The sequence below is a fragment of the Citrobacter enshiensis genome, assembly GCF_029338175.1.
GTDB lineage: Bacteria > Pseudomonadota > Gammaproteobacteria > Enterobacterales > Enterobacteriaceae > Citrobacter_D > Citrobacter_D enshiensis.
In genome coordinates, this window is record NZ_CP119862.1 from 2,014,265 (window position 1) to 2,071,935 (window position 57,671).

The following is a 57,671-nucleotide window of genomic DNA, read 5'->3' on the forward strand; positions in this document are numbered from 1 at the left end:
AAAATCTCCTATGTGGTGGCCGGGGTGTTGATTCTGGGGACAGTGGAAAACGCCATGAACCTGCTGAATATTTCTCCTTCGCGCAGTACGTAGTTCGTGGTTTGATCCTGCTGGCCGCGGTGATCTTCGACCGTTACAAACAAAAAGCGAAACGTACCGTGTAACGTTTTTATCAGCCAACCTTTTAGTATAGTTCCTCCTGATCGCCAGCCCCTGGTACGGCTGGCGATTGTCTTTCAAAATGGCGAGCATTGTCACACTGTCTATACTTACATGCTAATGAGGGCGCTTTTCGCCCCCCAAAAACCATGATAAGGAGGAGAGCAGGGTGACAGACTTGTTAACCGTATCCCCTGAATTATCTGCAAACCATGCCTGGTTTTTTGACCTTGATGGAACCCTGGCTGAGATAAAGCCGCATCCCGATCAGGTGGAGATCCCGGACGCCGTTCTCCAGTTGCTGCACCGCCTTGCAATGCAGAATGGAGGGGCACTGGCATTGATTTCAGGGCGCTCAATGGTCGAACTTGACGCGCTGACAACCCCTTTTCGTTTTCCGCTTGCCGGAGTACACGGGGCCGAGCGCCGTGATATCAATGGTCAAACCCATATAGTGACGCTTCCGCAGACGTTAAAACGTGACGTCTACAGCCAGTTATCGGCAGCGCTGGAAAACCTGCCAGGCGCTGAACTGGAAAGCAAAAACATGGCTTTCGCTCTGCATTACCGGCAGGCGCCGCAGCATGAAGCGACGTTACTGATGCTGGCGAAACGCATTACCGCCCGCTGGCCGCAGTTAGCGTTGCAACCGGGTAAATGTGTGCTGGAGATTAAACCCCGGGGGACTGACAAAGGTGAAGCTATTGCCGCATTTATGCAGGAAGCACCCTTTGCAGGCCGTATTCCCCTGTTTGTCGGTGACGATCTTACCGATGAAGCGGGTTTTGCGGCGGTGAATCGGGCGGGCGGCATGTCGATAAAAGTAGGCTGCGGGGAGACGCTGGCCACCTGGCGTTTAGCCAACGTGCCTGACGTCTGGCGTTGGCTAAAACAGATCCATTATCCACAACAAAAACAAAAATCAGCGAGTGACAGGAGAGATGGCTATGAGTCGTTTAGTCGTAGTATCTAATCGAATTGCTCCCCCCGATAATAAAGGTAGCGCTGGTGGGTTGGCAGTTGGTGTACTGGGTGCTCTGAAAGCCACGGGAGGGCTGTGGTTCGGCTGGAGTGGAGAAACGGGGGACGAAGATAAGCCGTTAAAAAAAGTGACGCGCGGGAATATAACCTGGGCGTCTTTTAATCTGAGCGAGCAGGATTACGAAGAGTATTACTGTCAGTTTTCTAACGCTGTATTGTGGCCAGCATTTCATTACCGGCTGGATTTAGTGCAGTTTCAGCGCAATGCCTGGGAGGGATATCTGCGGGTCCAATGCGTTGCTGGCGGACAAACTGCTGCCTCTGTTGCACGAAGACGACATGATCTGGGTCCACGACTATCACTTGTTGCCGTTTGCCAGCGAATTGCGCCAGCGCGGCGTGAATAACCGTATTGGCTTTTTTCTGCATATTCCGTTCCCGACGCCTGAAATTTTTAACGCCTTGCCGCCCCACGATTCGCTGCTGGAGCAGATGTGTGATTTCGATTTACTCGGATTCCAGACTGAAAACGACCGGCTGGCTTTCCTGGACTGTCTGGCGAGTCAGACCAGAGTCACCACACGCAGTCGGCGTCATACGGCGTGGGGAAAAGCATTTTGTACTGAAGTGTATCCGATTGGCATTGCGCCGGAGGAGATCGCTCAGCAGGCGAAAGGCGCGCTGCCGCCAAAACTGGCGCAGTTAAAGGCGGAATTGAAGAGTGTGCAGAACATTTTTTCTGTCGAGCGACTGGACTATTCCAAAGGGTTGCCCGAGCGTTTTCAGGCTTATGAGGCGCTGCTGGAGCATTACCCCCAGCATCACGGCAACATTCGCTATACGCAAATTGCGCCGACTTCACGCGGGGATGTACAGGCATATCAGGATATTCGCCACCAGCTGGAGACGGAAGCAGGGCGGATCAACAGCAAATACGGTCAACTGGGCTGGACGCCGCTCTACTATCTGAATCAGCATTTTGATCGCAAGCTGCTGATGAAAGTATTTCGTTACTCTGATGTGGGGCTGGTGACGCCACTACGGGATGGCATGAATCTGGTGGCGAAGGAATATGTCGCCGCACAGGACCCCGCCAACCCCGGCGTACTGGTGCTTTCACAGTTTGCCGGAGCCGCAAACGAATTGACATCGGCATTAATCGTTAATCCGTATGATCGGGACGAGGTCGCCGCCGCGCTGGATCGGGCATTAACCATGCCGCTTGCCGAACGTATTTCGCGCCATGCGGAAATGCTGGCAGTGATAATCAAAAATGATATCCATAACTGGCAGGAACGCTTTATTCACGACCTGAAGGAAGTTGCGCCGCGTAGCGCCGAAAGCCAGCAGAGGAACAACGTCGCGACCTTTCCCAAACTGGCCTGACATTCGCTCAGCGGCGCTTATTCTTTCGCCAGCGGAACCAACAAAACATCTACCTGGCTGGCGCTGACCACACTTTTCGCAGAGCAGGAGCTCGCGAAAAGAGAACTGTGGTTATGATTCCCGTAAAATGACCAAATCCACCGCATGTTTTCGGCACACATCCAGAATATGTTCGTTGAGCTCCCCATAAGTAATAAAGGTTTGCTCAATGGGATAACCCGCGTCACGACTGAGTGTATTAAGAAAGTCCTGTGTCTCCTCACGCATCACCTCGCGTAAATCCTCCAGCATCGGCGCAGCGAACTGGTTATAGATCTCAGGGTCGGAGGCGAGAGTAATCAGACTAATGCGGGCATTGACAGGGCGCGCAATGGAAACGGCTTTGGCTAAAAGTTGGCGGCTTTCTGGCGTAACGGCAACGGCGACAAGAATATGGGTGTAGCTCATAACTCGCTCCTTAATTGCAAGAATATGAGGTGGTAGTTCAGCTTTACTCTGTTTAAACCAATACTGCAACGCTTAGATAGGGCAATTGTGTGAGGGTTATCATAATTATTCATTAGATATTCTTATGGTTGAAATCGTGACAAAAATCACCAGGAAGACATTATTGTACGATTTAAATTAAATTTTGTGGGTATGAAAATGAAATGTTAATTGCAATGTAACAAAAATTAACATATAACCTATGGTAACTATGGGGTATTAATTAACGCGTCTTAATTTTTAAGTTATTGTTTTAGTGGAATTAAGTGTTTTTTCCCAAAAAGCACTATACCCAATAATTTTATATTTTCATAAAGTGATATTCACTTATTGAAACAAATGGCTTGTGTCTATTTCTTGAGCGCCTGGTCGGATCTCTGGAATACAAAGAATGCTCAATTGGCTATTAAACACACAAAATAAAAGCTTAACTGATGGGTTTATGTTAAGTATTTGAGCAATATTGTGACGTAGATCACATATTTTTCAAATTCGCAGCCCCGCTCCGTTGTATGTGTCGGTGGTGGCGAGTAGAGTTGCGTCGAATTAGGAAAAATCTTAGGTATTTGTAAGAATTGATTAAAACGTGTAAATGGCGAGTGTTCCCTGGAGGGAGTGCTTTCCAGTGCGCGTTTGTACCTGAACACTGCTATGTATTTGACCTTTTTGATTTTTTTACCGGGGATTCCCGGCAACATCACGGGGTGCGGTTTTACCGCATAAAAATAAAATGGGTTATTCTGGATGGGAACAATGCACACATCCGAGTTGCTGAAACATATCTATGACATCAATTTGTCATATTTACTTCTTGCACAGCGTCTGATCGTACAGGACAAAGCATCCGCGATGTTCCGCCTGGGCATCAGTGAAGAGATGGCGAACACGCTGGGGGACTTTTAACGCTTCCGCAAATGGTCAAGTTGGCCGAAACAAATCAGTTAGTGTGTCATTTCCGCTTTGACAGCAGCCAGACGATCACGCGTCTGACGCAGGATTCGCGTGTCGACGATCTTCAGCAAATTCATACCGGCATCATGCTGTCAACGCGTCTGCTCAACGACGTGAATCTGGCTGACGATGCGGCGCGTAAGAAAAGGGCCTGATGATGAGCGAAAAAAGCATTGTTCAGGAAGCGCGCGATATCCAGTTGGCCATGGAATTGATCACCCTGGGCGCCCGTTTGCAAATGCTGGAAAGCGAAACGCAGTTAAGCCGTGGTCGTCTCATCAGGCTGTACAAAGAATTACGCGGTAGTCCTCCGCCAAAAGGGATGCTTCCGTTTTCCACCGACTGGTTTATGACATGGGAGCAGAACATTCATGCTTCCATGTTCTGTAACGCCTGGCAGTTCTTACTCAAAACAGGACTCTGCAGCGGCGTAGATGCGGTGATCAAAGCGTATCGACTTTACCTGGAACAGTGCCCGCAACCGGAAGAAGGGCCGCTGCTCGCGCTAACCCGTGCCTGGACACTCGTACGTTTTGTTGAAAGTGGTTTGCTCGAAATGTCGAGCTGTAACTGCTGTGGCGGCAATTTTATTACCCACGCACATCAGCCGCTGGGCAGCTTTGCCTGCAGTTTATGCCAGCCTCCTTCCCGCGCCGTAAAAAGACGTAAACTTTCCCGTGATGCTGCCGATATTATTCCACAACTGCTGGATGAACAGGTCGAACAGGCTGTTTAACCGATACGGTGTGGACAAACACTCCAGCAGCGGTAAGTGATTACCGCTGCTTTTTTTTGCCTCGCGTACGTGTTAACGCCCCGACTGCGCATCCTGCCATAGTCAACAGCGGAAGGATGATGTCGTGCTTATCTTATTAGGTTACCTGGTGGTTATCGGTACAGTTTTCGGCGGTTATGTGATGACCGGCGGACACCTTGGGGCACTCTATCAACCAGCTGAACTGGTCATCATCGGTGGCGCGGGTATAGGGGCGTTTATTGTCGGTAATAACGGCAAAGCCATCAAAGGGACGATGAAAGCGATCCCGTTACTGTTTCGTCGTTCCAAATACACGAAAGCAATGTATATGGATTTGCTGGCGCTGCTCTATCGCCTGATGGCCAAGTCGCGGCCAGCAGGGGATGTTCTCGCTGGAGCGGGACATTGAAAATCCAGGGGAAAGTGAAATTTTCGCCAGCTATCCGCGCATTCTTGCCGACGCGGTGATGCTTGATTTTATTGTCGATTATTTGCGTCTGATCATCAGCGGCAACATGAATACCTTCGAAATTGAAGCGTTGATGGATGAAGAAATTGAGACGCACGAAAGCGAATCAGAAGTCCCGGCCAACAGCCTGGCGTTGGTTGGCGACTCGTTACCGGCGTTTGGCATCGTGGCGGCGGTGATGGGGGTGGTGCATGCACTGGCCTCGGCTGACCGTCCGGCCGCCGAACTCGGCGCATTGATTGCGCACGCCATGGTGGGAACATTCCTCGGGATCTTACTGGCTTATGGTTTTATTTCACCGCTGGCCAGTGTCCTGCGCCAGAAAAGTGCGGAAACCAGCAAAATGATGCAGTGCGTGAAGGGTCACTCTGCTCTCGAACCTGAACGGTTATGCGCCGCCGATAGCCGTCGAATTTGGCCGCAAGACGCTCTATTCCAGCGAACGTCCTTCCTTTATTGAGCTGTGAAGAGCATGTGCGTGCGTGAGAAACCCGAAACCAGCAGCAGACGACGGACCCGAGGAAGCATGAAGGAATCAGGCCCATCCCATCATCGTCGTAAAACGACGAAAGCATAAAGGACACGGCGGTGGGGCGCATGGCTCATGGAAAATTGCCTATGCCGACTTTATGACCGCAATGATGGCGTTTTTTCTGGTCATGTGGCTGATTTCCATCTCCAGCCCGAAAGAGTTGATCCAGATTGCCGAATACTTTCGCACCCCGCTGGCAACGGCAGTGACGGGGGGCAACCGCATATCGAACAGTCAAAGCGCCATTCCTGGCGGCGGCGACGACTACACCCAGCATCAGGGGGAAGTCAACAAGCAGCCGAACATTGATGAGCTGAAAAAGCGCATGGAGCAAAGCCGTCTGAGCAAGCTGCGCGGCGATCTCGATCAGCTGATTGAATCTGACCCCAAACTGCGCGCGTTACGCCCGCATTTGAAGATTGATCTGGTTCAGGAAGGGCTGCGCATTCAGATTATCGACAGCCAGAATCGCCCGATGTTTAAAACCGGTAGTGCCGACGTTGAGCCGTATATGCGCGATATTCTGCGCGCCATCGCGCCCGTGCTTAACGGTATTCCGAATCGCGTCAGTCTTTCCGGGCATACCGATGACTTCCCTTATGCCAACGGTGAGAAAGGCTACAGCAACTGGGAATTGTCTGCTGATCGCGCCAATGCTTCGCGTCGGGAGTTGGTCAGCGGCGGTCTGGATGATGGAAAAGTGTTACGGGTGGTCGGCATGGCTGCCACGATGCGTCTGAGCGATCGCGGTCCCGATGACGCCATCAACCGCCGTATCAGCCTGTTAGTTCTCAATAAACAGGCAGAAGAGGCCATTTTGCATGAAAACGCTGAAAGCCAGAATGAGCCAGTAAGTGTCTTACGACAGCCAGCGGCAGTGCCGTCGGCAAGCGTTCCCACATCGCCACCAGCCAATCCGAGGTGATAGCGTGAGCATGGATATTAGCGATTTTTATCAGACATTTTTTGATGAAGCTGACGAATTGTTGGCTGACATGGAGCAGCACCTGCTTGATTTGGTGCCTGAGGCCCCGGATTCAGAGCAGCTGAATGCGATTTTTCGTGCGGCGCATTCGATAAAAGGTGGCGCAGGCACGTTTGGTTTTACCGTTTTGCAGGAAACCACCCACTTAATGGAAAACCTGCTGGATGAAGCCCGGCGCGGTGAGATGCAGCTCAATACCGACATTATCAACCTGTTTTTGGAAACGAAAGATATTATGCAGGAACAGCTCGACGCCTATAAAAGCTCTGAACAGCCGGATACCGCAAGCTTCGAATACATCTGCAATGCGTTACGTCAGTTAGCGCTGGAAGCCAAAGGCGAAACAGCGCCTGCCGTCGTGAGCGCCGCCAAACTGAGTGTTGTCGACAGTATGGCGATTCAGGAAGAGACCGCGACGCCGCAGAGTGGCGAAGAGACGCAATTGCGTATTGTGCTTTCTCGTCTGAAAGCCAATGAAGTCGATTTACTGGAAGAAGAACTGGGCAATCTGGCCACATTAACGGATGTCGTCAAAGGGGCCGATAGCCTTTCTGCGACGCTGGACGGCAGCATTGCGGAAGATGACATTGTCGCGGTGCTCTGCTTTGTGATTGAAGCAGACCAGATTGCGTTTGAGCAGGTGACTGTCGCGCACGAAGAGCCGCCTGTGGCCGTCGTGGCGTCGCCACAGACGCCAGCGGTCGTTTCTGCGGTGAAGAGTGCGGCCAGCGAACCGCAGCCCGCGCGCGCGGAACGTGAAAAACCGGCCCGTGCAAGCGAATCGACCAGCATTCGCGTGGCGGTTGAGAAGGTGGATCAACTGATCAACCTGGTGGGCGAACTGGTGATTACCCAGTCGATGCTGGCGCAACGATCCAACGAACTTGACCCGGTGAATCACGGCGATCTCATCACCAGCATGGGTCAGTTACAACGTAACGCCCGCGACCTGCAAGAGTCGGTCATGTCGATTCGTATGATGCCGATGGAGTATGTTTTCAGCCGTTTCCCGCGCCTGGTGTGCGCGATCTGGCAGGCAAACTGAACAAGCAGGTTGAGCTGACGCTGATCGGTAGCTCGACGGAACTGGACAAGAGCCTGATTGAACGCATTATCGATCCCCTGACGCACCTGGTGCGCAACAGTCTCGACCACGGTATTGAGTTACCGGAAAAACGCGCCGAATCTGGCAAAAGTGCGGTCGGGAATCTGATCCTTTCTGCGGAACATCAGGGCGGGAATATCTGCATTGAAGTGACCGACGATGGGGCGGGGCTTAACCGTGAACGCATCCTCGCAAAAGCGATGTCGCAAGGAATGGCGATCCACGAAAACATGACCGATGACGAAGTCGGCATGTTGATTTTTGCCCCAGGCTTCTCGACGGCGGAGCAGGTAACGGATGTGTCTGGCCGTGGCGTCGGCATGGACGTGGTGAAACGTAACATTCAGGAGATGGGCGGCCACGTTGAGATCCAGTCAAAACAGGGCTCCGGCACCACCATTCGCATTTTGTTGCCGCTAACGCTGGCCATCCTCGACGGGATGTCGGTTCGCGTGGCAAATGAAGTTTTCATTTTGCCACTGAATGCGGTGATGGAGTCGCTCCAGCCGCGCGAAGAAGATTTGCATCCGTTGGCGGGCGGCGAACGCGTACTGGAAGTGCGCGGGGAATATTTGCCGCTGGTGGAACTGTGGAAACTGTTCGATGTGGTCGGCGCGAAAACAGAAGCGACCCAGGGCATCGTCGTGATCCTGCAAAGCGCCGGACGACGTTATGCGCTGCTGGTCGACCAGCTTATTGGCCAGCACCAGGTGGTGGTTAAAAACCTGGAGAGCAACTATCGCAAAGTGCCGGGCATTTCGGCCGCAACCATTCTGGGTGACGGCAGCGTCGCGCTGATTGTGGATGTTTCTGCGCTGCAAGGTTTAAACCGCGAACAACGTATGGCGATCACCGCCGCCTGATTGAGTGAGGAAGGAAAGAAATATGACCGGTATGAGTAATGTAACCAAACTGGCCGGCGAGCCGTCAGGCCAGGAATTTCTGGTATTTACGCTGGGAGACGAAGAGTACGGCATCGACATTCTGAAAGTGCAGGAAATTCGCGGCTACGATCAGGTGACACGCATCGCGAACACGCCATCGTTCATCAAAGGGGTGACCAATCTGCGCGGCGTCATTGTGCCGATTGTTGATCTGCGTGTGAAATTTAGCCAGGGCGACGTCGATTATAACGACAATACGGTGGTGATTGTCCTGAATCTGGGGCAACGCGTTGTCGGTATCGTGGTCGATGGCGTGTCTGATGTATTGTCGTTGGCCGCGGATCAAATTCGCCCGGCCCCGGAGTTTGCCGTGACCTTATCGACGGAATACCTGACGGGCCTGGGGGCGCTGTGACGACCGTATGCTGATTTTGGTGAATATCGAGAAATTGCTGAATAGCGATGAGATGGCGTTGCTGGATATCGCGGCCTCTCACGTGGCGTAATGCTGCTCAGTTAAGGAATTATCGAGAACCTGTCACTCTGGTGAAGGGTGACGTTCACCTTATGTCCACTGCTTCTCTGCAATCACCCTACCTGTGAACGTGCAAGGGAGGCTCGCCGCCGCCTCCCTCGCAACCCTGGCTCCCGGCGGGAAAATCGTCGCTTCGCGATATATTCGCCTTATTCCGTCTGCCTGTCGGGTCGGGGTCGAGCCTGCATCCTTGCAGGCCGTCCCCTCCGCCCGCGTCCGTGCGGGCGGACCCGGTCAGCCGTCAACGTCTCATCGATTTTCAGCCGGACCGTGGTGTCGCTTCCGAATTCTGGCTTTCAGTGATTTCCGTTTGGCTGTTTAACCAAAAACTCAGATGGTCAGGTGGGGGAAGGGTCCGGGCCGAAAATTGCCGACGTGTTTCCGTAAGGTCGGGGGGAACCCGCAGGGATGCGGGGTTCAGGGCGCGTTTTACAGGGATGTTACCTCGCGCCCGACCCAGTAGCCTGGAGGAATAAACGGAGGGACAAAATTGCAGGGAGCAATTTTGAACAGTTCCTGAACTGGCCCCGAAGGGGTGAGCCCCAGGGATGGGGGCGAATATTCCGCGAAGCGGCAATTTTCCTGCCGGGAGCCGGGATTGTTAAGGGTGCGGCGATAGCACCCTTAACCCGTTCACGGGACATGAAATGCCAGAGAAGCGAGGAACATAAGGTGAACGGAACCTTGTTCCGGAGTCAAAAATTTCCCAAAAAAAAGCATGACTCCTCAGAGCGTATGACTATCAGGCCTCCACCTGCTCTGTCCCGCTTTCGCGGACATCATCTTCTTCTTCCAGTAACCCTTCGTCCTGCGCCAGCATGGCCGTGGCGATGCCGTTTCCTAACACGTTAATGGCGGAACGCCCCATATCGAGGAAGTGGTCGATACCCATCAGCAGCAGGATCCCGGCAACCGGAATATTAAAGCTCGGGATCGTGGCCGCCAGTACCACCAACGCGGAACGCGGTACGCCCGCGATCCCTTTCGATGCCAGCATCAGCGTCAGCATCAGCACGGTAATCTCGGCGAAAGAGAGATGAATATTGTAGGCTTGCGCGATAAACATCGAGGCAAACGAGCAGTACACCATCGAGCCGACCAGGTTGAAGGAGTAACCAATCGGCAGCACAAACGACACGATGTTGCGCGAACAGCCGAATTTGGTAAGTTGTTCGAGGGTCTTCGGGTAGGCCGCTTCCGAGCTACTGGTCGTGAACGCCACCAGCACAGGGTCCTTCAGCATGCTGAGCAGGCGAAACACCTCTTTTTTCAGCACCAGGTATCCCACCGCTAACAACACCAGGCAGGTCATCAGGATAGCGGCGTAATAGCCGCCAATAAAGGAGGCGTAGTGAAGTAAAATGCCCAGCCCCTCATTGGCGATAACCGATGAAATAGCGGCAAAAATCGCCAGCGGCGCGACGTACATGACGTACCCCGTGACCTTCAGCATAATGTGTGAAACCACGTCCAGCGCGGCAACCAGCGGGGCGTTGAATTTTTCACCCAGTGACGCGCCGCCAATACCGAAAAACAGCGAGAACACGACGATTTGCAAAATTTCATTATCCGCCATCGCCCCTGCAATACTGGTTGGAATAGTATGAGACAAAAAGCCTTTTAAGCTCATGCCGCCCAACCGCAAGACCGGTATCCACCGATTCCGCAGGGATCGCCAGATTTAACCCGCCGCCCGGTTGCTCAATCATCACGATAAAAAGCCCCACCAGAATGGACAGGACGGACGAACTGATAAACCAGATCATGGCTTTCCCCCCCACACGGCCAATGGTGGCGGTTTCTCCCAGACGCATAATCCCTACGGTCAGCGTGCTGAAAACCAGCGGCGCAATCACCATTTTTATCAGTCTGAGGAAGATATCGGTGAGGAGAGTAATGTTGTCAGACCATGCGGCAATCGTTTCCTGGGTGGTGTATGAATGAATCGCCGCCCCCGACAGAATGCCAGCCAGCATGAAGATCACGATAAATAACGTGAGTTTGTTTGCGTTTGCCACTAAAAAGCTCCCAGCTCGATTTAACATTTTGTTTTCAGTGATACATGTATTTTATTTATTTAGAGGCACTGAATTATTCATTACCTAAATTGGAGTAAAGCCGAGGAGGGGATACAACTATTTTTTAGTCTTTATCCATTTTGTTGCGTTCTGCTGGGCGCAATTATGTGATCTTGATCGCATAAAAATGAACGCGACCGCCTGATACATCATTTTTCATTCCGCAACTAAATGTTAATTTTTTGATACTTATGGTGTTTTTATGTCAACGCATCATAAATATGACTCCGGTATGCCGACGCCGGAATCGCGGTAGTCGTTTTTTTCCTTTTCGCAAATGTAAAGTTCTGCCCCGGGGTGCCGATAACGGAGATAACTCGTTTTCAGGAAGGTGCCTTATGTTTAACCGTATCCGCGTTGTCACAATGCTGATGATGGTGCTGGGGGTTTTCGCACTGCTACAGCTTGTTTCCGGTGGTCTGTTGTTTTCTTCATTGCAGCAGAATCAGCAAAGTTTTGTTATTTCTAACGATTTACGCCAGCAGCAGAGTGAACTTACCTCGACATGGGACCTGATGCTGCAGACGCGTATTAACCTGAGTCGCTCTGCCGCGCGCATGATGATGGATGCCAGCAACCAGCAGAGCAGCGCAAAAAGCGATCTGCTGAAGAATGCCAAAAACGTTCTGGCGCAGGCGGCGGAGCATTACAACACGTTCAAAAACATTACGCCTTTGCCTGAAATGGCGGAGGCCAGCGGCAATGTGGATGAGAAGTTCCTGCAATACCATGCAGCGCTGGCAGAACTGATTCAGTTCCTGGAGCGCGGCAACATGGACGCGTACTTTGCCCAACCCACTCAGGGGATGCAAAACGCGCTGGGCGAGGCGCTGGGCAAATATGCCAGCGTCAGCGAGAAACTGTACCGCCAGGCGTTTGACGAAAGCGCCCGTGATTATCACTTTGCGCAATGGCAGCTTGCCATTCTTGCGGTGGTGCTGGTGCTGATTCTGGTGGTTGTCTGGTACGGCATTCGCCATACCTTACTGAACCCACTGGCAAAGGTGATTGGTCACATTCGCGAAATTGCCGGCGGCAATTTGACGAAGACATTAACCGTCGCTGGGCGTAATGAAATTGGCGAGCTGGCAGGCAGCGTTGATCACATGCAGCGTTCGTTAATTGATACGGTGACCCAGGTTCGCGAAGGCTCTGACGCCATTTATTCCGGCACCAGCGAAATCGCCACCGGCAACACCGATCTCTCTTCACGCACCGAGCAACAGGCGTCGGCACTCGAAGAGACCGCCGCCAGCATGGAGCAGCTTACCGCAACGGTGAAACAGAACGCCGACAACGCGCGTCAGGCGTCGCAGCTCGCGCAAAGCGCCTCTGATACGGCGCAGCACGGCGGAAAAGTGGTCGACGGCGTGGTGAAAACGATGCACGAGATTGCCGACAGCTCCAAGAAAATTGCCGACATCATTAGCGTTATTGACGGTATTGCCTTTCAGACCAACATCCTGGCGCTGAACGCCGCCGTGGAAGCAGCTCGTGCCGGAGAGCAGGGGCGTGGGTTCGCGGTGGTCGCTGGCGAAGTGCGCAATTTGGCCAGCCGAAGCGCACAAGCGGCGAAAGAGATTAAAGCGCTGATTGAAGATTCCGTGTCGCGGGTTGATACCGGCTCCGTGCTGGTGGAAAGTGCGGGTGAAACGATGAACGACATCGTCAATGCCGTCACGCGCGTCACCGACATCATGGGGGAAATTGCCTCCGCGTCTGACGAACAGAGCCGCGGTATCGATCAGGTGGCGCTGGCGGTGTCTGAAATGGATCGCGTCACGCAGCAAAACGCCTCGCTGGTACAGGAGTCTGCGGCGGCCGCGGCGGCGCTCGAAGAGCAGGCCAGTCGTTTAAATATGGCCGTCTCGGCATTCCGGCTGGCGTCACGCCCCCCTGCAACAAAACCGCGTGATGCGCATCGCTCAGGCAATACGCCTCACGCCGCACAATCCCGTCCACCGACAACGGAGCCGGACACCCATTGGGAAACATTCTGATGGTCGTTTAAACCTGAAGTGCACGTCGTACCACTATAAGCACCGGCACCGTGATAAGCGGTGTCGGTTGCATCCTGAATGTGATTGAGAAGGCGCTATGACATCATCTCTGCCCACTGGGCAAACGTCATTATTGTTACAGATGACACAGCGCCTCGCGCTGTCTGACGCGCATTTTCGTCGGATATGTCAATTAATCTACCAGCGCGCGGGTATCGTGCTGGCGGACCACAAGCGGGATATGGTCTATAACCGCCTGGTCCGCCGCTTACGTACGCTGGGACTGGACGACTTTGGTCGCTATCTCAGCACGCTGGAGGCCAACCAAAACAGCGCCGAGTGGCAGGCGTTCATTAACGCACTGACCACCAATCTGACCGCTTTCTTTCGTGAAGGTCATCATTTTCCCGTGTTGGCGGAACATGCGCGTCGGCGTAACGGCGAATACCGGTATGGAGCGCGGCGGCCCTCCACCGGAGAGGAGCCTTACAGTATCGCCATCACCCTGGCAGACACGCTTGGCACCGAGTGCCAGGACGCTGGAAAGTGTTTGCCAGTGATATCGACACCGAAGTGCTGGAAAAGGCGAGAAGCGGGATTTATCGCCTCGATGAACTCAAAACGCTATCGCCACAGCAGTTGCAGCGTTACTTCATGCGGGGAACGGGCCCCCACGAAGGACTGGTGCGCGTACGTCAGGAACTGGCTAATTACGTCGAGTTTTCCAGCGTCAATTTACTGGATAAACAGTACAAACGTGCCGGGAACCGTTTGACGCCATATTTGCCGTAACGTGATGATCTATTTTGATAAAACGACGCAGCAGGACATTTTGCGCCGTTTTGTTCCACTCCTTAAACCTGATGGACTGCTGTTTGCCGGTCACTCAGAAAACTTTAGCCACCTCGTGCGCGATTTTAGCCTGCGCGGACAGACGGTGTATGCGCTAAGTAAGGATAAAGCATGAGTAAAATCAGGGTGTTGTCGGTTGATGATTCCGCGCTTATGCGCCAAATCATGACTGAGATTATTAACAGCCATAGCGATATGGAGATGGTGGCGACGGCGCCCGATCCGCTCGTCGCCCGGGATTTAATCAAGAAATATAACCCTGACGTGTTGACGCTGGACGTTCGAAATGCCGCGGATGGGACGGTCTCGATTTCCTTGAGAAATTGATGCGACTGCGCCCAATGCCCGTGGTGATGGTCTCTTCCCTGACCGGAAAAGGCTCCGAAGTGACTCTGCGCGCGCTGGAGCTGGGGGCAATTGATTTTGTGACCAAACCGCAGCTCGGTATTCGTGAAGGCATGCTGGCCTACAGCGAAATGATTGCGGAAAAAGTGCGGACGGCGTCGCGTGCGCGTCTGACCGCACATCAACCGATGGCGGCGCCCTGTCACCCCCTGAAATCCGTGCCGCTACTCAGTTCGGAAAAATTGATCGCCATTGGCGCATCAACCGGGGGAACCGAAGCGATACGCCATGTTCTTCAGCCGCTGCCGCTCTCCAGTCCGGCGGTGATTATCACGCAGCATATGCCGCCTGGATTTACCCGTTCCTTTGCTGAACGCCTGAACAAACTGTGTCAGATAGCCGTGAAAGAAGCGGAACACGGCGAGCGTGTGTTACCCGGACATGCCTATATTGCGCCGGGAGACAAGCACATTGGAGCTGGCGCGTAGCGGAGCAAACTATCAAATCAAAATTCATGAAGGTCCGCCGGTTAACCGACATCGACCTTCAGTGGATGTGTTGTTTCATTCGGTGGCGATTCATGCGGGGCGCAACGCTGTGGGGGTGATCCTCACGGGGATGGGCAACGATGGCGCGGCGGGGATGCTAGCGATGCACCAGGCAGGCGCCTGGACCATTGCGCAAAATGAAGCAAGTTGTGTGGTGTTCGGCATGCCGCGCGAGGCCAATCACATGGGTGGCGTGAGCGAAGTGGTCGATCTCAGCCAGGTAAGCCAGCAGATGCTGGCGAAAAATCAGTGCCGGACAGGCAATACGTATTTGAATCAGGAGCAAATTTTTATGGCGGATAAAGAGCTTAAGTTTTTGGTTGTGGATGACTTTTCCACCATGCGTCGCATTGTGCGCAACCTGCTAAAAGAGCTGGGTTTTAACAACGTCGAAGAGGCCGAGGATGGCGTGGATGCGTTGAACAAACTGCAGGCCGGTGGGTTTGGGTTTGTCATTTCCGACTGGAATATGCCCAATATGGACGGTCTTGAGCTGCTGAAAACAATCCGTGCCGATGGCGGAATGTCCTCGCTGCCGGTATTGATGGGGACGGCGGAAGCCAAGAAATGAGAACATCATTGCTGCGGCTCAGGGCAGGGGCGAGCGGTTACGTGGTGAAACCGTTCACCGCGGCGACGCTGGAAGAGAAACTCAACAAAATCTTTGAGAAACTGGGGATGTGAGGGTGTGACGATGATGCAACCATCAATCAAACCTGCGGATGATCACTCGGCAGGGGATATCATCGCGCGCATCGGCAGTCTGACCCGAATGTTGCGCGACAGCCTGCGGGAACTGGGGCTGGATCAGGCTTATGCCGAAGCCGGCAGAAGCGATTCCGGACTCAGCCGCGATCGTCTGGATTATGTCGTGCAGATGACGGCGCAGGAGGCAGAACGCGCGCTGAACAGCGTTGAAGCGTCTCAGCCGCACCAGGATGAAATGGAGAAAGGGGCGAAAGCGCTATCCCAGCGTTGGGATGCGTGGTTTGAAAACCCGATCGAACTTTCTGACGCCCGTGAACTGGTCACCGATACGCGGAAATACCTTGGCGATGTGCCGGGGCATACCAGTTTTACCAATGCGCAGCTGCTCGACATCATGATGGCGCAGGATTTCCAGGATCTTACCGGTCAGGTGATCAAGCGCATGATGGATGTGATTCAGGAGATCGAGCGTCAACTGCTGATGGTCTTGCTGGAAAACATTCCCGAGCAGGGCGCGCGTCCGAAACGCGAAAATGAAAGCCTGCTGAATGGCCCGCAGGTCGACACCTCGAAGGCAGGCGTTGTCGCCAGCCAGGACCAGGTGGATGATTTGCTCGACAGTCTTGGTTTCTGATCCCCTCCCCAGGATGCGCTTCGCTTGTCTGACCTGCTGCTGTTCAGGTCGGATAGGCGACGCCGCCATCCCACAATACTGCCCTATTTCCTGAAATGACGCTAATGTCACAACGGCTTACGCCTGAGTGACAGTAAGGTATATAGACTTGTCATCACTATTGCGGTTAAATGGTAACCAGCATAACGCAGGACAATATCTGAAGTATGAAACCTTGTTTTTATTAATAGCGGGTAAGACTGATTTTAATAAAGAATAGGAGGGCATATGCGAATTTTACGGGACAGTGATTTCTTTCTCTCTGAACAGCATGCATTATGTCTTTTCTCCATGAATCATCAATTAATGGAGGATGTGCATGGGCATGACTTTGATGAAATTGTCATTGTCCGTAACGGCAGCGGATTTCATATTATTAATGATGCGGTGAGATTTATTTGCCAGGGGGATTTCTTCCTCGTGACAACCAATGACACACACAGTTATATTTCCACCAATAATCTTTCAGTTATTAATGTATTAGTACGCAAGGTGCGTAACTTTCATTTTTTACAATCTATCGATACGCTGGCTGGGCTTATGTTAAGGAAAACCTCCAGCGCAGAATGAGATGACATTATCACCTGCGGTTATTGGCGAAGGGTGGGAGAAGCTGGAGTCAGGAGATCATTTCACACAATGAAAGTGATTATGACGACCTTTACTTTGCGATGCTCGAAGCTTCATTTCTCAATATTATTAATGCGCTGTGCCACTGCGGCCGCCAGCCAGAGCCCCAGACCGTCGAGGAGCGAGGACGGTCTAATCTTATTAAGACGCTAAAGACCTGCGGCCTGCGACATCTCGACTGGAATGCACTGAGCGAGGATAACGGTATTGCCAGTCGGACCTTGTTCCGCTTTATTAAACGCATAACAGGCTATACGCCGGTCAGGTTTCAGATGTTATATCGAATATTAAAAGCGCATGAAATGCTGCGTACGACAGATAACAGTATCAGTGAAATTTCGGTACGTTGTGGCTTTACCAATGCCATTCGTTTTACGGAATCTTATAAGCGTTATTTTAATTATTCACCATCACATGAACGCAAGTTGCAATCGCGAATTCTAACGGTCATCTGATTTCTGGTTAATAACATTATTCAAATAGGGATTTTTGTATCACAGTCAGGGTAAATGAGCGAGTGTATACCTCTCTTTACTTTCTATGAATTTAAGGACCCGATATGTCAAAAAATAAAACACCTAACCCTTGGTATATTGGGGTGGTGTCAGGAATGGCATCGTATATTGACTCCGCGGCAATTGTTTCTAACGGAACGGCACTGGTTATTTATCAAAAAACAATTGGCATCACGGCTCTGGAGATTGGCATTTTATCCGGTTTATTAACCCTGAGTATTGCCGCCGGGGCATTTTGCGGCGGCCGTCTTGGTGACCGCATCGGGCGACGCAATGTATTTATCACCACTATGGCGATGATCTTACTGGGATCGCTGGCACTCGCTTTCGGCCTCAGTTTTCCGTTTCTGGTACTGGGCACGCTGTTCATTGGTTTGGCGACCGGCGCGGATTTACCGGTTTCGCGTGGCGACGATTTCTGAAGCCGCTGATGACCAGAATCGTGGCAAAATTATCGGTCTCTCCAATTTGCTCTGGTTGGTGGGGATTGGCGCGACCATGGGCGTTTCCGCCCTCGTGGGGGACTGGGGCAAGATTGGCGCGCAAATCATGTATATGCATGTTGGTCTGGTGGCGCTGGTGCTGATGAGCCTACGTTGGTCTATCCCGGAATCTCCGCTGTGGCTGGTGGCGTGTGATGAACTGCGCCGGGGCGTGGCGACGGTGCGGGCGCAAAAAAATGGCTGGCGCGACCTGCTCGAGCGCAAGTACCTGTGGCCGTTTCTCTCACTGTGCGCCTTTTACACCTTCACTAATCTCGCGGCCAACACCGGCGGGCAGTTCTGGTACCTACCGTTGCCCGTCAACGTGGTCGGGATTTCGGTCAGCACCAACTCGCTGTGGGGCTTGCTGATTTTGCCGGTCAGCGTGGGGTCAGGGCTTATTTTTATGCGCATTGTCGACACCGCTAAGCGCATTCCGTTTTTTGTCTTCGGGGCGGTGATGATGTCCGTCGGTTACTTCGCGCCGGTGGTCCTGAACTTCTCTCCGCTCTCCTGGTTCTGTTGTCTGCTGTTTACCAATATCGGGACCGGCTTTGCTTTTGAAGGGATCATGAAAGTGTGGGCGCAGGAGTCGTTTCCTACCATGTTGCGCGCCACCGCGCAGGGCGTCATCGTCGGGGTGGCCCGGCTGACCTGCGGGCTGTTGGCTCTCGTGACGCCAGTGCTGCTCAGTGCAGGGCCGATGGTGCTCTACTGCCTGCTGACGACGATTGTGGTCGTCGGGATGGTGATTGGCTGGCTCTGTTTCCACGGCAAACAGCGCAACGAGTTTAATGACGAAGCGGAGATTGTCTCCCATCAGCCAGCCCGCGATGCACGGTGTGGTGAATACGCACGGTTAATCATTGAGGGAATAACGATGTTAGCGGTAGAAAGAATCACATTAGATTATGAGTCAACCTTGTCCGGCTGCGAAACGTTGCCGGTGCTGGGCTGGATTATCGCAAGCGCACAGCGCAACGTCGAACAGACGCAGTGGCGCGTGCAGATTGCGCAGTGCGCTGACTTCGCCACGCTGTGTTACGACAGTGGCGAGGTGCAAAGCGAGGAGTCGAACAATACTCGTGCTCCCCGCGATGCCGCTGATGTCCTCGGCATTTTACTTCGTGCGGGTGAAAATCCGCGACAACCAGGGGGAGCGGAGCGACTGGAGTCCGGTGGCGCGCTTTCTTACCGGCTTGCCCGCCGCGCAGTGGCAGGCTGCCTTTATCTCGGCGGAAACGCCTGCCGACAAAGACAAATCAAAAGGAACCTTGCTGCGTCGTGTGTTTTCCCTGCCACCTGCGCAGGCGATTGTCTCTGCGGTTATCCATACCAGCGCGCTGGGACTTTATCAGCTCTATCTCAACGGCCAGCGGGTGGGCCAGGATGAACTGGCACCGGGCTGGACCAGCTATCATCACCACCTGTGCTATCAGACCTACGATGTCACGGCGCTGGTGAAATCCGGCGCTAACGCGTTGGGCGCGATGGTTGGGGCAGGCTGGTATAAAGGCGACATGAGCTTTAACCGCTATCGCAACTATTACGGCGATCAAACCGCGTATATCGGCCAACTGGTGGTGCGCTACTGCGATGGACAGGAAGTGATTATCGCCACCGATGCGCAGTGGCAGGCGTCGGATGCGCCGGTACTCTTTTCTGAGTTCTATGATGGCGAAATCTACGACGCCCGCCAGGAACAGCCGGGCTGGGATCGGGAGGGGTTTGACGCCAGCCAGTGGCATGCCGTAAGTGTTGTGGCGGCGGACAAATCCGTACTCACGCCGCAAACCACCTGCGCGGTGAAGGCCATTGAGCGCCTGGCGCCGCTTGCTATTTTCACTACTCCTCAGGGCGACACGGTGCTGGATTTTGGTCAAAATATGAGTGGCTGGGTCGATTTCACCGTCTGTGGCGAGCGCGGGCAGAAAGTGGTTCTTCGCCATTTCGAGGTGTTAGACGCGGCAGGGAATGTTTATCTCGATAACCTGCGAACGGCGAAGCAGTGCGTGGAATACACCCTGCGCGGCGGCGAGCCGGAACAGTATCATCCGCATTTTACCTTTCAGGGATTTCGCTACGTGTGCGTCGATGCGTGGCCGGGAACGCCGACGTTGGCTGATTTCAGCGCTCTGGTACTCCACTCGGCGATGGCCCCGACCGGGTCGCTGGAGACCTCGCGGGAGGATCTTAACCAACTGCATCACAATATCCTTTGGGGGCTGAAAGGAAACTTTGTCGATGTCCCGACCGATTGCCCGCAGCGCGACGAGCGTCTGGGGTGGACGGGCGATGCGCAGATTTTCTGTCGCACCGCCAGCTACCTGATGCAGACGCGTAATTTTTTCGCCAAATGGCTGCTCGACCTTAAATACGATCAAAACGCAGGAGGGCGGGGTGCCGCACGTGGTGCCCGATATCCTGACTGGAAAATGCGATAACGACCGCTTTCTGTCGCACGGGCGGACTCACTCCGCCGCCGCGTGGGCTGATGCGGCGGTGATTAACCCGTGGACGCTTTACCTGATGTATGGCGATAAAGCGATTCTACGCCAGCAGTACGACAGCATGAAATCCTGGGTCGATTTTATGCGCGCGCATGCGGTTGACCATATGTGGAGCTACCGTTTGCAGTTTGGCGACTGGGTGGCGCTGGATGCTAAAGAGGGGAGCTATTTTGGCGCGACGCCGAATGAACTGACCTGCATGGCCTACTATGCGTACTCCACCCGACTCTTCGCCCGTGCGGCGCAGGTTTTGGGCAATGATACTGACTACGCGGAATATACCGCGTTGCATGCAGCGATTGTCGAACGCTTTCAGCAGGAGTTTTTCACCCCGACCGGGCGTCTGGCGGTCCGCACGCAGACGGCGCATATTCTTGCGCTCTATTTTGACCTGGTTCCGGAAGCGTTCCGTCAACGGACGGTGCAGACGCTGCTGCAACTGCTGGAGGAAAACGACGGGCACCTGGTGACGGGGTTTGTCGGCACACCGTATTTCTGCCACGCTCTGAGCGAAAATGGCCAGCCGCAGGCGGCCTGGCAACTGCTGCTGAAAGAGGATTTCCCTTCCTGGCTCTATCAGGTTCACGCTGGAGCAACCACCATCTGGGAGCACTGGGACGGGATTAAGCCTGATGGCTCAATGTGGAGTCCGGCGATGAACTCTTTCAACCATTACGCCTATGGTGCCATTGGTGAGTGGCTGTACCGCGCGGCAGCGGGGATTAACCCGGATGAACGCGCGCCGGGCTTTAAGCGTATTCACTTGCGACCTTTGCCGGGCGGCGATTTGCGCTGGCTGAAAGCCTCTTATCAGTCTAACTATGGCGAGATTGGTGTTCACTGGCAGCGTGACGGCGATAAAACCCTCACCCTGTCCGTCATCATCCCGCCGAACACGCAAGCTGATGTGGTACTGGATGGGGCGCGGGATATCCTGCATGACGATGGCGTCCCCCTGACATCCTGCCCTGGTGGTTTGCGTGCAACGCTGGGCTCTGGGCGTTACACCTTTACTTATCTGCCTGCATAAATTCTGCGGCGTATGCAGGGTATTTCCTGCGTGTTACGCCGCTTTTCCCTCAATTCTGATTCTGTTGCCGGGCGGCTTCTCTCCTAGCGAAGTTCCATTTTCACGGTTACGTTGCCCCCAAATTTACCCGGTTCCGGTTTTTTCGGGGTGGTGCTGACCGGGGCGGCTTTCATGGCGATGCTGCCGTTTCCCCTGCTCATCCATTGTTACCGGTAAGTCCAGTGAACCGTCCAGCGCGATGTTACCGTTGTTTTTATCAAACATGCGCACAACCAACGTCATCCCGGCCCTCCATTTTGGCAATCAGACTGTTACTGCCCTGGGCAACTCCCTGATCGGCGCTGAGTGTCAGTTTAATTTTCCCCGTGTTAGCGGCCGCCGGATCGTCACAATGATAAGAGATATCAACGTCTCTGAGCGTATAGCTTGCCGGGGGGACACCCTGTTCAACGAACTGTGAGGTCACAATATTGCCGAGTTCAACCTCAATGGTGCTGCCTGCGTTAATCGTACAGCTAAGCGGGGCGCTGAGTTTTCCCGCCAGCCGGAAATCGGAAACATGCTGCGTGTCGGTGACGGCACAATAGTTCCCGGTAGAAAGGCAGGAATAGTGTTGTGCGATAACGGTCAGTGGGATGATTTCTTCGCCTAAAATAGCTTGCTTAACGTAGAGCGTGATTATAACAACGTTCCACTTAAACTCCCGCTTAATGCTGCTTCCATTGGAAGGGCGTGTTGCATCACTGCAAACATCGCTGGTTGCCTCTGTCGGTTTTATCGATTCACCGGTCTTATTCATGTTTGCGAAGGGGGTGGGGTAGATATCAATTTTGATTGGCGTAATGCCATTGCCATCGGGTGAGTTTATGGCATCGCTGTAGGCGGTGACATCGATATCTAAATGATCGGTCAGGTAGCCATAGTTGGTTGTACCCGCAGGCAATGGGCTTCCGGCGGCGGTGGTTTCATAGACGATACCGGATGGGTTCATCCCCTTCGGGCAGGCACAGTTGGCGACCACCGATGGCCCTACGGCGACAAAATGGTAATCCGGATTGCTGATAATTTGTCCATCTTTATTACTTTCAGAGGAGAGTTCCGTATTGATGGTGGTGGTGTATTCCACCGGCGGCGGAAAACAATTGGTGAATATGACGGTGGCCGCCTGAGTAACGAGCGGTGAGGGCTAAAAACACCAGTGAGAGGGCGGATTTAAGCCCGATTCTGTAGAGTACGCTGGCGAGGTGTTTATTCTGCATGATTTGTCTCCGGCTTGCAGAGCGCACTGGCCTGGCGGATACCGCCGGGGGGCGTGTCAGAAGAAGATGAAAGCGTGATGTCAGCATGGCAGCGCTGTTCGGCGGAGTTTCCCCACTTCACTGTCAGGGAGATAGTTTCGCCGACGCCGGCGAGATACAGCACGCCGCGATCGTCGACAATGCCGCTGAGCGAGAGGTCATCGACGCTGGCGACGGCACCAAAAGGAATCACCCGGCCATCAGGACGGCTGAGCGACAGCAGAACCCGGTAGCCAACGTGTGCCGAAAATTGTGTGCTGACGGCGGCGTTGCGGCTGGGTACCCACGCTCATTGCGGTGGCATCTATATCCACATCAGTCGGCAAACTGGCGGTATCGATGCGGATTACGTTTTCCTGATAAGGCGTCAGTGAAGGGATGATTGCGTTGCCAAAGAGATCGGTTTGCACACCGCGCTGGTTGGCAAAACGCACGCCAGACGCGCCTTTGGCGCTGACAATGGCGAATTGATCGCCTAAGGGCTGAGAAAGCGTGACGCCTGCCGGGTGAGCCACTATCCCACCGCTGATCCCGTAGCTCAGCTGCTGCGAGTTATCGGATGCATAAGCGTACCCGCGTTGAGATTGGCATATTGCGAACGATAACTGCTATAGACGCTACTGCTGTCTCCGCCGTCATGGTTAGTCCGGCTTTGCTGGAGTGAATAACTGAGCCGATCATCGTCCAGCAACGTGCCATTAAGCCCCAGCATTATGCGTGGTGTATCCGTGTTTGCTGGTGCTGAGATTGTAGCTGGCCCAACTTTTAGGCAGCCATTGGGAGAGCGGCAGGCTAAAACCCAACGATAGCATCTGATCGCTGGGTTCATCGCTGGTTTTGCTATAGGTATAAGCCAGATTGACACTGACGCCGCCAATCATCCGATTGATGCCCGACGTGATGCTTCGCTCTTTGCGACTGGTTTGCCAGTAATCCTGTTGATAGCCGGAAATGTACACGCTGCTGTCGAGCACGGTCTGGCTAAGGTTGAGCTGGAATCTGCTGCGCTTGCTGTAGTTGTAAGGACCAGTCGTTATCCACTGGCATCGTGCTTTTCGTTCGCATCGGCAAACGTGTAATAACCGTCGGTCGAGTATCGGTAGCTCGCCAGGGTGAAGTTAGTGTCTGTTGCCGCTATCTGTTTGGAATACATCAGACGCCAGGACTGCCCGTCATGCTGTTCGTTATTATCCAGATGCGCGCGAGCCAGGGTCACATCCGTTGAGATGGCACCCAGCTCACCCAACATCACCCCTGTACCGCCATTGAGCGCCTGATAGTCCTGGGAAGTGGTTCCGCCGCCGAAAAACGTCAGGAAGTTATTCAGACCATAAATGACGCTGGCCTGAGCGAAAAGGGGCTCATTGGCGGCTTGATTATCGTCTGCGCGATAGCGGGCGAGGGTCACTTCGTAGCGAATATTGCCTGGGCGCTGCATGATGGCGACGCTTGAATAGGGCTGGGTGAAATGATGCTCGTCCCCGTCGGCTTCTTTAATCGTCACGTCAAGATCGCCACTATTGGTGGTGGAGTAGAGATCGGTAATTTCAAAAGGACCTGGCGCGACGTTGGCCTGATAGATGACATAGCCATTTTGGCGCACCGAGACTTCGGCATTGGAACTGGCGATACCGCGAATAATCGGGGCAAATCCCCGCTGATTATAAGGCAGCATTTGATCGTCAGACGCCACGTTGATGCCACGGTATTGCAGGCTGTCAAAGACTTCGCCACGGGTGCTGTTTTCACCGGCGATAAACTGAGCTTTTAAACAATGGATATCATGCTGGAGCCAGGTGTTAATGGTTTGCCAGGATTGTGTCTCATCGGACTGGGTCCAGGTTGAATAGTTGCGTAACCGCCAGCCGCCGAGATTGGCGCCGCTGCGCAGATTAAGATACTGACTGGAAAGGGTGGTCTGATCCTCACCGCTACGCTCTGAACCAGAGAACGCATAGTTGGTAAAGAGCACCGGCACACCGTCGTTCCAGGATGACGCCGCGATCTCATCGTCATGATGCACATCGATAGCCGCTTGCGGCATACTGATGCGTAAGGTCATGGTATTAAAATCAAACGTCACTGCCGCAAAGGGAATGTAATCGCCCAGAGGCTTTCCCAGTGGCTCATTGGTAGGCAATTGCGCCAGTTCAGCGTAATCATCGACACGAATTCCCCATTGCCGTAGCTGTTCAGGGGTTAACTGTGGCTGTAATGCCCCCGTTTTATCATTGATATAGGTAATCGATTTATCATCGATATACCGTTTATTCATGGTCACTTTGGTGTGATATGTGCCGGGTAACTGTCCGTTTTCTTTTGGAAACAAAGAGAGATCGATATCCTGTTGCGATAGCCCGTCCCCCTCAAGTGAGGAAGGCGCAAAGTAAAATTCCCGCGCATTGACGCCGCTCACCGCGACGAGGAGCAAACTACTCAAGCCTCTCAAAATAGGACTGAGTCGTCTCAAAGGGCGGAATGGGGACAGGCGCAATCCATTAGCAGCCCTTGAACACCACTATTTCTGGGTTAAACGGGTGGTAAACTCAGCGGTTGCATTGCCATAGTCTGTAATGCAGCGCCAGGTCACCTTCGAACCATTCGCGGTGTTAGCGAGGGGAAATGTTGCGTTGGCTTTCGGTGCAACCATATCGACGTGGGGTATCGACTTACCGCTAATTCGCAGCGTATCGAAAACGCTGTAATAGTCGCCGTCATTGGTAATGAATACCTGACTCTCGCGCTGGCTAAAACGAAGGTTTTTGCAGGCATCAACTGGGGTGTTTTTCAATCCTTCTGGACGCCAGAACAGTTTTAGTCTGGTTTTGTAAATAAGGCGTAAAACGTTTTTTTGATTATTGTCTTTCTCGATGGCTGGGATGGTGCGCACGTTCATATAAAATAAAGATTCACGATCGGTGGGGAGTGCCTGCCCGGACCAGGTAATACGCAGGCTTTGTTCTTTTTGTGGATCGAGTCGAAAGAGCGGAGGGGTCACAATAAATGGCCCCCGAGTTTTTCCGTCGCCGTTATCCGTCCATGACTGAATAAGCCAGGGCAGCTCTTTTTCTGTATTGGTGAGCGCCAGCGCCACTTCCTTTTTGTTTGCATCATAAATAACACGCGTGCGCCCCACCTGGATCCCTGCTGCATGGCTGAGCGTGGTAAAAGCATAAGTCGTAACACAGACGATGAGCAGAGGAAGTCGCATATAAATCCCTTTAATAAACGAGTGTGCCATGAAAATACGACTCACGCGTTATTAACGATATTGCTAAATAACGCGTGGGTAAGGGGTCCTACATTTACTGATAAAGAATATTAATTGTTAAATCGGCATTGGCTTCACCTGCGGTTACCGTAGCAGCGACGGATTTATAGCGGGCGTCTATGTGGGTGGTAAGGGTGTCTGATGCACTGGCTGTCAGTGGGATAAAAACTTGTCCGGGCGACTTATCAAATGCAATTAGCGTCTCATCATGTCCTGTCTCGCTGAGGACGATGCCCACGCCACCGGCCGCAGAAACAGCCAGTTTGTCCGTTGAGCCCGCGATCGTCGTACCCGTAAAGGTGAGCTGAACATTCGCAAGCCCATCGCTTGTCACTGGGCAGTTCTTAAGTGAAATGGTCAACGGTACGGGGTCTGTTTCCTTTCCCACCGTTGCGAAATACGACGTAGGGAAAGTCCCACACGCCACATTATAAGTTGTACCGGTATCGCCTACAATCACACAGCTTGGCGCAATAATTTCCCCGGTAAAGTGGATTGTTCCAGCGTTATCTTCTGGAGCAGCAAAGGCGGTTGATGTTGACAGGGCCAAAAGTAAGAAAACAAAAATATTCCTTTCACGCTATTATTCTCCAGAACGATTAAAACCAGTATATATATTAAATAAAAATATAGCTCAGGGATGTTCTACTTAAACTCGCAGCGCCAGTATACACTGAAGTTCCTAATTCGGAAGCGACTGTTATTTTTTCATGGAGCGAGGCCGTAGTTTTTTGATGTTTGTCATTTTTTATTTATTCTTAATTTGTATGTGTCCCTATTAGTTTATTTTTGAACTGGTGAAATAAAGGTTTTTCAGCGCAGGCATGAATGCTGCCGTAGGGGGGGTTATTTGTGTTTGCGTTGTTATTGCGATTTTTTATATTTAAATGACTTCTGTAGAAAAATATTTTTTATTTTTATAAATATAAGTGCAGATATATTCATTTTAAATAAATAAGCGTTAGCAATTGATTGCAATGTTCCGTAATAACGTCATGCCTCAGCGCGGAAAAGCTCGCCTTAAACGTAAATCAATGGCCTAAAAAGAGCTGTTTACGGGGTCTTTTCGCGCCATTGGCAGGGGGCGCGTTCTGTCATCATAACGCAGACATCCTGGCTTGAGCGCGTGCTGTGGCAGACGAAAGCGATAACGACGACAAAACAGAAGCCCCCACACCCCACCGACTCGAAAAAGCGCGGGAAGAAGGGCAAATCCCCCGATCCAAAGAACTCACCTCACTGCTGATTTTGCTGGTGGGCGTCTGCATTATCTGGATTGGCGGCGAGTCGTTGGCCGGACGGTTGTCAAACATGCTTTCGGCGGGATTACGTTTCGATCACAGCATGGTGAACGACCCCAATTTGATACTCGGGCAAATTATTCTGCTGATCAAAGAGGCGATGTGGGCGCTGTTGCCGCTGATCACCGGCGTGGTGCTGGTGGCGCTTATCTCCCGGTGATGCTGGGAGACTGGTTTTTAGCGGCAAGTCACTGCAGCCCAAGTTCTCAAAACTGAATCCCTTGCCAGGCATCAAACGCATGTTCTCCGCACAGACGGGGGCAGAACTGCTGAAAGCGATACTCAAATCCACCCTGGTGGGCAGCGTGACGGGGTTTTACCTGTGGCATAACTGGCCGGAGATGATGCGTTTAATGGCGGAATCGCCGGTGACGGCGATGGGTAACGCGATGGATCTCGTCGGGCTCTGCGCGCTGCTGGTGGTGCTGGGAGTGATTCCGAAGGGTGCCTTTGACGTTTTCTTCCAGATTTTCAGCCATCTGAAAAAGTTACGTATGTCGCGCCAGGATATTCGCGATGAGTTCAAACAAAGCGAAGGCGATCCGCATGTTAAAGGGCGTATTCGCCAGATGCAGCGTGCGGCTGCGCGTCGCCGCATGATGGACGATGTGCCGAAAGCCGATGTCCATTGTCACCAACCCCCACGCACTACTCGGTGGCGCTGCAGTACGACGAGAACAAAATGAGTGCGCCAAAAGTGGTCGCCAAAGGGGCGGGGCTGGTGGCCCTGCGCATTCGTGAGATAGGCGCTGAACATCGCGTGCCGACGCTGGAGGCGCCGCCGCTGGCGCGTGCGTTGTATCGTCATGCTGAAATTGGTCAGCAAATTCCTGGACAACTGTATGCCGCTGTGGCGGAAGTCCTGGCATGGGTCTGGCAGCTTAAACGCTGGCGCCTTGCCGGTGGGCAGCGTCCGCCACAACCTGAAAATCTACCGGTGCCTGACGCACTGGATTTTATGAACGAGAAGAATACCGATGGCTAATCTGGTTGCGATGCTGCGCCTGCCCAACTCTATGAAGTCCACCCAATGGCAAATTCTTGCCGGGCCGATCCTCATCCTGCTGATTTTGTCGATGATGGTGCTGCCGCTGCCCGCGTTCATCCTCGACCTGCTGTTCACCTTTAATATCGCGCTGTCGATCATGGTGCTGCTGGTGGCGATGTTCACCCAGCGTACGCTGGAATTTGCCGCGTTCCCGACCATATTGCTGTTTACCACGCTGTTGCGCCTGGCGCTGAACGTAGCGTCAACACGTATCATTCTGATGGAAGGACATACTGGCGCGGCGGCGGCGGGCAAAGTGGTTGAAGCATTCGGTCACTTCCTGGTGGGCGGGAACTTCGCCATTGGTATTGTGGTGTTCGTGATTCTGGTCATCATCAACTTTATGGTTATCACCAAAGGGGCAGGGCGTATCGCTGAAGTTGGCGCGCGCTTTGTGCTGGATGGGATGCCCGGCAAGCAGATGGCGATTGATGCCGACTTAAATGCAGGGTTGATCGGCGAAGACGAAGCGAAAAAACGGCGCACGGAAGTGACGCAGGAAGCCGATTTTTACGGTTCGATGGACGGTGCGAGTAAGTTCGTTCGCGGGGACGCCATCGCCGGTATTTTGATTATGGTGATCAACGTGGTGGGGGGACTGCTGGTGGGGGTTCTGCAACACGGAATGAGCATGGGTCATGCGGCGGAGAGTTATACCCTGCTGACCATCGGCGACGGTCTGGTCGCGCAAATCCCGGCGCTGGTGATTTCAACGGCGGCGGGTGTCATTGTTACCCGCGTCAGTACTGACCAGGATGTCGGTGAACAGATGGTCGGCCAACTGTTCAGCAACCCTCGCGTCATGCTGCTCAGTGCCGCGGTGCTGGGGCTGCTGGGACTGGTGCCCGGAATGCCGAACCTGGTCTTCCTGATGTTTACTGCGGCGTTACTGGGGCTGGCCTGGTGGATGCGGGGCAGAGAGCAAGCAGCGCCTGCCGAAGCGCAGCCGGTGAAGATGCCAGAAAACAATTCGGTGGTGGAAGCGACCTGGAATGATGTGCAGCTCGAAGATTCCCTGGGCATGGAGGTTGGCTATCGGTTGATCCCGATGGTGGATTTTCAACAGGATGGGGAACTGCTCGGACGTATTCGCAGCATTCGTAAAAAGTTTGCCCGGGAGATGGGGTTTCTGCCGCCAGTGGTGCATATCCGCGACAATATGGATCTGCAGCCTGCACGCTACCGTATTTTGATGAAAGGGGTGGAGATCGGCAGTGGCGATGCATACCCCGGACGTTGGCTGGCCATTAACCCTGGGACGGACGGCGGGGACGCTGCCTGGCGAACCGACGGTGGATCCCGCCTTTGGCCTGGAGGCTATCTGGATTGAAAGGCGCATTGAAAGAGCAGGCGCAGATTCAGGGATTTACGGTTGTGGAGGCGAGTACCGTCGTGGCAACGCACCTTAACCATCTGATTGGTCAGTTTGCGGCTGAGTTGTTTGGCCGCCAGGAAGCGCAACAGCTCTTGGATCGCGTCTCGCAGGAGATGCCTAAGCTGACAGAAGATCTGGTACCCGGCGTGGTCACACTACACACGCTGCATAAAGTGCTGCAAAACCTGCTGGATGAGAAAGTGCCGATTCGCGACATGCGCACCATCCTCGAGACGCTGGCCGAACATGCCCCGATACAGAGCGATGCGCAGGAACTCACCGCCGTGGTGCGTGTGGCGTTGGGGCGCGCCATCACTCAGCAGTGGTTCCCGGGCAATGATGAAGTGCATGTCATTGGTCTTGATACCCCGCTTGAACGCTTGCTGCTGCAGGCGTTACAGGGCGGTGGCGGTCTTGAGCCAGGTCTGGCAGATCGTTTGCTGGCGCAGACGCAAGAGGCGCTGTCGCGCCAGGAAATGCTGGGGGCTCCGCCAGTGCTGCTGGTGAATCATGCGTTGCGTCCCCTGTTGTCACGTTTTTTACGTCGCAGCTTGCCGCAACTGGTGGTGCTTTCGAACCTGGAACTCTCGGATAACCGTAACATTCGCATGACCGCGACCATCGGAGGCAAATAATGCGTAAATTACTCAGCGTGCTGTGCCTGCTACCGTCGATGGCGCTGGCTGCCGGAGAAGGGGCGTGGCAGGACAGCAGTACCGGTATTACCCTGAATTATCGCGGCGAGTCCGCCTCTTCATCGCCGTTGTCCTCGCGACAACCGGTTTCCGGGTTAATGACGCTGGTGGCCTGGCGTTATACGTTGAACGGCCCTACGCCCAGCGGGTCTGCTGGTGCGCCTGTGCTCACAATCTCGCTGTGTGGAGTTAGAAGGGCAGAGCGGAACCACGCGCGGATTCGCCAATGTGCCCGCCATCGAACCGCTGCGCTTCGTCTGGGAAGTGCCGGGGGGAGGACGCCTGATCCCGGCGCTTAAGGTCCAGAGTAACCAGGTGATCGTTAACTACCGCTGATGGTCAATCGCCGCTATTTCAGGCGGTTGGCCGGTGAAAATGCCAACCGCTTCGCAATTATGCGCCCTCTTTTTTGATTATCAAGAAACGCTGTTTTATAAATCGGTGACACGTGTTGCCGGACTCTTTGTATTTCTGCCACCACACGAAATGCGGTGGCAGAAACAAAAAGGTATCACTTCCTGTAAGCTTCTATTGTAGCCGTGTATGAACGCCTCCTGGCCTTTCACTCACTCCTCCGTTCGTCTGGTGGGGCTGGTGAGGTCCAGCGTTGGCGATCTCTATCATCTTTGCAGGGTTAACGGCAATGAATACACGTAAAATTGGATTGGTGAATTATTTTGCTTACGGTGCTGGTGACTTTTTAGGTGCCGGAACGACCGCGCTAACAGCTGCCTGGCTTCTTTACTTCTATACGACGTTTTGCGGGTTAACGCCGATCGAGGCGACGTTCATTTTTGCCGTCTGCAAGGGTACTTGATGCCGTTGTGAGCCCGCTGATGGGCTTTTTAACCGATAACTTCGGCTCTACGTGGCTTGGTAAACGTTTCGGTCGTCGTAAGTTCTTTATTCTGCTGGGGATCCCTTGCGTATTCAGCTACTCACTGATGTGGGTTGGCGACATGAGTTTCTGGTACTACCTGCTCACCTATCTGGTATTTGATGTCGTTTACACCATGATCCTGGTGCCTTACGAGACGCTGGTGCCGGAAATGACCGATGACTTTAAGCAGAAGACCAAGTTCTCCGGGGCACGTATTGCAATGGCGCAAATGTCCGCCATTCTGGCCTCCTTCCTGCCAGGCATTCTGCTGACGACCTTTGGTAAAGACAATCCGGTCTCCTTTTTCTATGCCAGCATGGTGTTCTCGGTACTGTGCGCGCTGATGCTGACGTTTGTATGGTTCTTTACCTGGGAGCGCCCACGTGAAGAGTGGACGGAAGCGGCTCTGCGTGCCGAGGAAGAGAAGAAGAATCTGAACTTCCGCCAGAGCATGAGTCGTCTGTTCGTTGAACTGAGTTCGACGCTGCGCATCAAAATTTTCCGTCAGCATTTGGGGATGTACCTTGGCGGATACATCGCGCAGGACGTCTTCAACGCGGTCTTTACCTACTACGTGGTCTTCGTTCTCATGCAGGAAGCCTCAATGGCGTCGAATCTGCTGGGCACGATGGCGATTTTCAGTTTCATTGCGGTTATCGGGATGATCCCGCTGTGCATCCGTTTTGGGCCTGCGGCCGTCTTACCGGATGGTGGTTGTCCTGTTTGGTCTGAGTTCGCTGTCGTATGCCGTTCTCTATTATGCTGGTATGAGCGATGTGTACACTCTGTTACTGCTGGTTTCTGCGATTGCGGGTCTGGGACGCGGCGGTATCAACTATGTGCCATGGAATACCTACACTTATATTGCCGATGTCGATGAAGTCGTTACTGGACAGCGTCGTGAAGGGATCTTCGCAGGCATTATGACGCTGACCCGTAAAGCGTCTCAGGCGGGGGCGGTGAATGCTGGTGGGGATTGTGATGCAAATGTCGGGCTTTGTATCAGGGCAGAGCACGCAGCCTGAAGCCGTCAGCCACACCATTCTGTTGATTCTGAGCTGCGGCACGCTAATCGTACTGGCGCTGGGCTTCCTGGTTTCCCTGCGCTTCAAGCTGAATTTACAAACGCACAGCGTTCTGCGTGAAGAGACCGCCAAAATGCGTAACTCGGGCCGGGCAATGCCAGAAGAGATTACGCCCGCAGGCACGCGCCACCGTTGAGATGCTTGCAGGCATACCGTACGAATCACTTTGGGGTAACAACAATATTGGTTACCTGAACCGTAATAAACCGGCTGCGCCGTCTCTTAAGCAGAGGCGCGGGCAATGAATTCGACATACAATAGAGGTTAAGATATGAAAGTTTGGCCCGTCAAACACAGCCCATTATTACGTCAACCGGAGCGTTTTATCTCACGGGAAGCGCTGAAAGATTTGATTCAGACGGTGACTAAAAACCTGGTGGAGATCAAGGATGAGACAGGTCAATTTCTGCTACGACTGGATGATGGCCGGGTAATTGACACCAAAGGTTGGCCGGATTGGGAGTGGACCCACGGCGTCGGCTTGTACGGGATGTACCAGTACTACCAGCAGACCGGCGATGAGGCGACGCGCGACACCATCGGACAGCTGGTTTGCCGACCGTTTCGCCGAGGGCGCAACCACCAAAAACGTCAATACGATGGCGCCGTTTTTAACGCTGGCCTATCGTTACGAAGAAACCCGCAATCCGGGGTATCTGCCGTGGCTTGATAGCTGGGCCGGAGTGGGCGATGAATGAGATGCCACGCACCGACCACGGCGGTATGCAGCACATCACGCTGGCGGAAGAAAACCATCAGCAGATGTGGGACGACACGCTGATGATGACGGTGTTGCCGCTGGCGAAAATTGGCAAACTCCTCAATCGTCCGGCGTATGTAGAAGAAGCGACCTATCAGTTCCTGCTGCATGTGCAGAATCTGATGGATAAAGAGACAGGGCTGTGGTTCCACGGCTGGAACTATGATGGACACCATAACTTTGCCAATGCCCGCTGGGCGCGTGGCAACAGCTGGCTGACCATCGTGATCCCGGATTTTCTGGAACTATTGGATCTGCCTGAAAACAACGCAGTCCGCCGTTATCTGGTGCAGGTGCTGAATGCGCAAATTGCTGCGCTGGCGAAATGTCAGGATGAAAGCGGGTTGTGGCATACCTTACTGGACGATCCGCAATCATACCTGGAAGCGTCGGCCACGGCGGGATTTGCCTACGGTATTCTGAAAGCAGTACGTAAACGCTATGTCGGTCAGGAGTATGCGGCGGTTGCCGAGAAAGCCATTAAAGGGATCGTAGCGCACATTTCACCGCAAGGTGAGCTGCTGCAAACGTCCTTTGGTACCGGTATGGGTCATGACCTTGATTTCTATCGCGAGATCCCGCTGACGTCGATGCCGTACGGCCAGGCAATGGCGATGCTGTGCCTCACCGAATATCTGCGCAAGTACTTCTAATCCACTCAAACGCTCCCCGGTGTCGGTTTCGCTACCGGGGATGCACCCTCCGCCGGGCCGTGAACGGGCTGGGCAACAGCGTTTTGCGTCACAAACAGATGGTCGAGTATTTGACGCATCACCGGCGCGGCAGTCACGCCGTCGCTGCCACCGTTTTCCAGAATCAATGCGATGGCGACTTTCGGGTTGTTATAGGGCGCAAACGCGGTGTAGAACACGTGGTCGCGCAGGCGAATCGGGATCATTTTCGCATTGTAGGTCTGGTTCTCTTTCAGGCTGAACACCTGAGACGTACCCACTCTTGGCGGCAATCCCGTAAGGTGCCCGTGTGGAAGAACTTAAGCCGGTACCCGTTAGGGGAATTGGCCATACGAACATCGCACTGGCGCACACAATTCCCAATATGTGAGGCGGCGGTAGCCGATTTGTGTCGGCGGTGTGGCGGCGTGGTAAGGAATGCGGGTTTTACCGTTATCCTCTTCCTGCAACAGGTGAGGGGCGATCACTTTCCCATTGTTGAGCAGGCGCCACATCGCTTTCACAACCATCTGAATCGGCGTGGCCGATCCAAGTAACCCCTGGCCGATGCCGACCGAGATGGTATCACCCTGATACCAGGTCTTTTTATGTACCCGCTGTTTCCAGTCGCGGCTCGGCAGCAGGCCGTTGTACTCTTCGTTAAGGTCGATACCGGTCGGTTTGCCGTAGCCAAACTGCGACAACATGCTGTCGATCCTGTCGATGCCCATCATGTAAGGCGACCTGGTTAGAAAAAGGTGTCAGCCGATTCTTCAATCGCTTTGGTGACAGTCAGCATGCCGTGACCGGTTTTCTTCCAGTCGCGGTAGCGGCGTTCGGTGCCGGGAAGCGTCCATGTTGGCGCGCCAAAGAAGCTGGTCTGCGGTGTAATCACGCCGTTTAACAGCGCCGACATCGCCATGTAAGGTTTTACCGTGGATGCCGGTGGATACAGCCCTTGTGTGACGCGATTAATTAGCGGCAGATCTTTATCTTCAGCAGTTTGTCGTACGCCTGATAGCTGATGCCTTTCACAAAGGGATTGGGGTCATAGCTGGGATTCGAGACCATCGCCAGTACCGCGCCGTCATGCGGATCTTCAACCAGTACCGCCCGCGCGTTGTCCGGCAATCAGACTCTCAATATATTCCTGCAGGTGGAGATCCAGCGTCAGGTGGATATTTTTCCCGGCGACGGGGGGGACATCCTTCAGCAGACGGACAATCCGTCCGTGATTATCCACCTCCACTTCCTGATAGCCGGTTTTGCCATGCAGTTCATTTTCGTAATAGCGTTCAATACCCTGTTTGCCGATGTTATGGTCGGCGGCGTAATTTTCCGCGCTCCCTTCTTTGCTGAGTGTTTTTAGATCGCTATCGTTAATTTTTGAGACATAGCCAAGCACGTGCGCCAGTTCCGCGCCGTAGGGATATTCCCGATCTTCGTAGCTGTTGACGGTGACGCCGCTGAAACGAAATTGGTTCACTGAGAAGCGCGCAATCTCGACTTCAGTCAGGGCATTTTTAAGCACCACCGGGCGATAGCGACTGCTTGATTTCAGCGCATGGCGAAAGGCATCGATATCCTCCGGTGTCAGGTCAACGATGGGGGTCAACTGCTGGATTAGCGTATCCATGCTGCTGATTTTGTAGGGCGTAACCGAGATATCGTACCAGGTCACGTTGCGCACCAGCGGGATGCCATTGCGGTCATAGATCATGCCCCGCGTTGGCGCGACCGGCAGCATTTTAATGTCGTTCTCATTCGAGCGGGTCGCGTAGTACTGATGCTGGCGAATCTGTAAATTGTAGAGATTGAAGAGAAGGATCCCAAAGCAGATAACCACCAGGGCGAACGCCACCACTACCCGTCTCAGAAAGAGCTTCTCTTCTGCTGCGAAATCTTTAAACGTCATTGACCCGTACCTGATTAATTAGCCGCCTAATGATACGGAGACGTCAACGCGATGACAGGCAAAAAATGTACCATCCCTCCTGAGAAATGTGTCATTCCTTGTGACATGTTACAGAGTGCGAACGCTGGAAATAAAAAAGGCCTGAGTCCGCAAGCGAACTCAGGCCTGAGTGTAAAGCGTACTGGCTTACATACGTTCTACGGTTTCGATACCCAGCGTATCCAGACCCAGCTTCAGCGTTTTCGCCGTCAGCTGCGCCAGTTTCAGACGGCTGTTACGTACGGTTTCGCTTTCTGCGCTCAGGATCGGGCAGTGCTCATAGAAACCGGAGAACAGACCGGCGAGATCGTACAGATAGGCACACATGACGTGCGGCGTACCTTCACGCGCGACCACCGTCAGCGTCTCTTCAAACTGCAGCAGGCGAGCGGCTAACTGCGCTTCGCGATCTTCGCTGATGATAACCGGTGCCGTCGCCAGCGCGTCTTCATCGATTTCTGCTTTACGGAATACCGACAGTACAGCGGTGTAAGCGTACTGCATGTACGGCGCCCGTGTTGCCTTCAAACGCCAGCATGTTGTCCCAGTCGAAGATGTAGTCGGTGGTCCGGTTTTTGGAGAGATCCGCATATTTCACCGCGCCGATGCCGACGGCGTTTGCCAGTTTTTCCAGCTCATCAGCAGGCATGTCAGGATTCTTCTCCGCCACCAGACGGCGTGCGCGTTCCAGCGCTTCGTCCAGCAGGTCAGCCAGTTTCACCGTGCCGCCGCGCGGGTTTTGAACGGTTTACCGTCTTTGCCCAGCATCATGCCGAACATGTGGTGTTCCAGTGGTACGGAGTCCGGCACATAGCCCGCTTTACGCACGATAGTCCATGCCTGCATCAGGTGCTGATGCTGGCGGGAGTCGATGTAGTACAGCACGCGATCGGCATGCAGCGTTTCATAGCGGTATTTGGCGCAGGCAATGTCAGTGGTGGTATAGAGGTAGCCGCCATCTTCTTCTGAATGATGACGCCCATCGGTTCGCCTTCCTTGTTTTGTACTCATCAAGAAACACCACCGTCGCGCCTTCGCTTTCAACGGCCAGGCCTTTAGCTTTCAGATCGGCAACGATACCCGGCAGCATTGGGTTGTACAGGCTCTCGCCCATCACGTCGTCACGTGTCAGCGTCACGTTCAGACGATCGTAGGTTAACGGGTTTTGCGTCATGGTGATGTCGACCAGTTTGCGCCACATCTCACGGAAATAGGTGTCGCCGCCTTGTAATTTCACCACATAGCTACGGGCGCGCTCGGCGAATTCTTCATCTTCGTCGTAATGTTTTTTCGCATCACGATAGAAACCTTCCAGGTCTGCCAGCGCCATTTCACCGGCATTTTCCTGCTGCTGTTTTTCCAGCCAGGCGATGAGCATACCAAACTGCGTGCCCCAGTCGCCGACGTGGTTGGCGCGAATCACACGGTGACCCAGAAACTCCAGGGTACGCACGGCCGCGTCACCGATTATTGTCGAGCGCAGGTGGCCGACGTGCATCTCTTTGGCGACGTTAGGCGCAGAGTAATCCACCACGACAGTCTGCTTTTCGGGGAGAGCGACACCCAGACGGTCACTGGTCAGCGCCTGCTGTACGTTTTCAGCAAGAAATGCCGCATCGAGGAAAATATTGATAAAGCCCGGACCGGCAATTTCAACCTTGCTGGCGATGCCGTTGAGATCCAGATGAGTCAGCACCTGCTCTGCAAGTTGTCGCGGCGCCATACCCAGTTTTTTAGCAACTGCCATCATGCCGTTGGCCTGATAGTCGCCGAACTGTACTTTTGCTGACTGACGAACCTGGGGTTCGCAATCTGCAGGCGCGCCTGCAGCAATCATGGCCTGACGGACTTTTTCTGAGAGAAGAGCCTGAATATTCACCGGAATACCTTACGTTTAAGACGCGGGTTGACTGTGCCCGCACCAGTTTAAGAATTTAGGGCGGGAGTATACTGCAAATGCCCGTTTGCGTCAGCCCTGGCGCATGTCGTCGCTGCTCTGAAATCACCTCAACACAATGAGGCATAAGTCTTCATGGCGCCTTGGCCACAATCAGCGGTTGGTTGCCGCCACGCAACAGAGTAAATTAGCGGCTTTGAAGATGAAGAAGAGTATCCAAAATGGCGAACTGGCAATTTATTGACGAACTGCATGATATTTCCGCGGATTTACCGCGTTTTACGCTGGCGTTAAAGGCGCTTTCTACTCGCCTTGGTCTGGATCTGGCGCCTCTTGAGGCCGACCATATCTCTCTTCGTTGCCATCAGAATGCGACCGCAGAGCGGTGGCGCCGTGGGTTTGAGCAGTGCGGCGAACTCCTGTCGGAGAATATCATCAACGGCAGACCGATCTGTCTGTTCAAATTGAAGACGCTTGTTTGTGTCGGACACTGGCAATTCAGCGTTGTGGAATTACCGTGGCCGGGCGAAAAGCGCTACCCCGCATGAAGGCTGGGAACACATTGAAATTGTGCTGCCCCGGTGAGCCAGAAAGTCTGAATGCCCGGGCGCTGGCGCTGCTCTCTGACGATGGCTTAAGCCAGCCGGGGATTTTTGTGAAAACCAGTTCGCCCAAAGGCGAGCACGAACGACTGCCGAACCCGACGCTGGCGGTGACGGATGGCAAGGTCACCATCAAATTTCACCCGTGGTCGATTGAAGCCATTGTAGCAAGCGAACGGTCAGAGCATTGAGTTTGTGAGCGTCTGCGACGTTTAGCGCAAACAGGCATGGCATGATAAAACGGTTCTGGAAAAGGAGTGAGTATGGCATTGCTCGAGATTTGTTGTTATAGCATGGAGTGCGCGTTAACGGCGCAGCAAAACGGTGCCGATCGGATCGAGTTGTGTTCAGCGCCGAAAGAGGGCGGACTGACGCCTTCGTTGGGGGTGCTGCGTTCGGTTCGTCAACAGGTGACGATTCCCGTGCATCCGATTATTCGTCCGCGCGGCGGTGATTTTTGTTATAGCGACGGTGAATTTGCCGCCATGCTGGAAGATGTGCGTACGGTCAGAGAATTAGGCTTTCCTGGACTGGTGGTTGGCGTTCTGGATGTGGACGGCAACGTGGATATGCCGCGAATGGAAAAAATAATGGCTGCCGCCGGACCGTTGGCCGTGACGTTTCATCGCGCCTTCGATATGTGCGCCAATCCATTAAATGCGCTTAAGAATCTGGCGGATTTGGGTGTCGCGAGAGTGCTGACATCCGGACAAAAATCTGACGCACTGCAAGGTTTACCAATAATTATGGAACTAATTGCACAAGCCGGTGCTCCAATAATTATGGCCGGAGCAGGGGTTCGTGCAAAAAATTTGCAGGATTTCCTGAATGCAGGTGTCAGGGAAGTACACAGTTCTGCCGGAACCCAGGTTGCCTCGCCAATGCGTTATCGCAATCAGGGACTGTCGATGTCAGCGGATACGCAAGCGGATGAATATTCCCGCAGTGTGGTTGACGGGGCGGCGGTTGCAGAGATGAAAGGAATCATTGTTCGTCATCAGGCCAACTGATTTTTACCGTTGCATCATGTCGCCCAATATGATGCTTGCTCGTACCAGGCCCCTGCAATTTCAACAGGGGCCTTTTTTTATCTTTCTCCTGCCTATTTCGGGCTGTAACTGCGTTGGTCGCCTGAACTATTTTAGAGAAATCCAGCGTTACGGTTTACGCGCAATTAATACCGCACGCAGAGGGGCAGGGTAACCCTCGACCGTTTTGCTGCTGTCGTTCGGGTCAAGGAAATCGGCCAGCGACTCGGTCACCATCCATTCGGTACGACGCTGCTCTTCGGTTGACGTCACACACACGTCCGCGATACGCACATCGACAAAACCGCATTTCTCCAGCCAGTTTTTTAACGCCAGCGCGGAAGGAATAAAGTAGACGTTACGCATCTGCGCGTAGCGATCGCCCGGCACCAGAACGGTATTTTCATCGCCCTCGACGACCAGCGTCTCAAGCACCAGTTCACCGTCTTTGACCAGCTGATCTTTTAACTGCCACAGGTGCTCCAGCGGCGAGCGGCGATGATAAAGCACGCCCATTGAAAATACGGTATCAAACGCATTCAGCGCGGGCAGTTGTTCGATACCCAGCGGCAGCAGATGCGCACGCTGATCGTTACCCAACAATTTCCGCACCGCTTCAAACTGGCACAGGAACAACTGCGTTGGGTCGATCCCGACGGCGAGATGTGCGCCAGCGCCAATCATGCGCCACATGTGATAGCCGCTGCCGCAGCCCACATCCAGAATCGTGCGACCGGTAAGATCGGACAGATGCGGCAGTACGCGATCCCACTTCCAGTCAGAACGCCATTCGGTATCAATATTGACGCCATACAACGAGTACGGGCCTTTACGCCACGGCATCAGGTTGCGCATCAGGGTATCGATACGTTTAAGCTGGCCTTCGCTGAGCGGCTCTTCGCTTTCGGCGGTGACGCTGTGCAGCAGATCCAGACGGTGCGGCGTTAACTCTGGCAGAAATTCAACCGCGTTTGACCACTGTTTTAAACAGACCATGCTGATCGCGCTGCCAGCTCGCAATTTGTGCGGGCAGGGTTTCAAGCCAGTGGGAAAGGTGATTTTTGGCAATCAGCTGATAAAAGTTTCCGAACTCGATCATGCGGAAACCTCAGCTTTTAGCGCCACCAGAGAACCAAAGTTGAAGCACTGGAACCACAGTTCGCTGTGTTCGAATCCGGCCTGACGCAGACGCGCTTTATGGGTTTCGACGGAATCGGTCAGCATGACGTTTTCCAGCATGCTGCGCTTCTGGCTGATTTCCAGCTCGCTGTAGCCGTTGGCGCGCTTGAAGTCATGATGCATGTTGAACAGCAATTCGCCGACCTGCGCATCTTCAAAACTGAACTTCTCTGACAGCACCAGTGCGCCGCCCGGATTCAATCCCTGATAAATCTTATCCAGCAATGCCTGGCGCTCAGGCGGTTCAAGGAATTGCAGGGTAAAATTCAGCACCACCATCGAGGCGTTTTCGATAGCGACATGACGAATATCGCCTTCCACAATTTCTACCGGGGTCGGGGCTTTGGTAGGCATCAATGTGGCGGCGGCAGCGTTCAATCATCGCCGGAGAGTTGTCGATGGCAACGATCTTGCAATTGTCATGATGGATGTTGCGACGCACCGAGAGCGTCGCTGCGCCCAAAGAACAGCCCAGATCGTAGACCTGCGTGTTGGGTTTGACAAAACGTTCAGCCAGCATGCCAATCATCGAGATAATGTTGGAGTAGCCAGGAACGGAACGCTGGATCATATCCGGGAAGACTTCGGCTACCCGTTCATCAAAGGTCCAGTCACCCAGACTGGCGATAGGCGCAGAAAAAAGCGTGTCGCGGTGAGACATAACGTAAAAATCCGGGAAAAATAAAGGGGCGTATTGTGCGCTAATGCAGGGAGAAAACCAACTCCCAGGGCATATACCAGAGATTTGTCAGCACCATCAGCAACAGGGCGCACCAGGTTGCGCTCATACCAGAACGCCGCCAGCGAAAAAGCCGGTGATGGAATCCGTAATAATGCATGAGTCGACCGGCAATGAGGATCAGGCCGCAGATGTGTACCATCCATGTTTCCGCACCGTTCATCTCCATAAACAGCAGCAGCACAAGCGCAACCGGAATGTATTCCACCGCATTGCCATGAATGCGAATCGCGCTTTGTAGCTCGCTAAAGCCCGCCGTCACCATAGGCAACGCGGTTACTGCATCCGCAGACGAACAACGTCAAAGGAGAACTTCATCAACAATAACGCACCCAATACGGCATATAGCGCGCTTACCATACAAACTCCCTTTAAAATGGCTGATGGCACTGTCTATGATAGGTGGCATTTTCAGAAAAGAGAAGATTGCTGTGGAATAGACGGTGCGGCGCCAATACCAGGAATAACGGCATGTAAATCCTGCCAGATTGCGTCCACTAACTCCGGAGCCTGCGCGATATCGGGCGTGTGTAAAAACAACCAGGGCGTCGTGGACTGTTCCCAGAGCGGTAATTTGTTTAACCAGGCGGTGAAAAAATCACGATTTTGTACCATGTCATCGCTGCCGATAAATCGCACCATCGGGTGACCGGCAGTGACAACAGCATGTACAGGGACTCTGGGTTTCTTGCGCTGCGCCTCGCGTATCGCCTCATTGTGAGGGCGGGCGGCATGGACTGGACGGCTGTCGAGAATGACCCGGTTTACCCCTCTCTCGTGTAAACCACGATTGAGCTGTTGTTCCTCTTCTCCTTTTGCAAAGAAACCCGGATGACGGACTTCAACACCGTAAGTGAATCGCCCGGGCAGGGCGTCAAGAAATTGCCACAATGCAGGGAGATCGCGAGGTGAAAATGTGGCGGGGAGCTGGAGCCAGTACTGACCAATGCGTCCCTCCAGCGGCGACATGCGGGTCAAAAACTCCAGCACTAAATCGTCACAGTTTTCAGCGCGGCTTGATGCGTGATGGTCGCCGGAAACTTAAAACAGAAACGAAAATCATCGGTTGTCTGCGCGTACCAGCGTTCAACGACCTCGGCTTTAGGAAGCGCGTACAAGGTGGTATTACCCTCCACACAATTGAAGTGGCGAGCATATTCTTCAAGGCTGGTAATCCCCAGTCGCACCCACTTTGGGTGCGACCATTGCGGTAAGCCGATGTAAATCATAGTACCTGTAGGATCTCTTCCACGCGACGCACCCGGGCAATGCGCGGGAAAATGTGCGTGACGCTGCTCTGGTGTTGCTCGGTACTTGCCGCGCTGCAGGCATCTTCGGCAATGATCAGCCGAAAGCCCAGTTCCCAGGCGTTACGGGCTGTGGATTCCACGCCGATATTGGTGGAGATCCCGCACAGGACGAGCGTGTCAATGCCGCGACGGCGCAGTTGCAGTTCCAGGTCTGTGCCGTAGAACGCCCCCCACTGGCGTTTCGTGACCTCAAGATCGCTGTCGGCTTTGCCTAATGCGGCCGGGTAGCGCCACCAGTTTTCCGGCAACGCTTTCGCCGGGGATGGGGCATCGACGGGCTGTTTTAATGCTTCTGCGTAATCCGGCGACCAGCCGACACGCACCATCACCACCGGTGAGCCGTGAGCACGGAATTTTTCCGCCAGACGCGCGGCGCGATCCACGACCTCCTGTGCGGCATGTGGGCCTCCGGCGAAGGGTAAAATGCCCTCCTGCAAATCAATGACCACCAGCGCGGTGGTTGAGGCGTTCAGTTCCAGCATGATGACTCCCGTATTTTCAATGCTATTCCGGTCTATCTTAGTCGCGGTCCTGGAGGCGAGGGGCAACAAATTTTGTTAATTTTTTTGCGTATACGCAATACCTGGATCGCAAACACGCGTACAGTCAGTGTCTGGTTCGGAGTCTGTCCTGGTTCAAAGTGGTAAGTAATTGTACCTTGATGGGATAGACTCTTATCGTGCGGCAGAATTTCCAGTATAATAGCCGCCTTTTTTCATTCAGTTGTGACATTCAGCTAACGCTGCGACTTCGTCACCTGCGAGGCAGGCGACTTCGTCACCTGCGGCAAAGTTAAGGGATATCTCATGCGTACAGAATATTGCGGACAGCTACGTCTGTCCCACGAGGGGCAGCAGGTGACTCTGTGTGGTTGGGTCAACCGTCGTCGTGACTCTTGGTAGCCTGATCTTTATCGATATGCGCGACCGCGAAGGTATCGTGCAGGTGTTTTTCGATCCGGATCGTGCGGACGCATTAAAGCTGGCCTCCGAACTGCGTAATGAGTTCTGCATCCAGGTTACGGGTACCGTACGTGCGCGTGACGCAAAAAACGTTAACGCCGATATGGCGACCGGCGAAATTGAAGTACTGGCGTCCGATCTGACCATCATCAACCGTTCAGAATCACTGCCGCTGGACTCTAACCACGTCAATACCGAAGAAGCGCGTCTGAAGTATCGCTATCTGGATCTGCGTCGTCCGGAAATGGCGCAGCGCCTGAAAACGCGTGCCAAAATTACCAGCCTGGTGCGTCGTTTTATGGACGACCACGGTTTCCCTCGACATCGAAACCCCGATGCTGACCAAAGCCACGCCGGAAGGCGCGCGTGACTATCTGGTGCCTTCGCGCGTTCACAAAGGGAAATTCTACGCGCTGCCGCAGTCTCCTCAGCTGTTTAAACAGCTGCTGATGATGTCTGGCTTTGACCGCTATTATCAGATCGTAAAATGCTTCCGCGACGAAGATTTACGTGCCGATCGCCAGCCTGAATTTACCCAGGTCGACGTGGAAACCTCCTTCATGACGGCACCGCAGGTGCGTGAAGTGATGGAAGCGCTGGTGCGTAATCTGTGGCAGGAAGTGAAAGGTGTGGATCTGGGTGATTTCCCGATCATGACTTTCGCTGAAGCTGAGCGTCGTTACGGTTCCGATAAACCGGATCTGCGTAACCCAATGGAACTGGTGGATGTTGCCGATCTGCTGAAATCCGTCGATTTCGCCGTATTCTCCGGTCCGGCGAACGATGCGAAAGGTCGCGTGGCGGCTCTGCGTGTGCCGGGTGGTGCCAGCTTAAGCCGTAAGCAGATTGACGATTACGGTAACTTTATCAAGATCTACGGTGCGAAAGGTTTGGCTTACATTAAAGTCACCGAGCGTGCGAAAGGTCTGGAAGGGATCAACAGCCCTGTTGCCAAGTTCCTCAATGCTGAAATCGTGGAAGCCATTCTGGATCGTACCGCTGCGCAAGATGGCGATATGATTTTCTTCGGCGCTGACAACAAGAAAGTGGTTGCCGATTCTATGGGCGCGCTGCGTCTGAAACTGGGTAAAGATCTCAGCCTGACCGACGAAACAAAATGGGCGCCGCTGTGGGTTATCGACTTCCCAATGTTTGAAGACGACGGTGAAGGCGGCCTGACGGCGATGCATCATCCGTTTACTGCACCGAAAGACATGACCGCTGCTGAGCTGAAAGCCGCGCCGGAAGATGCCGTTGCCAACGCGTACGATATGGTGATCAATGGCTACGAAGTGGGCGGCGGCTCCGTCCGTATCCACAACGGCGAAATGCAGCAAACCGTGTTTAGGCATTCTGGGTATTAACGAACAAGAGCAGCGCGAGAAATTTGGCTTCCTGCTGGATGCGCTGAAATACGGTACTCCGCCACATGCGGGTCTGGCGTTTGGTCTGGATCGTCTGACCATGCTGCTGACCGGTACCGATAACATTCGTGACGTTATCGCCTTCCCGAAAACTACGGCTGCAGCGTGTCTGATGACTGAAGCGCCAAGCTTTGCGAATGAAGCCGCTCTGGCGGAACTGAGCATTCAGGTTGTGAAGAAGGCCGAGAATAACTGATATGGCTGCTGTACACGAAATCATTCGCGTTGCATCGCGGCGGCAACTGAGTGAATACCCATGAGCATAGATAGCTATGTGAATGGGATGAACGATGGCAGCCAACAAAGAGGCAGCGTGAAGGATAAAGTGTATAAGCGTCCCGTTTCGGTTCTGGTTGTTATTTTTGCCCAAGATACGAAGCGGGTGCTGATGTTACAGCGACGCGACGATCCTGATTTCTGGCAGTCGGTCACCGGCAGCCTTGAAGAGGGTGAAACCGCGTCGCAAGCCGCCATGCGCGAAGTAAAGGAAGAGGTCACCATTGATGTTGCGACAGAGCAACTGACCTTAATTGACTGCCAGCGCACGGTGGAGTTTGAGATTTTTCGCCATTTACGTCATCGCTATGCGCCGGGAATCGAACGTAATACCGAATCCTGGTTTTGCCTGGCACTTCCCTCTGAACGAGAGATCGTGTTCACCGAACATCTGACTTATCGTTGGGTTAATGCGGCTGAGGCTGCACAGTTAACCAAGTCGTGGAGTAATCGGCAGGCGATTGAAGAATTTGTTATTAACGTCGCCTGAGAAGGCGCGCTTTTTGGAGATACTATTTATGGCAGGTCATAGTAAATGGGCCAACACCAGACATCGTAAAGCTGCGCAGGATTCTAAGCGCGGCAAGATTTTCACCAAGATCATTCGTGAGCTGGTGACGGCGGCCAAACTGGGCGGCGGCGATCCGGATGCGAACCCGCGTCTGCGTGCGGCTGTAGATAAAGCGCTGTCTAACAACATGACGCGTGACACGCTGAACCGTGCAATTCGCGCGTGGCGTGGGCGGTGATGATGATGCGAATATGGAAACCATCATCTATGAAGGTTATGGTCCAGGCGGCACCGCGGTGATGATTGAATGTCTGGTCCGACAACCGTAACCGTACGGTAGCGGAAGTGCGTCACGCATTCAGCAAAACCGGCGGCAACCTCGGTACTGACGGTTCCGTTGCTTACCTGTTCAGCAAAAAAGGGATTATCTCCTTTGAAAAGGGCGACGAAGACACCATCATGGAAGCGGCGCTGGAAGCCGGTGCTGAAGACGTTGTGACCTTTGACGACGGCGCGATTGATGTCTATACCGCGTGGGAAGAGATGGGCAAAGTGCGTGACGCACTGGAAGCCGCCGGTCTGAAAGCCGACAGCGCTGAAGTCTCTATGATCCCGTCGACCAAAGCGGATATGGATGCGGAAACTGCACCTAAACTGATGCGTCTGATCGACCTGCTGGAAGACTGTGACGATGTTCAGGAAGTTTACCACAACGGTGAGATCTCTGATGAGGTTGCCGCTACGTTAGAATGACGTGGTTGCGCGATAAGATAACAGGAGATGCGTGATGTCCATTATTCTCGGCATTGACCCGGGCTCGCGCATCACCGGTTATGGTGTGATTCGCCAGGTGGGCAGGCAACTGACCTACCTGGGCAGCGGATGTATTCGTACCAAAGTGGATGATTTACCATCGCGCCTGAAGCTGATTTATGCGGGCGTGTCGGAAATCATTACCCAGTTTCAGCCGGACTACTTTGCCATTGAGCAGGTATTTATGGCGAAGAACGCGGATTCCGCGCTCAAGCTGGGGCAGGCGCGTGGTGTGGCGATTGTCGCCGCTGTAAACCAGGATCTGCCGGTGTTTGAATATGCGGCGCGTCAGGTGAAGCAGACCGTTGTTGGGATCGGCAGTGCGGAGAAAAGTCAGGTGCAGCATATGGTGCGTACCTTGCTTAAACTCCCCGCTAATCCGCAGGCGGATGCCGCCGATGCGCTGGCTATTGCTATCACCCACTGCCATGTTAGCCAAAACGCAATGCAAATGAGCGACTCCAGACTCAATCTGGCGCGTGGACGGCTGCCGATAGCTATAACGTCTCAGCCACTGCTGGCTGAGACGTTTCTATCCCACTAGCATTAATCAGTACTAAATTCGGATGATGCCACAGGCTGGCAGGGGTCACGGTTTTACGTTCCCACGGAATTGAACCTAAAAACCAGAACTTCCAGAAGGCAAGTTTTGCGTTCGGGTTGCTGTGCAACAGATTTTCAAATGTCTCTATTTCCCCGACCGAAATGCATAATGCCTCTTTATAAATATCGAAGACGAACTTGGAGCAGAACTGACGTGCAGAGTCGTATTTAAAGCCGGTGTGATAGAGTTTATGCAGGCGGCCAGGGACCTTTTCGACCAGCGACAGTTTCTGTTCTGTCGTTAATCCGCCAGCCAGACGACGGACGGCATAACGTTGATCGGTAGAGCGCTGAATAAAACGCGACATCGTGGTGACCGTCGAGAGCGGCACGCGGCTTTCCGCCACCAGATAATCATCGCCATTGTGTCCCACAATAATCCCCACATGATTACTCCAGCACTGTGATGCCGCGGAGATCTGCCCAAACAGACGAGCACCTATGCAGGTAAATACGATATCGCCGGTCTCGTATTTGGCAGGGTAATTAATTTTCACGGTTCTAATCCATTATTGATATGTGGAAACAACGTCTTTTTTCATCCTGATAAAGAACTAGCATTGTATTTAAATAATGACAAGGAATGTTTTATGCGATGCTTTGAATTACCGAGTTCCCCCGATAGAAATAATTATAATGAATACCCAATTTACGCTAATCAGGTTTCGGTTGAAATTGATAATAACGCGGGTTTAGCAACGAATTAATAATGGGCAGACGCCACCATGATATAAAACAAAAATATTATTTGGCTGTAATTAATAATGGAAAGAAACGTATCTCCTTGGGCGTCTTTAGATGAAAAGTATGCAGATTGGGTAAAGTCTGGTCGCGGCAGCGATGAGCAAAAAACGCATGCAACTCGCCAGGTGAAGGTATGGTCTTTATGACGAATCAGTCTGGTAAATAGCGTGCAATTAGCGTTGAAGGAAACTATGTTTTGTAGTTATGCGCGCGTGTTAAGCGACACGGAAGAGTCATTTCAACATGGATAACCAGACCCTCATGCCAATTATTTATGCACTGGTACTGCTATTTGCCTGCTGGGCCCTCATTACGCACTACCAACGGTACAGAAAACCGATCGCGTTCTTTTATACGCTATTGCTACTGTATACGGGTTATGCGGCATTCATGGAATACTATTACCATCGCAATAGCATCACCACCACAGCCAGCGTTTCTGCCGTGCGCTACACCAGCAGTTTTGAACGTCGGACAACCAACACCTGTAGCCACCTCCGGGGTGGCAGAACAGATTGTTCTGCATTATATGATTATGACCTGAGCGGGTGGGGGGCATACAAAGCCTGGACTTACCATGTCGAGGGCGCGCGTACAGAACCCGCCAGCACAATGTGCGTAAATATCGTGAAAAAGAAACCTGCGGTCGGCAAACCTTGCGAAAATGTGTTTTTTAACGTCAGTCCTTTGCCGGTGCTGATCGTCATTTGGGCGATAAGCGCATTCGCTTTTCTTACCCTGGCTTTGCACTGGTTTAAATTACGCCGGATGTCGAAGCATTCACTCTCCACGGCAGAAAAGCATCGCCATGGAAAACGCGCGTCCTGAAGATAACGGCTTGTCGCAGCCCTGTTCCGTTAGCACGCTGTGCGAACTCTGGATTTTAATTTCATCCCCGCTGGATATCTATCCAGCATTTTTTTATGATACACCTTTGTATCAAGAGCCATTAACGCAGGAGCGTCATGTGATAGGCAGACTCAGAGGCATTATTCTCGAAAAACAACCCCCGTTGGTACTGCTGGAGACGGGCGGCGTCGGCTATGAAGTGCATATGCCGATGACCTGCTTCTATGAGCTGCCGGAAGCGGGGCAGGAGGCGATTATTTTCACCCATTTTGTGGTGCGTGAAGATGCCCAACTGCTGTATGGCTTTAACAACAAACAGGAACGTACCCTGTTTAAAGAATTGATTAAGACTAACGGCGTTGGCCCGAAGCTGGCGCTGGCGATCCTCTCCGGCATGTCGGCACCGCAGTTTGTTAACGCCGTCGAGCGTGAAGATCCCGCCGCTCTGGTGAAACTGCCGGGCATTGGTAAGAAAACCGCTGAACGTCTGATTGTCGAAATGAAAGATCGCTTCAAAGGTTTGCATGGCGATCTGTTTACGCCTGCCGCCGATCTGGTGCTGACCTCTCCGGCCAGCCCGGCAACGGATGACGCTGAACAGGAAGCGGTTGCTGCGCTGGTGGCGCTGGGCTATAAACCTCAGGAAGCCAGCCGGATGGTCAGCAAAATTGCCCGCCCGGATGCCAGCAGCGAAACATTGATCCGCGAAGCGCTCCGCGCCGCGCTGTGAGGTAGAGGATGATAGAAGCAGACCGCCTGATTTCAGCAGAAAGCACGTTACCAGAAGATGTGGTAGACCGGGCGATTCGTCCCAAACTGCTGGCGGAGTACGTTGGCCAGCCGCAGGTGCGCTCGCAGATGGAGATTTTTATCCAGGCGGCGAAACTGCGCGGCGATGCGCTTGACCACCTGCTGATTTTCGGCCCGCCGGGTCTGGGTAAAACCACGCTGGCGAATATTGTCGCTAATGAAATGGGGGTGAACCTGCGCACCACCTCCGGTCCGGTGCTGGAGAAAGCAGGGGACCTGGCGGCGATGCTCACTAACCTCGAGCCGCACGACGTTCTGTTTATCGACGAAATTCACCGCCTGTCTCCGGTGGTCGAAGAGGTATTGTACCCGGCGATGGAGGACTATCAGCTCGATATCATGATTGGTGAAGGTCCGGCGGCGCGCTCGATAAAAATCGATCTGCCTCCCTTTACGCTGATTGGCGCAACCACCCGCGCGGGTTCGTTAACCTCACCGTTGCGCGATCGTTTTGGCATCGTTCAGCGTCTGGAGTTTTACCAGGTTGCGGATCTGCAGCATATCGTCGGGCGTAGCGCGCGTTATATGGGGCTGGAGATGAGCGATGAAGGCGCACTGGAAGTCGCCCGCCGCGCACGCGGTACACCACGTATCGCCAACCGTCTGCTGCGCCGCGTGCGTGACTTTGCCGAAGTGAAGCATGACGGCACCATCTCGGCGGATATTGCTGCCCAGGCGCTGGATATGCTCAACGTCGATGCGGAAGGGTTCGACTATATGGACCGCAAACTGCTGCTGGCGGTGATCGATAAGTTCTTCGGTGGGCCTGTCGGGTTAGATAACCTGGCTGCGGCTATCGGCGAAGAGCGCGAAACTATTGAGGACGTACTGGAACCTTATCTGATTCAGCAGGGCTTTTTACAGCGTACCCCGCGTGGGCGTATGGCGACGGTGCGTGCGTGGAATCACTTTGGGATTACGCCGCCGGAAATGCCCTGAGCGTAGCGCCGGATACGCATCTTATCCGGCCTGGAAAGAGCGAATCGTAGGCCGGATAAACGCAGTGCTATCCGGCAAAAATACAGGCCTCAGTTGGCCTGTTTTTTCATCATGGTGAGGATAAACAGCAGCGCAGCACACAGAACGACCGAGGGGCCAGCTGGCGTGTCATAAAATGCCGAAAAGGTCAGTCCGCCTGTAACCGCTACCATTCCTACAATCACCGCAACACCTGCCATCTGCTCTGGCGTACGGGCAAAGCGACGTGCCGTGGCTGCGGGGATAATCAGCAATGAGGTGATGATCAGCGCGCCGACAAACTTCATTGCCACCCCTATCGTTAACGCTGTCACCAGCATCAGCAGAAGTTTCACGCGCTGAATTTTCACCCCATCAACAAACGCCAGGTCCGGGCTGATGGTCATGGACAGCAAATTGCGCCACTGCCAGAACAAAATCGCCAGAACAATGACGACGCCAATGGCGATGGAGATCAGATCTTCAGGCGTTACCGCCAGTAAATCGCCAAACAGATAGGCCATCAAATCGACACGGATGTTCGACATCAGGCTGACCACCACCAGACCCAGCGACAGGGCGCTGTGCGCCATAATGCCCAGCAGAGTATCGATCGCCAGGTGAGGGCGTTTCTCAAGCCACACCAGACCTGCCGCCAGCATCAGCGTGACGGCGATGACCGCGTAAAACGGATTCACATCCAGCAGCAGACCAAATGCCACGCCCTAACAGCGAAGCGTGCGCCAGCGTATCGCCAAAATACGACATCCGACGCCAGACCACGAATGAGCCTAACGGACCTGCGGCGCAGGCCAGCATGATCCCGGCGAACCAGCCGGGTAACAAAAATTCAATCATGAGTGACCATTTCCCCGGCGCAATACAATACGGCCCTGTAAATCATGGCGATGATTATGATGGTGGCGATAAATGCCTAATTGCTCTGCGCCGCGCGGTCCAAACATGGAGATAAACTCCGGATGCATTGAGACAATTTCCGGCGTACCAGAGCAGCAAATATGGTGATTCAGACACAGCACTTCGTCTGTTTTGGCCATCACCAGGTGCAGGTCATGTGACACCATCAACACCGCGCAGTCGAGTTCGCGACGCAACTGGTCGATGAGATCGTAAAGAGCCACCTGACCGTTGACATCGACGCCTTGCGTCGGCTCATCAAGCACCAGCAACTGCGGTTGATTCAATAACGCCCGCGCCAACAGGACACGCTGCGTTTCCCCGCCGGATAACTTTTGCATGGGCGCGTTAATCAGATGGCCTGCCTGAACGCGTTTAAGGGCAGGAAGAATATCTGTTTTATGCGTGCCCGGACGTAAGCGTAAAAAACGGTTTACGGTGAGTGGGAGCGTGGTATCAAGATACAGTTTTTGTGGGACATAGCCGACGCGTAGCTGGCCGTTACGCTTGATAACGCCTTCATCAGGTGTTACGAGCCCTAATACCACACGTACCAGGGTGGACTTCCCGGCACCGTTAGGCCCCAGGAGCGTCAAAATTTTTCCGGGTCTGAGTTCAAGCGACACGTCAGAAAGGACGCGGCGTTGACCATAAGAGACCGAGACATTTTCCAGTGAAACCAAAGTCGTCATGTCAATTTTAGGCTTGCAGAAGTTATAGAATGTTATAATATCACATTTCACACATTCATTACGATGATTCGTTGCATTATGTTACATAAAAATACGCTTCTTTTCGCAGCATTATCCGCTGCTCTTTGGGGGAGTGCAACACACGCCGCAAATGCCGCTGTCGTTGCCTCCCTTAAGCCCCTGGGGTTCATCGCTTCCGCGATTGCAGATGGTGTAACAGAGACCGAGGTTTTATTGCCGGATGGCGCCTCGGAACATGATTACTCACTGCGTCCTTCCGACGTAAAACGCTTACAGGGCGCGGACTTAGTTGTCTGGATTGGTCCAGAGATGGAAGCGTTCATGGAAAAGTCAGTAAAGAACATTCCAGAGGCAAAACAGGTAACGATTGCGCAGCTTCCGTCGGTGAAACCGTTGCTCATGAAAGGGGGGGACGACGACGATGACGAGCATGATCATGACCCTGCTCATGATGAAAAAGGTGACGACCATCACCATCACGGCGACTACAACATGCATCTTTGGCTTTCCCCAGAGATAGCGCGGTCTTCAGCGGTTGCAATCCATGATAAATTAGTAGAACTTATGCCGCAAAGTCGAGCCAAACTTGACGCCAACCTGAAGGATTTTGAGGCACAATTAGCCCAGGTCGATAAACAGGTCGGTAACGAGCTCGCACCGCTCAAGGGGAAAGGGTACTTCGTTTTTCATGACGCTTATGGTTACTACGAAAAACACTTCGGACTGACGCCGCTTGGTCACTTCACCGTCAACCCTGAGATTCAACCTGGTGCGCAGCGTTTACATGAAATAAGAACACAGTTGGTTGAGCAAAAAGCAACCTGCGTTTTTGCTGAGCCACAGTTCAGGCCAGCGGTCGTTGAAGCCGTTGCGAGAGGGACATCCGTTCGAATGGGAACGTTGGATCCCCTCGGAACGCATATTGCACTGGGTAAAACGAGCTATTCAGCGTTTCTGACTCAATTAGCGAACCAGTATGCGAGCTGCCTGAAAGGAGATTAACGAGGAAGTGAATACGTGCAACAGATAGCCCGCTCTGTCGCTCTGGCATTTAATAATCTGCCCAGACCCCATCGCGTCATGCTGGGGTCCCTTACTGTTCTGACACTTGCTGTCGCGGTGTGGCGCCCATACGTTTATCACCCAGAGTCCGCGCCGATCGTCAAAACCATCGAACTGGAAAAAAGTGAGATTCGGTCGCTGTTGCCTGAGGCGAGCGAACCTATCGATCAGGCTGCGCAGGAAGATGAAGCGATTCCTCAGGATGAACTGGATGACAAACCTCAGGTGAGGTAGGCGTCCACGAATATGTGGTCTCCACCGGCGATACGCTGAGCAGCATCCTGAACCAGTACGGCATTGAAATGGGCGATATCAGCCAGCTTGCCGCCGCAGACAAAGAATTGCGTAACCTGAAAATTGGTCAGCAACTCTCCTGGACGTTGACCGCAGACGGCGATTTACAGCGTCTGACCTGGGAAGTTTCCCGCCGTGAAACCCGCACTTACGATCGCACGGCTGCTAATGGCTTCAAGATGAGCAGCGAGATGCAGCAAGGTGACTGGGGTTAACAGCCTGATGAAAGGCACGGTAGGCGGCAGTTTTGTCTCCAGTGCGAAAGAGGCCGGACTCACCAGCGCGGAAATCAGCGCCGTGATCAAAGCCATGCAGTGGCAGATGGACTTCCGCAAACTGAAAAAAGGCGATGAGTTTTCGGTACTGATGTCACGTGAGATGTTGGATGGCAAACGTGAGCAAAGCCAGTTGTTAGGCGTGCGGTTACGTTCTGAGGGGAAAGACTACTACGCGATTCGCGCCGAGGACGGAAAGTTCTACGATCGCAACGGTACCGGTCTTGCCAAAGGATTTATGCGTTTCCCGACGGCGAAACAGTTCCGTATTTCGTCCAACTTCAACCCTCGTCGTCTGAACCCGGTGACAGGACGTGTTGCGCCGCATAAAGGCGTCGATTTCGCCATGCCGCAAGGTACGCCGGTATTGTCGGTCGGTGACGGCGAAGTGGTAGTGGCAAAACGCAGCGGTGCTGCGGGTTACTACGTCGCGATTCGTCATGGACGCACCTACGCCACCCGTTATATGCACTTGCGTAAACTGTTAGTGAAACCGGGGCAAAAAGTGAAACGCGGCGATCGCATCGCGCTTTCAGGGAATACCGGAAGATCAACCGGTCCGCATCTGCACTACGAAGTATGGGTTAACCAACAGGCGGTGAACCCGCTGACGGCGAAACTGCCGCGTACTGAAGGGCTGACAGGGTCGGATCGCAGTGATTATCTGGCCCAGGTGAAGGAAGTCCTGCCGCAGTTGCGCTTCGACTAACCCTTTTAAAATGTTCCTCTAAAGCCGGTACACGATGTGTGTCGGCTTTTTTGTTTCTGCCAGGCGGCGCGCCTGAAATGATGGGCTTGCGTCGGGAGAGGGAAATGGCTATAAGCGCAGCACCAGATGAGCTTTTACTTAATAAATCGCGGGTTAAAGTTGAAAGAGCGTGAGTAACTCGCTCATACTCTATACTCGCAATGTGGCTCAGCGTAGCATGGTGAAACGTAAGGGCTAATTATGAAAAAGGAAAACGTCGTGGCAGAAGAAACTATTTTCAGCAAAATCATCCGTCGTGAAATTCCCTCGGATATCGTTTATCAGGACGATCTGGTCACTGCATTTCGTGATATCTCTCCCCAGGCGCCGACACATATCCTCATTATTCCTAATCTCCTGATCCCCACCGTCAATGACGTTACGGCTGAGCACGAACAGGCACTGGGGCGGATGATCACGGTGGCGGCGAAAATCGCTGAACAGGAAGGTATTGCTGCTGACGGTTATCGTTTAATTATGAATACCAATCGCCATGGCGGACAAGAGGTGTATCACATCCATATGCACCTGTTAGGCGGCCGCGCGCTGGGTCCAATGCTTGCGCATAAAGGTCTTTGATGATGACGAGAGGATGCGTTGCGCTGTCGTTGGCGGTGCTGTTGCTCGTTGGCTGCCGTTCACATCCTGAAATACCGGTGAGTGATGAGCAGACGCTGGTCATGGAATCAACGCTACTGGCGGCGGGGATCACCGCAGAGCCTCCGGCGTTGACGACGTCCGATATTCAGACTTCTGCCTCCTCGCGACTCTATAACGAAAGACAAGAACCCGTTACCGTTCATTATCGCTTTTATTGGTATGACGCCAGAGGGCTGGAAATGCACCCTCTGGAGAAGCCGCGTAGCGTAACGATCCCGGCGCACTCGTCGGTTACGCTATACGGAAGCGCCAATTATCTGGGGGCGCACAAAGTTAGACTTTATCTTTATTTGTAAGAGGTGAATCTTGATAACTAAAATACATCGCTACGCACTGGTAGCCGCGCTGGCGATATTCCTCTCGGGTTGTGTGGCCCAACGTGAACAACCCGCGCCGGTCGATGAGGTAAAACCGACACCCGAACAGCCAGCTCAGCCGGAGCAACCGGTGCCTGTCGTGCCGACGGTGCCGACGATTCCTCAGCAACCGGGTCCCATAGAGCATGAAGATCAGACTGCGCAACCCGCGCCGCGCGTTCGTCATTATGACTGAACGGCGCCCATGCAGCCGATGGTCGGAAAAATGTTGCAGGCGGGGGGGATCGCGGCAGGTAATGTCCTGCTGGTCGACAGCGTAAACAACCGTACCAATGGCTCCCTCAATGCGGGTGAAGCGACGGAAACGTTACGCAATGCGCTGGCAAATAACGGCAAATTTACGCTGGTCTCGGTGCAGCAGTTGTCGCTGGCGAAACAACAGTTAGGGTTGTCTCCGCAAGACAGTTTGGGAACCCGCAGCAAAGCCATCGGGATTGCCCGCAACGTTGGCGCGCAATATGTGCTCTATTCCAGCGCGACGGGTAACGTCAATGCTCCTACGCTGCAAATGCAGCTCATGCTGGTGCAAACTGGCGAGATAATCTGGTCGGGTAAAGGTGCAGTCCAGCAAAAATAACCGACTGACGCGCGACGAGGTGTTGTCGCGCTATTTCCCGCACTATCATCCCGTCGCCGCGAACAACAGCGGATTAAGCGGCGGGAGCGTCATCATTGAAAATGCGACCCATCGCCTGGTTCTTCGTTGTCACCATGATCCTCAGGCGCCGGAGTCGCATTTTTTGCGGCAGTACCGGGCGCTCTCACGCTTGCCCGCCACGCTTGTGACCCGTCCCCGACTCTATACGCCTGGCTGGATGGCCGTGGACTATTTAGCGGGCGACGTAAAATCCGGATTACCGGAAGCCGACGCGCTGGCGGGCTTGCTGTATCATCTGCATCAGCAACCGTGCTTTGGCTGGCGGGTCACGCTGCTGCCGTTGCTGGAGCACTACTGGCAGTGTTGCGATCCTGCTCGTCGGACGCCTGACTGGCTACGACGGTTAAAACGGCTGCGAAGAGAGGGGGAACCTCGCCCTCTGCGTCTCGGGCCTTTGCATATGGATGTCCATAGCGGCAATCTGGTGCACACGGCGTCAGGGTTACGATTGATTGACTGGGAATATGCCGGAGACGGCGATATTGCTCTGGAACTGGCGGCGGTGTGGGTGGATGATGCGTTACAGCATCAACAGCTGATCGGCGCCTACGCTGAGCGCGCGCATCTTGATCCCCGATGCCTCTGGCGGCAGGTCAGATTATGGCATCCCTGGGTGATGATGCTGAAAGCGGGGTGGTTTGAGTACCGCTGGCAGCAGACCGGTGAACACCAATTTATCAGGCTGGCCGATGAAACCTGGCGTCAGCTAACAACGAAAAGATAAGGAGAGCAGTGTGGGCCCAGTAATGTTGGATGTTGAAGGATTTGAACTGGATGCCGAAGAGCGCGAAATTCTGGCGCATCCGCAGGTAGGCGGTCTCATTCTCTTCACCCGTATTACCATGACCCGGAACAGTTGCGTGAACTGGTGCGCCAAATTCGGGCGGCATCGCGCAATCATCTGGTGGTGGCGGTCGATCAGGAAGGCGGACGCGTGCAGCGTTTTCGTGAAGGCTTTACTCGCTTACCGGCAGCGCAATCTTTTGCCGCGTTGCAGGGGCTGGAAGAGGGCGGAAGGCTGGCTCAGGAGGCGGGCTGGCTGATGGCCAGTGAAATGATCGCCATGGATATCGATATCAGCTTCGCCCCGGTTCTTGATGTCGGACATATCAGCGCCGCCATTGGCGAGCGTTCTTATCATGCCGATCCGCAAAAAGCGTTGGTCATGGCCACGCGCTTCATTGACGGTATGCATGCCGCAGGCATGAAAACCACCGGCAAACACTTCCCGGGTCACGGGGCTGTTACGGCGGACTCCCACAAAGAAACGCCTCGCGATCCCCGTCCACAAGCGGAAATCCGCGCCAAAGACATGTCTGTTTT

General features: G+C 53.5%; 29 protein-coding genes and 32 pseudogenes (2 of these 61 running past the window's edge). 42 read left to right on the forward strand and 19 right to left on the reverse strand.

Features of this window, described 5'->3' with window-relative positions:
* The 3 genes and pseudogenes from araH to otsA form a co-directional block, all read left to right on the forward strand.
* A pseudogene (araH, locus tag P2W74_RS09785) lies at positions 1 to 164 on the forward strand (L-arabinose ABC transporter permease AraH) (it extends 828 nt beyond the left edge of the window).
* Between the two features lie 164 nt (positions 165 to 328).
* The gene (gene otsB, locus P2W74_RS09790) at positions 329 to 1,132 is read left to right on the forward strand and encodes a trehalose-phosphatase (protein WP_276294815.1); all 804 of its coding nucleotides are present in this window, start codon (positions 329 to 331) and stop codon (positions 1,130 to 1,132) included.
* Positions 1,107 to 2,526 (forward strand): annotated as a pseudogene (gene otsA, locus P2W74_RS09795) (alpha,alpha-trehalose-phosphate synthase). The gene otsB and the pseudogene otsA overlap by 26 nt, the downstream one beginning before the upstream one ends.
* A 17-nt stretch (positions 2,527 to 2,543) precedes the next feature.
* Here the strand turns inward: otsA and uspC are convergent.
* A pseudogene (gene uspC, locus P2W74_RS09800) lies at positions 2,544 to 2,973 on the reverse strand (universal stress protein UspC).
* A gap of 792 nt (positions 2,974 to 3,765) precedes the next feature.
* Here uspC and flhD point away from each other — a divergent pair.
* From flhD to cheW, 6 genes and pseudogenes are all read left to right on the forward strand, one after another.
* Positions 3,766 to 4,118, forward strand: a pseudogene (flhD, locus tag P2W74_RS09805) (flagellar transcriptional regulator FlhD).
* 2 nt (positions 4,119 to 4,120) lie between these two features.
* A complete protein-coding gene (gene flhC / locus P2W74_RS09810) occupies positions 4,121 to 4,699 on the forward strand; it encodes a flagellar transcriptional regulator FlhC (protein ID WP_276295161.1) in 579 nt (192 codons plus the stop codon).
* Between the two features lie 124 nt (positions 4,700 to 4,823).
* Positions 4,824 to 5,675 (forward strand): annotated as a pseudogene (motA, locus tag P2W74_RS09815) (flagellar motor stator protein MotA).
* 62 nt (positions 5,676 to 5,737) lie between these two features.
* Positions 5,738 to 6,646 carry a flagellar motor protein MotB gene (motB, locus tag P2W74_RS09820; protein ID WP_276295162.1) on the forward strand — a complete coding sequence of 303 codons (909 nt, stop codon included), beginning with the start codon at positions 5,738 to 5,740 and terminating at the stop codon, positions 6,644 to 6,646.
* Between the two features lie 4 nt (positions 6,647 to 6,650).
* A pseudogene (gene cheA, locus P2W74_RS09825) lies at positions 6,651 to 8,674 on the forward strand (chemotaxis protein CheA).
* Between the two features lie 22 nt (positions 8,675 to 8,696).
* Positions 8,697 to 9,201 (forward strand): annotated as a pseudogene (gene cheW, locus P2W74_RS09830) (chemotaxis protein CheW).
* Between the two features lie 771 nt (positions 9,202 to 9,972).
* Here cheW and P2W74_RS09835 read toward each other — a convergent pair.
* Positions 9,973 to 11,248, reverse strand: a pseudogene (locus P2W74_RS09835) (dicarboxylate/amino acid:cation symporter).
* A 398-nt stretch (positions 11,249 to 11,646) separates the two neighbouring features.
* Here P2W74_RS09835 and tar point away from each other — a divergent pair.
* The 12 genes and pseudogenes from tar to P2W74_RS09890 all read left to right on the forward strand — a co-directional run bounded on the left by tar (position 11,647) and on the right by P2W74_RS09890 (position 21,601).
* Complete coding sequence (tar, locus tag P2W74_RS09840) at positions 11,647 to 13,308, forward strand: methyl-accepting chemotaxis protein II (RefSeq protein WP_276294816.1); 1,662 nt, start codon at positions 11,647 to 11,649, stop codon at positions 13,306 to 13,308.
* Positions 13,309 to 13,405: 97 nt separating this feature from the next.
* Positions 13,406 to 14,275 (forward strand): annotated as a pseudogene (cheR, locus tag P2W74_RS09845) (protein-glutamate O-methyltransferase CheR).
* Positions 14,272 to 15,328: pseudogene (locus tag P2W74_RS09850) on the forward strand (protein-glutamate methylesterase/protein-glutamine glutaminase). Before cheR ends, P2W74_RS09850 begins: the two co-directional pseudogenes overlap by 4 nt.
* Positions 15,329 to 15,345: 17 nt before the next feature.
* Positions 15,346 to 15,737, forward strand: a pseudogene (cheY, locus tag P2W74_RS09855) (chemotaxis response regulator CheY).
* Positions 15,738 to 15,747: 10 nt separating this feature from the next.
* Positions 15,748 to 16,395 carry a protein phosphatase CheZ gene (gene cheZ / locus P2W74_RS09860; RefSeq protein ID WP_276294817.1) on the forward strand — a complete coding sequence of 216 codons (648 nt, stop codon included), beginning with the start codon at positions 15,748 to 15,750 and terminating at the stop codon, positions 16,393 to 16,395.
* Between the two features lie 267 nt (positions 16,396 to 16,662).
* Positions 16,663 to 17,004, forward strand: coding sequence for an AraC family ligand binding domain-containing protein (locus P2W74_RS09865; RefSeq protein ID WP_276294818.1), 342 nt, complete (start codon positions 16,663 to 16,665; stop codon positions 17,002 to 17,004).
* A gap of 23 nt (positions 17,005 to 17,027) precedes the next feature.
* Positions 17,028 to 17,519, forward strand: a complete 492-nt coding sequence (locus P2W74_RS09870) for a helix-turn-helix domain-containing protein (protein ID WP_276294819.1) — start codon at positions 17,028 to 17,030, stop codon at positions 17,517 to 17,519.
* A 104-nt stretch (positions 17,520 to 17,623) separates the two neighbouring features.
* A complete protein-coding gene (locus P2W74_RS09875; protein ID WP_276294820.1) occupies positions 17,624 to 18,001 on the forward strand; it encodes an MFS transporter in 378 nt (125 codons plus the stop codon).
* Positions 17,985 to 18,767: pseudogene (locus tag P2W74_RS23795) on the forward strand (MFS transporter); the annotation flags it as partial. The gene P2W74_RS09875 and the pseudogene P2W74_RS23795, both read left to right, overlap by 17 nt.
* 205 nt (positions 18,768 to 18,972) lie before the next feature.
* A pseudogene (locus P2W74_RS23800) lies at positions 18,973 to 19,203 on the forward strand (hypothetical protein); the annotation flags it as partial.
* Positions 19,204 to 19,347: 144 nt separating this feature from the next.
* Positions 19,348 to 20,505, forward strand: coding sequence for a family 78 glycoside hydrolase catalytic domain (locus P2W74_RS09885; protein ID WP_276294822.1), 1,158 nt, complete (start codon positions 19,348 to 19,350; stop codon positions 20,503 to 20,505).
* A complete protein-coding gene (locus tag P2W74_RS09890) occupies positions 20,462 to 21,601 on the forward strand; it encodes an alpha-L-rhamnosidase-related protein (RefSeq protein ID WP_276294823.1) in 1,140 nt (379 codons plus the stop codon). Before P2W74_RS09885 ends, P2W74_RS09890 begins: the two co-directional genes overlap by 44 nt.
* 123 nt (positions 21,602 to 21,724) lie before the next feature.
* Here the strand turns inward: P2W74_RS09890 and P2W74_RS09895 are convergent, their stop codons facing one another.
* The 7 genes and pseudogenes from P2W74_RS09895 to P2W74_RS09925 all read right to left on the reverse strand — a co-directional run bounded on the left by P2W74_RS09895 (position 21,725) and on the right by P2W74_RS09925 (position 26,630).
* Positions 21,725 to 21,883: a hypothetical protein gene (locus P2W74_RS09895; RefSeq protein ID WP_276294824.1), complete on the reverse strand. Its 159-nt coding sequence runs from the start codon at positions 21,881 to 21,883 to the stop codon at positions 21,725 to 21,727.
* Complete coding sequence (locus P2W74_RS09900; protein ID WP_276294825.1) at positions 21,858 to 22,727, reverse strand: fimbrial protein; 870 nt, start codon at positions 22,725 to 22,727, stop codon at positions 21,858 to 21,860. The genes P2W74_RS09895 and P2W74_RS09900 overlap by 26 nt, the downstream gene beginning before the upstream one ends.
* Positions 22,728 to 22,849: 122 nt before the next feature.
* Complete coding sequence (locus P2W74_RS09905) at positions 22,850 to 23,092, reverse strand: FimD/PapC C-terminal domain-containing protein (RefSeq protein ID WP_276294826.1); 243 nt, start codon at positions 23,090 to 23,092, stop codon at positions 22,850 to 22,852.
* 7 nt (positions 23,093 to 23,099) lie between these two features.
* Positions 23,100 to 23,873, reverse strand: a pseudogene (locus P2W74_RS09910) (fimbria/pilus outer membrane usher protein).
* 59 nt (positions 23,874 to 23,932) lie between these two features.
* Entirely contained in the window at positions 23,933 to 25,330 is a 1,398-nt protein-coding gene (locus P2W74_RS09915) for a fimbria/pilus outer membrane usher protein (RefSeq protein ID WP_276294827.1), read from the reverse strand.
* 87 nt (positions 25,331 to 25,417) lie between these two features.
* Complete coding sequence (locus tag P2W74_RS09920) at positions 25,418 to 26,110, reverse strand: fimbrial biogenesis chaperone (protein ID WP_276294828.1); 693 nt, start codon at positions 26,108 to 26,110, stop codon at positions 25,418 to 25,420.
* 94 nt (positions 26,111 to 26,204) lie between these two features.
* Positions 26,205 to 26,630, reverse strand: coding sequence for a fimbrial protein (locus P2W74_RS09925; protein WP_276295163.1), 426 nt, complete (start codon positions 26,628 to 26,630; stop codon positions 26,205 to 26,207).
* Between the two features lie 671 nt (positions 26,631 to 27,301).
* On the opposite strand from P2W74_RS09925, the pseudogene flhB reads away from it, so the two are divergent.
* From flhB to bglB, 5 pseudogenes are all read left to right on the forward strand, one after another.
* Positions 27,302 to 28,456, forward strand: a pseudogene (gene flhB, locus P2W74_RS09930) (flagellar biosynthesis protein FlhB).
* Positions 28,449 to 30,529, forward strand: a pseudogene (gene flhA, locus P2W74_RS09935) (flagellar biosynthesis protein FlhA). Before flhB ends, flhA begins: the two co-directional pseudogenes overlap by 8 nt.
* A pseudogene (gene flhE / locus P2W74_RS09940) lies at positions 30,529 to 30,925 on the forward strand (flagellar protein FlhE). The pseudogenes flhA and flhE overlap by 1 nt, the downstream one beginning before the upstream one ends.
* A gap of 307 nt (positions 30,926 to 31,232) precedes the next feature.
* Positions 31,233 to 32,822 (forward strand): annotated as a pseudogene (locus P2W74_RS09945) (MFS transporter).
* A gap of 3 nt (positions 32,823 to 32,825) precedes the next feature.
* Positions 32,826 to 33,967 (forward strand): annotated as a pseudogene (gene bglB, locus P2W74_RS09950) (beta-galactosidase BglB).
* Between the two features lie 5 nt (positions 33,968 to 33,972).
* On the opposite strand, the pseudogene mrdA reads toward bglB, so the two are convergent.
* Positions 33,973 to 35,900, reverse strand: a pseudogene (gene mrdA, locus P2W74_RS09955) (penicillin-binding protein 2).
* 186 nt (positions 35,901 to 36,086) lie between these two features.
* A pseudogene (argS, locus tag P2W74_RS09960) lies at positions 36,087 to 37,818 on the reverse strand (arginine--tRNA ligase).
* A gap of 239 nt (positions 37,819 to 38,057) precedes the next feature.
* Here argS and P2W74_RS09965 point away from each other — a divergent pair.
* Together P2W74_RS09965 and cutC are read left to right on the forward strand one after the other, a co-directional pair.
* Positions 38,058 to 38,629: pseudogene (locus P2W74_RS09965) on the forward strand (VOC family protein).
* A 72-nt stretch (positions 38,630 to 38,701) separates the two neighbouring features.
* A complete protein-coding gene (cutC, locus tag P2W74_RS09970) occupies positions 38,702 to 39,448 on the forward strand; it encodes a copper homeostasis protein CutC (RefSeq protein WP_276294829.1) in 747 nt (248 codons plus the stop codon).
* A 147-nt stretch (positions 39,449 to 39,595) separates the two neighbouring features.
* Here the strand turns inward: cutC and cmoB are convergent.
* From cmoB to P2W74_RS09995, 5 genes and pseudogenes are all read right to left on the reverse strand, one after another.
* Positions 39,596 to 40,565, reverse strand: a pseudogene (cmoB, locus tag P2W74_RS09975) (tRNA 5-methoxyuridine(34)/uridine 5-oxyacetic acid(34) synthase CmoB).
* Positions 40,562 to 41,306: pseudogene (gene cmoA / locus P2W74_RS09980) on the reverse strand (carboxy-S-adenosyl-L-methionine synthase CmoA). Before cmoA ends, cmoB begins: the two co-directional pseudogenes overlap by 4 nt.
* A gap of 40 nt (positions 41,307 to 41,346) precedes the next feature.
* Positions 41,347 to 41,744 (reverse strand): annotated as a pseudogene (locus P2W74_RS09985) (MAPEG family protein).
* A 51-nt stretch (positions 41,745 to 41,795) separates the two neighbouring features.
* A pseudogene (locus P2W74_RS09990) lies at positions 41,796 to 42,613 on the reverse strand (DUF72 domain-containing protein).
* The gene (locus tag P2W74_RS09995; protein WP_276294830.1) at positions 42,610 to 43,176 is read right to left on the reverse strand and encodes a hydrolase; all 567 of its coding nucleotides are present in this window, start codon (positions 43,174 to 43,176) and stop codon (positions 42,610 to 42,612) included. The pseudogene P2W74_RS09990 and the gene P2W74_RS09995 overlap by 4 nt, the downstream one beginning before the upstream one ends.
* A gap of 324 nt (positions 43,177 to 43,500) precedes the next feature.
* Between P2W74_RS09995 and aspS the strand changes: the two are divergent.
* From aspS to ruvC, 4 genes and pseudogenes are all read left to right on the forward strand, one after another.
* Positions 43,501 to 45,276, forward strand: a pseudogene (gene aspS, locus P2W74_RS10000) (aspartate--tRNA ligase).
* A gap of 117 nt (positions 45,277 to 45,393) precedes the next feature.
* The gene (nudB, locus tag P2W74_RS10005; RefSeq protein WP_276295165.1) at positions 45,394 to 45,846 is read left to right on the forward strand and encodes a dihydroneopterin triphosphate diphosphatase; all 453 of its coding nucleotides are present in this window, start codon (positions 45,394 to 45,396) and stop codon (positions 45,844 to 45,846) included.
* A gap of 28 nt (positions 45,847 to 45,874) precedes the next feature.
* Positions 45,875 to 46,620, forward strand: a pseudogene (locus P2W74_RS10010) (YebC/PmpR family DNA-binding transcriptional regulator).
* Between the two features lie 34 nt (positions 46,621 to 46,654).
* Positions 46,655 to 47,224 carry a crossover junction endodeoxyribonuclease RuvC gene (ruvC, locus tag P2W74_RS10015; RefSeq protein WP_276294831.1) on the forward strand — a complete coding sequence of 190 codons (570 nt, stop codon included), beginning with the start codon at positions 46,655 to 46,657 and terminating at the stop codon, positions 47,222 to 47,224.
* Here ruvC and P2W74_RS10020 read toward each other — a convergent pair.
* Positions 47,178 to 47,780, reverse strand: a complete 603-nt coding sequence (locus tag P2W74_RS10020; protein WP_276294832.1) for a YebB family permuted papain-like enzyme — start codon at positions 47,778 to 47,780, stop codon at positions 47,178 to 47,180. The genes ruvC and P2W74_RS10020 overlap by 47 nt on opposite strands.
* Before the next feature lie 508 nt (positions 47,781 to 48,288).
* On the opposite strand from P2W74_RS10020, the gene P2W74_RS10025 reads away from it, so the two are divergent.
* The 3 genes from P2W74_RS10025 (at position 48,289) to ruvB (ending at position 50,625) form a co-directional block, all read left to right on the forward strand.
* Entirely contained in the window at positions 48,289 to 48,855 is a 567-nt protein-coding gene (locus tag P2W74_RS10025; protein ID WP_276294833.1) for a hypothetical protein, read from the forward strand.
* A 139-nt stretch (positions 48,856 to 48,994) separates the two neighbouring features.
* Positions 48,995 to 49,606, forward strand: a complete 612-nt coding sequence (ruvA, locus tag P2W74_RS10030) for a Holliday junction branch migration protein RuvA (protein WP_276294834.1) — start codon at positions 48,995 to 48,997, stop codon at positions 49,604 to 49,606.
* Positions 49,607 to 49,614: 8 nt separating this feature from the next.
* The gene (gene ruvB / locus P2W74_RS10035) at positions 49,615 to 50,625 is read left to right on the forward strand and encodes a Holliday junction branch migration DNA helicase RuvB (protein WP_276294835.1); all 1,011 of its coding nucleotides are present in this window, start codon (positions 49,615 to 49,617) and stop codon (positions 50,623 to 50,625) included.
* An 89-nt stretch (positions 50,626 to 50,714) separates the two neighbouring features.
* On the opposite strand, the pseudogene znuB reads toward ruvB, so the two are convergent.
* Together znuB and znuC are read right to left on the reverse strand one after the other, a co-directional pair.
* A pseudogene (znuB, locus tag P2W74_RS10040) lies at positions 50,715 to 51,501 on the reverse strand (zinc ABC transporter permease subunit ZnuB).
* Positions 51,498 to 52,253 carry a zinc ABC transporter ATP-binding protein ZnuC gene (znuC, locus tag P2W74_RS10045; RefSeq protein WP_276294836.1) on the reverse strand — a complete coding sequence of 252 codons (756 nt, stop codon included), beginning with the start codon at positions 52,251 to 52,253 and terminating at the stop codon, positions 51,498 to 51,500. Before znuC ends, znuB begins: the two are co-directional and overlap by 4 nt.
* A 78-nt stretch (positions 52,254 to 52,331) precedes the next feature.
* On the opposite strand from znuC, the gene znuA reads away from it, so the two are divergent.
* The 7 genes and pseudogenes from znuA to nagZ all read left to right on the forward strand — a co-directional run.
* On the forward strand, positions 52,332 to 53,276 hold the full coding sequence (gene znuA, locus P2W74_RS10050; RefSeq protein WP_276294837.1) for a zinc ABC transporter substrate-binding protein ZnuA: 945 nt from the start codon (positions 52,332 to 52,334) through the stop codon (positions 53,274 to 53,276).
* Positions 53,277 to 53,291: 15 nt separating this feature from the next.
* Positions 53,292 to 54,614: pseudogene (mepM, locus tag P2W74_RS10055) on the forward strand (murein DD-endopeptidase MepM).
* Positions 54,615 to 54,872: 258 nt separating this feature from the next.
* Positions 54,873 to 55,232, forward strand: coding sequence for a purine nucleoside phosphoramidase (gene hinT, locus P2W74_RS10060; RefSeq protein WP_276295166.1), 360 nt, complete (start codon positions 54,873 to 54,875; stop codon positions 55,230 to 55,232).
* A 2-nt stretch (positions 55,233 to 55,234) separates the two neighbouring features.
* On the forward strand, positions 55,235 to 55,609 hold the full coding sequence (locus P2W74_RS10065) for a YcfL family protein (protein ID WP_203361262.1): 375 nt from the start codon (positions 55,235 to 55,237) through the stop codon (positions 55,607 to 55,609).
* Positions 55,610 to 55,622: 13 nt separating this feature from the next.
* Positions 55,623 to 56,267 (forward strand): annotated as a pseudogene (lpoB, locus tag P2W74_RS10070) (penicillin-binding protein activator LpoB).
* Positions 56,248 to 57,072: a thiamine kinase gene (gene thiK, locus P2W74_RS10075; RefSeq protein ID WP_276294838.1), complete on the forward strand. Its 825-nt coding sequence runs from the start codon at positions 56,248 to 56,250 to the stop codon at positions 57,070 to 57,072. The pseudogene lpoB and the gene thiK overlap by 20 nt, the downstream one beginning before the upstream one ends.
* 10 nt (positions 57,073 to 57,082) lie before the next feature.
* Positions 57,083 to 57,671: pseudogene (gene nagZ / locus P2W74_RS10080) on the forward strand (beta-N-acetylhexosaminidase) (it continues 437 nt past the right edge of the window).

Coding starts and splice junctions, on each gene's coding strand:
- flhC (WP_276295161.1), top strand. CDS start 4,121: ATGAGCGAAAAAAGCATTGTTCAGGAAGCGCGCGATATCCAGTTGGCC.
- tar (WP_276294816.1), top strand. CDS start 11,647: ATGTTTAACCGTATCCGCGTTGTCACAATGCTGATGATGGTGCTGGGG.
- cheZ (WP_276294817.1), top strand. CDS start 15,748: ATGATGCAACCATCAATCAAACCTGCGGATGATCACTCGGCAGGGGAT.
- P2W74_RS09865 (WP_276294818.1), top strand. CDS start 16,663: ATGCGAATTTTACGGGACAGTGATTTCTTTCTCTCTGAACAGCATGCA.
- P2W74_RS09875 (WP_276294820.1), top strand. CDS start 17,624: ATGTCAAAAAATAAAACACCTAACCCTTGGTATATTGGGGTGGTGTCA.
- P2W74_RS09895 (WP_276294824.1), bottom strand. CDS start 21,883: ATGACGTTGGTTGTGCGCATGTTTGATAAAAACAACGGTAACATCGCG.
- P2W74_RS09920 (WP_276294828.1), bottom strand. CDS start 26,110: ATGCGACTTCCTCTGCTCATCGTCTGTGTTACGACTTATGCTTTTACC.
- cutC (WP_276294829.1), top strand. CDS start 38,702: ATGGCATTGCTCGAGATTTGTTGTTATAGCATGGAGTGCGCGTTAACG.
- P2W74_RS09995 (WP_276294830.1), bottom strand. CDS start 43,176: ATGCTGGAACTGAACGCCTCAACCACCGCGCTGGTGGTCATTGATTTG.
- ruvC (WP_276294831.1), top strand. CDS start 46,655: ATGTCCATTATTCTCGGCATTGACCCGGGCTCGCGCATCACCGGTTAT.
- P2W74_RS10025 (WP_276294833.1), top strand. CDS start 48,289: ATGCCAATTATTTATGCACTGGTACTGCTATTTGCCTGCTGGGCCCTC.
- ruvB (WP_276294835.1), top strand. CDS start 49,615: ATGATAGAAGCAGACCGCCTGATTTCAGCAGAAAGCACGTTACCAGAA.
- znuC (WP_276294836.1), bottom strand. CDS start 52,253: ATGACGACTTTGGTTTCACTGGAAAATGTCTCGGTCTCTTATGGTCAA.
- znuA (WP_276294837.1), top strand. CDS start 52,332: ATGTTACATAAAAATACGCTTCTTTTCGCAGCATTATCCGCTGCTCTT.
- P2W74_RS10065 (WP_203361262.1), top strand. CDS start 55,235: ATGACGAGAGGATGCGTTGCGCTGTCGTTGGCGGTGCTGTTGCTCGTT.